Here is a 42,992-nt window from a genome sequence, read left to right on the forward strand (position 1 = left end):
AAAACGCGCCACGGCAAACGACAACTCCGCGCTGCGCCCCGGTGCTTCGCCGAGCCAGAACGGAATGGTCGGCGGCTGGCCGTGGGCATCCTCGACCCGCACCTTGCCGGGCTCCACTCGCAGGATGCGGTAGGAGGTGTTGCCCAGCTGGAAGATATCCCCGGCGATGCTTTCCACCGCGAAGTCTTCGTTGACGCTGCCGATGTTCAGGCTTTGCGGTTCAAGCAGCACGCTGTAGTCGGCGTTGTCGGGGATGGTGCCGCCGCTGGTCACGGCGGTGAGCTTGGCGCCCCGCCGGCCACGCAGGGTGCGGGTGATGGCGTCGCGGTGCAGGTAGGCGCTGCGCAGGCCCTGGCGCCCGTTGTAGCCTTCGGCGAGCATTTGCAGCAGTGCCTGATAGTGACGCTCATCCAGCTCGGCGTAGGGCGCGGCGCGGCGGATCAGCGTCAGCAGGGCCTGTTCCTGCCATTCCTGGCAGCTGACTTCGGCGATGATCTGCTGGGCCAGCACATCCAGCGGCGCAACCGGAATCAGCAAGGTGTCCAGCTCGCCCCGGCGCACGCAGTCGAGCAGGGCGGCGCATTCGATCAGGTCGTCGCGGGTGGTGGCGAACAACCGGCCCTTGGGCGTGCCGCCCACCTGATGCCCGGAGCGTCCGACCCGTTGCAGAAAACCGTTGATCGAGCCGGGCGAGCCGATCTGGCACACCAGGTCGACATCGCCGATATCGATCCCCAGTTCCAGCGACGCAGTGGCGATCAACACCTGCAGCTCACCGGCCTTGAGCCGTTGTTCGGCGTCCAGGCGCATTTCCTTCGCGAGGCTGCCGTGGTGGGCGGCGACGGCGGTTTTGCCCAGGCGCTCGCTCAAGTGCCGGGCCAGGCGTTCGGCCAGGCGCCGGGTGTTGACGAAAATCAGCGTGGTGCGGTGTTGCCTGGCCAGTTCGGCGAGGCGGTCGTAGACCAGCTCCCACACGTCGTTGGCCATGACGGCCGACAGCGGCACCGGCGGCACTTCGATATCCAGGTCCCGTGGGCGTGCGTGGCCGATATCGACGATCTCGCAAGGCCGGCCGGTGCCCACCAGAAAGCGCGACACCGCCTCGATGGGCTTTTGCGTGGCGGACAGGCCGATGCGGGTCAGCGGTTCGCTGCACAAACCCTGCAGGCGCTCCAGTGTCAGGGCCATGTGGCTGCCGCGCTTGCTGGCGGCGATGGCGTGGATCTCATCGACGATCACCGTGCGGGTGCTGGCAAGCATCTGCCGGCCGGAATCCGAGCCGAGCAACACGTAGAGCGATTCCGGGGTGGTGACCAGGATGTGCGGCGGGTGCTTGCGCATCAGGGCGCGGTCTTTCTGCGGGGTGTCGCCGGTACGCACGGCGGTGCGGATCGCCAGCGGTGGCAGGTCGAGGCGCTGCAAGTGCTCGGTGATGCCGGCCAGCGGGTTTTGCAGGTTGATCTGGATGTCGTTGGAAAGAGCCTTCAGGGGCGAGACGTAGACCACCAGCGTTTGGTCTGGCAGTTGGCCGCCATTGGCCAGGCCTTGGTGCACGAGATCGTCCAGCACCGCGAGAAAGGCAGTCAGGGTCTTGCCGGAGCCGGTGGGCGCGGCGATCAGTGTGGAGCGGCGCTGGCGGATCAGCGGCCACGCCTGGGCCTGGGCGGCGGTCACCGACGGGAACGTGCTGCGGAACCAGGTGCTGACGGCGGGGTGGAAACCGTTCAAGACCGTGTCCGTTGATTCAGGAAGGTTCATCCCCAATTTATGCGGCCGGCCCCGGCAACTTGCAACCCCGGGATGCATTCCCTGTGGTGAGGGATCTTGCTGCGGTAAGGGAGCTTGTTGTGGCCAGGGAGCTTGCAGTGGCGAGGGAGCTTGCTCCCGCTGGAGTGCGCAGCGCTCCCGCTTTTTTGGGGCCGCTACGCAGCCCAGCGGGAGCAAGCTCCCTCGCCACAAGAAGCCCCCTGGCCACTGCATGCTCCCTAGCCATAAAAAGGCTCTCTCTACCTAAAGCCCCCCGGCCGCAATCGGCGGCGCACTTTATAAGTGACGGTTGCGCTACAAACCCGCAAAATGCAACGATTCTGGCAAATGCCAACGGCATGGCTCACAAGCCTGTCGATAATAACCATCGTTCCAAACAGACCGGGCCTGCTCAATCTATGCGAATGCGCCTTATGTTACTGGGCGGCGGGAATGCCCTCGGGCAGGCGCTGATTCGCCTCGGTGCGGAGGAAGACATCGGTTTCCTCGCCCCGCGCCCGCCCCAAGACGGCTGGGATGCCGCGAGCCTCACGCAACTGCTCGACGACACCCGTCCCGATGCCTTGATCAATCTCGCCTATTACTTCGACTGGTTTCAGGCGGAGACGGTCAGCGAGACACGCCTGGCCGCCCAGGAATATGCGATCGAGCGCCTGGCTGAACTGTGCCAGCACCACAGCATCACCCTGCTGCAACCGTCCAGCTACCGGGTGTTCGACGGCTCCCGCGCCACCGCCTACAGCGAAAAAGACGAACCCGTGCCCTTGGGCCTGCGAGGCCAGGCGTTGTGGCGCATCGAGCAGAGCGTACGCGCCACCTGCCCGCAGCACGTGCTGTTGCGTTTCGGCTGGCTGCTGGATGACAGCGTCGACGGCACCCTCGGGCGCTTCCTGGCCCGTGCCGAAAAACCTGATGAGCTGCTGATGGCCGACGATCGCCGGGGCAACCCGACGCCGGTGGACGATGCCGCGCGGGTGATCATTTCTGTGCTCAAGCAACTCGATTGCGCAGCGCCGCTGTGGGGCACCTACCACTACGCCGGCCACGAAGCGACCACCCCGCTGGCGCTGGGGCAGGCGATCCTGACCGAAGCGCGCAACTTCCACCCGCTGGCCGTGGAAGCACCGACCGCCCAGGCCCATGCCGCCCGTCCGGATGCAGCCGACGAACCGCAACACGCGGTGCTGGCCTGCAAGAAAATCCTCCACACCTTCGGCATCAAGCCACGGGCATGGCGGGCCGGGCTGCCGGCGTTGCTCGACCGGTTCTATCGACACGGTCAAACATAAAAAAGGCGCCTGAAACAGGCGCCTTTTTTGTGGCAGTGCGCGGACGATTACACGTGATAGGTGTTGGCCAGCCGGATGCGCAGCGGCCTGCGAAAAATTTGAAACCTTTGGTGCGGGCGGTCATCTGTGTTGAGTCGATGGACCTTATCCCGGCGTTCAATGGTTATCCCCTTATGAACGGAAGTTACATTGCCGTCTCTATCACAGACAATGGCCAGGGAGCTGGGTTGGGACTCAGCCAGGTATATGGCTCGCGCTTGAACGGCTGAGTGGATAGCCCGTTTGAACAAATGGAGTTAGCATCGTAAACCTTCGGCTTAAGAGCCTGTTGTTCACATCAGGGTTGCATTGTGGAAAAGCTAAATCGCCTTCAAAGCGGAATAGAAGGGCTGGATGCTCTGCTCAAGGGTGGGCTAGTCGCAGGTGCCTCCTATATCATCCAGGGGCGCCCGGGATCCGGTAAAACGATCCTCGCCAATCAGCTGGGGTTTAACCATGCGCGCAATGGGGGCCGTGTACTGGTTGCCACGTTGCTGGCCGAATCCCACGACCGTTTATTTCAGTTCCTCTCGACCCTGAACTTCTTTGATGCTTCCCGGGTGGGAGCCGAGATTCAGTTCGTCAGTGCGTTTGACACCCTTGAGAACGAAGGTCTCGATGAAGTGGTCAAGCTGCTTCGGCGTGAGATCAGTCGTCAGAAGGCCACCGTGTTAGTGGTCGACGGCTTGCTCAATGCACGCTCCAAGGCTGACTCGCCCATCGACACCAAAAAATTCATTTCCGAGCTGCAGGGGCACGCCGCGTTCGCCGGTTGTACGGTGCTGTTTCTCACCAGTTCCCGGTTGGACGACGGCAGTCCTGAGCACACCATGGTTGATGGTGTGATCGAGATGGGTGAAGAGCTTCACGGCAGCCGTTCGGTGCGCCGTATTCACCTGCGCAAAACTCGAGGCAGTGGTGCACTGACCGGACTGCACGAGTGTGAAATTACCGACGATGGCCTGGTGGTTTATCCGCGTCTGGAAAGCCTCTACAGCCATCCGTCTTTACCTGACAGTGCCGATCTGACGCGTATCACCAGCGGCATCGGTTCGCTGGACGCCATCATCGGCGGTGGCCTGCACAGTTCCTCCGTTACCCTCGTCATGGGGCCTTCCGGCGTTGGGAAAACCACCTTGGGGCTCAGGTTTCTCGCCGAGTCGACAGTGGACGCGCCGGGCCTGCATTTCGGTTTTTATGAAAGCCCGCAGCGGTTACGTCTCAAAGGCCAATCGCTGGGGATTGATATCAAGGGTATGGAAGAAAGTGGTGCGCTGAGTATTGCCTGGCAACCCACGACAGAAGGCCTGATCGATGGTCTCGGCGCACGGCTGCTGAAAATAGTTGAGGAAAAGGGCATCAAGCGCCTGTTCATCGACAGCTTGAGCGGCATGACCCGGGTGTCGACAAACCCGGCTCGTATCACTGATTTCTACAGCGCCTTGATGAGCGAGCTTCGTGCCCGTGGCGTAACGGTGTTTGCCTCATGGGAGATGCGTGACGTTTTTGGTTCGGAGGTCAGCTCTCCAACCCCGGACCTCTCCAGTATTGTCGATAACCTGATGCTGATGCGTTTCTTCGAGATTCAATCTGAACTAAGAAGAATGCTTTCGATTCTTAAGGTACGAGACAGCTTCTACGATCCTTCGCTTCTTGAAGTGGTAATCCATGAAAACGGCGTTGACCTGAAGAAGGCATCAAGAAATGCGTTGGCGGTCCCTAATGATTCTTCGCTGCCGGGCTCAACGTCCAAAGTCTCTGATTCGGGTTGAACTGACATGACCACCATCCTGGTCGTCGACGACGAGTATTTGATCGCTGACATTCTCGGCTATGCGCTGGAGGATGAGGGGTACATGGTCGTAAAAGCGAGCAATGGCCAGAAAGCACTCGAGGTCCTGGAGCGCGAGCGGCCAGCGTTGATCATCACCGACTTCATGATGCCGGTCATGGATGGCCAGGAGTTTGCCGAAGCTGTCCGCGCGCTACCGGCAGTCAATCACTTGCCCATCATCCTGATCAGCGGAGCCCAGGCCCATATTGGTATGGAGCGGTCGGACTTGTTCAATGCAGTGTTGAATAAGCCGTTCAACATTGACGTGGTCATTGCTGAAGTTCGCCAGCTCCTGGCTGAAGCCTGACTCGCAGCACACGGGCGTGTGCCTGGCTTCTGATTGGCGCTTGCCTCCAGGGGAAGCCTCACAAAAAAGGCCCTGTACAACAGGGCCTTTGGGTAGAACCTAGAACTTGTAGCCAATACCGACCATGTACACCATCGGATCAACATCCACATTAACCTTGGCCCGGGTGCCCTGGCCCAGGGCGTTGTTGTCCACGGTGGCCTTGGTGCTGATGTCGATGTAGCGCGCCTGGGCGTTGATCATCCACTTGTCGTTGATCATGTAGTCCGCACCGATCTGCGCCGCCCAGCCCCAGGAGTTTTCCGCCTTGAAGTTGCTGAAGCCGGCCTCCTGGGCGCGACCGCCGACGTGCTCGTCGTAGATCCAGGTGTAGTTGATACCGGCGCCGATGTACGGTTGGAATACCGACTTGCTGTCCAGCGGGTAGTACACGACGCTCAGGGTCGGCGGCAGGTGTTTCAGCGAGCCGAGCTTGCCGTTGGCCGGGGCCAGGGCGGTGTTCTTGATCTTCACATCATGTTCGAACGGTGTGGCCGCCAGCAGTTCGATACCCCAGTGGCTGGTGAACATGTAGGCGAAGTTCAAGCCCAGCTGGGTGTCGCTGCTCATGGTCGCCTTGCCGCCCAGGTTGGTCCCGGCCAGCGGGCCCTGGTCAACCTTGACACTGCTGCTGTCCGCTTTCGGGTTGACGGTGATGGCACCGGCGCGAATCAGGATGTCACCCGCTTCGTGAGCGTGGGCAACAGGGGCGACGAGGGCGAGCGCGACAAGCGACGCGCCGAGCAGGGACTTGTTCATGGGAGCTCCAAAGGACGTTATTAATTGCTTGTGTCCAATGGTAAAGATCGTAACGTTCGAGCTTTTGACTCAGCTCAATGAAAGCGCAATCACGGGTTATTCCTGCAACTCGTACACATAGATCTTGTCGGCATCCATCTGGTAGCCGGCATCGGCCAGTTCACTGCTGGACGGTTTGACCTGCATCTGGCCTTCGATCCAGTACGGCTGATACAACTCGTCGAGCTTCACGCCGACTTCGCTTTTGACATGCACGATCTGGTTCGACGGCGGTGGCGGCACGTGAATGCAGGCGCCGAAATACGGCACCAGCAGGAACTCCGTGGTGCGCCCTTCCTCGCTGACTTCCAGCGGCACGATATAACCCGGCAGGCGGATGTGCTTGCCGTCCAGGCTTTGTACGACCGGCGCGTTGGGCAGGTCCTGCTTGGCGGCCGGCGCTGACTCCACCGACAACGCATCGGCCATGCCCGACAAGTCGTGCAGCGGTTTCATGTTGGGGATTTCCGGCGGCGCGTCCGGCGGGATCATCTCCTGCCACGACAGGTCCTTGGGCTGGTCTTCAGCCCACACGGGCAGGGCCACCAGCAGTAACAGTGCGAGCACGACGCGACGCATCAACAGCTTCCTCATAAACGTATCGACAGGCCGTCGGCCAACGATTGCCGGTAGGCGCGCCAGGCTGGCACGCTGCCCATCAGCAGGGCTGCGACGAGAATACCGCCCAACAAAGTCCATTCATATTCGCTCGGCAACGACAGCGGCAGGTCCAGGCCGTAATTGGCCTGCAAATACCCGCGCGACGCGGCGATGCACACATACAGCAGCCCGACGCCGGCGATCACGCCCGACAATGCCAGGGCGAAGGCTTCGAAGATCAGCAAGGTCGCAATATGCCAGGGCCGCGCGCCCACTGAACGCAGGATTGCCATTTCCCGGCGGCGCTCGTTGAGGCTGGTGAGGATCGCGGTGAGCATGCCGATCAGGCCGGTCAGCACCACGAACAGCGAGATCACGAACAGCGCTTTTTCAGCCGTGCCCATCATGCTCCACAGCTCTTGCAGCGCCACGCCCGGCAGGATCGCCAGCATCGGCTCGCCACGGAATTCGTTGATCTCCCGTTGCAGGGCGAAGGTGGAGATCTTGTTGTTCAAGCCGAGCATGAACGCGGTGATGGCTTGGGGCGTCAGGTCCATGTTGCGAGCCTGGTCGGCGCTGATCCGTCCTTTGCCCTGGGCCGGTACGCCGTTGTGCCAGTCGATGTGAATCGCTTCCATGCCACCGAGGCTGATGTGCAGCGTGCGGTCCACCGGGGTGCCGGTGCGCTTGAGAATACCGACCACGGTGAACGGCTTGTCATCGTGCTTGACCAGGCTGACCACCGCCACGCCGTGGGCCAGCACCAGCTTGTCGCCCAGCTTGTAATGCAGAGCATCGGCCACTTCAGCGCCGAGCACCACTTCGAATGGATCGGTGGCGAAGGCGCGGCCGCTGGCCAGTTCCAGGTTCTGCCGGCGGCCGTATTGGTAGTGTTCGAAATAGGATTCGTTGGTGCCCATCACGCGGTAGCCACGGTGGGAGTCGCCGAGGGAAATCGGGATCGCCCATTTCACCTGCGGGTTGGCCGCGAAGTGCTCGTAGCTGTCCCAGCGAATGTTGTTGGTGGCGTTGCCGATGCGGAACACCGAATACAGCAGCAAATTCACCGAGCCGGAGCGCGCGCCGACGATCAGGTCGGTGCCGCTGATGGTGCTGGCGAAGCTGGCGCGGGCTTCGGTGCGTACCCGTTCCACCGCCAGCAACAGGCACACCGACAGGGCGATGGCGAAGGCGGTGAGGATCGCGGTAAAGCGGCGGTTAGCCAGGCTGGCCATGGCTAGTCGAAACAAATACATCTCAAACCTCTGCGGGCGTGGCGGCGCGATTGAGTTCGGCCAGCGACAGGTTGCGGTCGAACAGCGGCGCCAGGCTCTGGTCATGGCTGACGAACAACAGGCTGGCGCCTGCTTCGCGGCATTCGGCGAACAGCAACTGAATGAAGGCTTCCCGGGCGTCGTAGTCCAGGGCTGAAGTTGGCTCGTCGGCGATCACCAGTTCCGGCTGGCCGATCAGCGCGCGGGCGGCGGCCACTCGTTGTTGCTGGCCGATGGACAGGGAATCGGCGCGGCGCTCCAGCAGGCTCTTGTCCTTCAGGCCCAGGTGGGCGAGCAAGGTCGCGGCAGCCTGGTCGACGCTGCCGTGACGCTGGATTGCCCGCTGTGCCCGTAACGGTGAAAAGTGGCAGGGCAACTCGACGTTCTCGCGCACCGAGAGAAACGGCAACAGGTTGAACTGCTGGAAGATGTAGCCGGTGTGGTCGACGCGAAAGCGGTCGCGGGCGCCGGCCGAGAGTTCCGTCAGTTCCTGGCCCAGTAGGCGGATGCTGCCGCGGCTGGGCTTTTGCACACCGCCCAGCAGGCCGAGCAGGGTGGTCTTGCCACTGCCGCTGGGGCCCTTGAGGAACAGGGTTTCACCCGGCTCCAGGCGAAACGTCGGGATGTCCAGCAACTGTGGGTGACCGGGCCAATTGAAGCCCAGGTCAGACAGTTCGATAAGTGCTTGGGTCATAGGGAGGTCAGTGGTCTGGCTCGATTTGGATGATGACACCGATCAACTGTAGGAGCTGGCTTGCCTGCGATGGCATCACCGCGGTGTTTCTAGAGCACCGCGGCGTCTGCATCGCAGGCAAGCCAGCTCCTACAGTGTGGTGTTTACATCAGAATTTCAGGGTGGCTGCCTGCGCGGTCGCTTCCACACCCTGCTGGCCGCTCGGGCCAATGAGTTGTACCTGAATTTTCTGGGTGGCGGGGAAGGTCTTGAACACCTGGGTCAGGTCGAGGTTGCTCAGCGCGGTCGGCGTGGCGCAGGTGAACTGGTAGTGAGCGTGGATTTCGCTGTGGTCGTGGTGATGTTCGTGGGCGGCGGCGCCTTTGCCATCGGTGGCGTGGTCGTCATCGTCTTCATCGTGGTCGGCTTCAGGCTTGTCGCCGAACAGCGGGCTGTTCAGTTCCTGGGTGCTGATCACGCAACCGGCGGCCTTGGGCAGGCTGAACAGCACCAAAGGTTGTTCAAGTTGTTTGCGGGCAGCGGCGACCTTGGCTTTGTCGGCAGGCGTGGTGGCGAGGTGTTCAAAACCCACCAGGTTCATCGCCGGGCTGTCCAGTTCCAGCTCCAAGGCCTGGCCGTCGAGCACCGCATTGAGGCGACCCACGCCGTGTTCGTGGGCTCCGAGGCTGCCGTGCTCGTGATCATGGTCGTGCTCGTCGGCAGCCTGGGCGATGGCCAGTGGCAACAGGGCAAACGGCAAAGCGAGCAGCAAACGGCGCATGGTGGAGCTCCCGGACAAAGATGAAAGTTTTGTTATGTGATCTTATAACAATTTTGCGAGGAGTTTGACCGCCTGCTTGGCGTAGCGCAAGACGCGTGGGAGCATGCTCGTCAGAAAAGTGCGGGAGTAAGTGCGATGTTGAGAATTCGTGGAACCGTCGGTGACCTGCCGGTGGACTTGACCCTGGAGCTGGATGACGGCGACTGGGCCCGGCTGGGCGCGCAGTTGCAGGCCAGCAAAACCCCGAGCGCCGAACCGGTAGTAACGCCGGCGGCGGGTAACCTGGACGAGAGCCTGTGGCAGGCCGCCCAGGATTTGCTGCGCAAGGCCGGGCAACTCAACGGCCTGGAATTGCTTGATCAGCTGGAAGGCCTGGCCGGCAGCGCCTCGGCGGGCAAGCGCCTGCTGGTGCGCCTGCGCCATAGCGCCAAGGTCAAGGTAGCCAGCGGCGGGGATACGCCGCTGTACAGTTGGATCGAGTAAGGCTTAATACAGCGCGGCGAACAGCTTGCGGCGGTACACCGTGACAAGCGGGTGATCGTTGCCGAGCAGTTCGAACACCTGCAGCAGCGTCTTGTGGGGCAGGCCTTCGCTGTAGCTGCGGTTGCGGATGAACAGCTTGAGCAAGCCATCCAGCGCGGCGTCGTATTGCTGGCGCGCCAGTTGTTGCACGGCCAGTTGGTACACCGCCTCGTCATCCTGCGAGTTTTGCGCCAGGCGGGCTTTCAGGTCTGCGGCGTCCGGCAGGTCGGCGGCCTGGCGCAGGAAAGTGATCTGCGCCTTGGCGCCGGCCAGTGCGGCCTTGTGATCATCGCTCTTGACGGCGTCGAGCACGGTTTGCGCTTCGCCCAGTTCACCGCGCTCGGCCAGGCAGCGTGCGTACAGGATCAGCGCGGCGGCGTTGGTGTTGTCTTCGCCAAGCAGGGTGACCAGCACGGCCTCGGCGTCGGTGATACGGCCTTCGGCAAACAACGCCTGGGCCTGCTCCAGTGGATCGGCAGCCGCCGGTGGTGGCATCTGCACATGGGGTTCCAGCATCGCGCGCACGGCGGATTCAGGCTGCGCACCGGCAAATCCGTCCACTGGCTGGCCATCCTTGAACAGCACCACGGTCGGCAGGCTGCGAATGCCAAAGCGCGAGACCACGTCCGGCTCGGCATCGCAATCGACCTTGGCCAGCAGCAACTCACCCTGATAACTCTCGGCAATCTGCGCGAGCATCGGCATCAACGCCTTGCACGGCGCGCACCACTCGGCCCAGAAATCCACCAGCACGGGCTTTTCGAAGGAGTTCTGGATCACCGCCTGATCGAAGGTGGCGGTGGTGGCATCGAAGATGTACGGCGTGGGCTCACTCATGGGGTATCTCGAAGAAAGCAGGGGATGGGGCAACTATAAGGGTTGGTGGGGTTAGCTGAAAGCGGGGCGGTCTCAGGATCGCAATCGCAGGCAAGCCAGCTCCCACAGGGGAATGCATTTCAAATGTGGGAGCGGGCTTGCCCGCGATGCTCTCAAGCGCGCTGCGAATGGTACAGGCTCACCTTGCGAAACTCCCACGGCTCGGCCAGGTCGGGCAGTGTCAGGGCGTCGAGGATACCCAGGCGCTGATACTCCGGGTGCTGGAAGTCCCGAACCCGGGAATCGGCGACCAGCGCTTCGCGGCCGCGTGTCAGGAATTGATCCAGCAGCGGCAGGTTCGCCCGGTCGTACAGCACATCGGCGACCAGGATCAGGTCAAACCGATCGGCTTCGGTGAAGAAGTCTTCTGAATAGCCCAGTGTTACGCCGTTGAGTTCCGCATTCGCCCGGCAGGCAGCCAGGGCCAGCGGATCCAGGTCGCACGCCACCACTTCCAGCGCTCCGGCCTTTACCGCGGCAATCCCGGCAACACCCGAACCTGCGCCGAAATCCAGCACCCGCTTACCCGCGACCCACTCGGGGTTGGCCGCCAGGTATCGCGCCAGCGCCAGGCCACTGGCCCAGCAAAAGCTCCAGTACGGCGGCTCATGCAGGATGCGCCGGGTTTCTTCGGGGTTGAAGGCGCGGTCCATGTTGTCGGCGTCCAGCAGCCACAGCGACAACTCGGTGCCCGGCAGCGGGCAGGGCACCAGTTGGGCGTCGCCGATCAGTTCGCTCAGTGCGCGTTGCAGGTCCAGCGGTGGCGTCATGGTGCGGGAACGAGTTGCAGCGGCCCGGTGGTCTGGGTGATCGCCTGGGTGATGCGCACCGGCGGCAGGTGCAGGATCAACTGGCCGGACTGGCTGGCGCGACCACGCAATTCAACGCGCCCGCCCGCCGGGAACGCTTGCGGGTTGAAGCGCAGGCGGAAGGCCAGGGGCTTGTTGTTGCCGATCAGCACGCTGCTGGCCAGCAGTTGTTGCGGGCGCGAACGGTCGTCGATCACCAGCAGCGCCAGTTCGACTTCGGCACCCGCCGGTATACCGTTCAATTGGCCGCTGACTTCACGCTGGTAGGCGGGCAACGGGCCGAGATCTTCTTCCACACCCGGCAGTTTTTTCTCTTGTTGCGGTGCCGGAGCCGGCGCCGCAGGTTTTGGGGCATGGCTGCTGCAGGCGACCAGAAAACCGAGCAACGTGAGCAAAACAAGTGGTCGTAACTGCATGTACGGCTCCAGAAAGGACAAAATCCGTGGCTTAAAAAATATGAAACATAATAGTCAGCCTATATACCGTAAAGGCTATGGCTTGTCTTGCCACAGGGATGCGCTACCATGGCCCTCCCATTTTTTGTTGCCTGCCACCATGCACTGTCCCTTCTGCGGTGCCAACGACACCAAGGTCATTGACTCGCGTCTGGTCGCCGAGGGCGAACAGGTGCGTCGCCGGCGTGAATGCCTGGCCTCTGGCTGCGGTGAACGTTTCACCACCTTCGAAACCGCCGAACTGGTATTGCCACGTCTGATCAAGACCGACGGCAGTCGCCAGCCTTTCGACGAAGAAAAACTGCGCGCCGGAATGCAGCGCGCCCTGGAAAAACGCCCGGTGAGTGTCGAGCGGCTGGAAGCGGCGCTGGTGCACATCAAGCACAAGCTGCGCGCCACCGGCGAGCGCGAAGTCAAATCCCTGGTGGTTGGAGAACTGGTGATGGGCGAGCTGCAAAAGCTCGACGAAGTCGCCTATATCCGTTTCGCCTCGGTGTATCGACGCTTCCAGGACCTCAACGAGTTCCGCGAAGAGATCGACCGCCTGGCCCGTGAGCCGGTAAAAGAATGAACCCACCTTCGGCAGAACAAGCGGTACTCGACGCCCATTACATGGCCCGTGCCCTGGAATTGGCGCGCAAGGGCCTGTACACCACCCACCCCAACCCCCGGGTTGGCTGCGTGATCGTGCGTGACGGGCAGGTTGTCGGCGAAGGCTGGCACGTGCGCACCGGCGAACCCCATGCGGAAGTCCACGCCCTGCGGGCTGCGGGCGACAAAGCCCGGGGCGCCACGGCCTACGTGACCCTTGAACCGTGCAGCCACCACGGGCACACACCGCCCTGCGCCGATGCCTTGGTGAATGCCGGCCTGGCCCGTGTGGTGGCAGCGATGCAGGACCCGAATCCGGAAGTCGCCGGGCGTGGCATGCGCCGCCTGGCCCAGGCCGGGATCGAGACCCACAGCGGCTTGCTTGAAAACGAAGCGCGGGCGCTTAACCCGGGCTTTCTCAAGCGCATGGAGCATGGCCTGCCGTTTGTGCGGGTCAAGTTGGCCATGAGCCTGGACGGTCGCACCGCGATGGCCAACGGCGAAAGCCAATGGATCACCGGCCCGGCTGCCCGTGCCGCTGTGCAGCGCCTGCGGGCCCAGGCCAGTGTGGTGCTGACCGGCGCCGACACGGTGCTGGCCGATGGTGCTCGCCTGACCGTGCGCGCCGCCGAACTGGGCCTGGATGAAGAAACCACCGCCCTGGCGATGTCCCGTCCGCCGCTGCGTGTGCTGATCGACGGCCGCCTGCGGGTGCCGCTGAATGCGCCGTTCTTCAAGGCTGGCCCCGCGCTGGTCATCACCTGCGTGACGCCGGACAACCAGTACCCCACAGGCCCCGAGTGCCTGGTGGTGCCGGGTGTCGACGGCCAGGTCGACCTGCGTTCCGCGCTGGTGGCCCTGGCGGCCCGTGGTGTCAACGAAGTGTTGGTGGAGGCCGGCCCAAGCCTGGCGGGTGCCTTCGCCCAGCAAGGGCTGGTGGACGAGTACGTGATATTCGTCGCCGGCAAGTTTCTTGGCTCTGCCGCCCGGCCTTTGCTGGACTGGCCGCTTGAGAAACTGGCCGACGCCCCCCAACTCAAGATCACTGAAATGCGCGCTGTTGGCGATGACTGGAGAGTCACTGCCATCCCTCTGCCATCAGCGAGCGTATAATTCCCGGCCTGCGCCACGTCTTCAGGAGAACGGCATGTTCACCGGCATTATCGAATCCATCGGCAGCATCCGTGCAATGACCCCAAAAGGCGGCGATGTACGCCTGCTGGTTGAAACCGGCAAGCTCGACCTGAGCGACGTCAAACTGGGCGACAGCATCGCTGTCAGCGGTGTATGCCTGACCGTCATCGAATTGCCTGGCAACGGCTTTGCCGCCGATGTCAGCCGGGAAACCCTGGACTGCACCGCGATGAACGACCTCAAGAGCGGCAGCCCGGTGAACCTGGAAAAAGCCCTGACCCCGACCACCCGTCTCGGTGGGCACCTGGTCAGCGGTCACGTCGACGGGGTCGGCGAAGTCGTTGCTCGCAGCGAAAATGCCCGCGCCGTGGAATTCCGCATCCGCGCGCCCAAGGAGCTGGCCAAGTACATCGCCCACAAGGGCTCGATCACCGTCGACGGCACCAGCCTGACCGTGAACGCCGTGAATGGCGCCGAATTTGAACTGACCATCATTCCCCACACCCTGAGCGAAACCATCATGGCGTCGTACCAGCCGGGTCGCCGGGTGAACCTGGAAGTGGACTTGCTTGCCCGTTACCTGGAGCGCCTGTTGTTGGGCGATAAGGCCGCAGAGTCTGACTCTCTTCAAGGGCCCGCCGGGAACATCACTGAAAGTTTTTTAGCCGCTAACGGCTACCTTAAATCCTGACCCAAGGGGGTGCCGCGTGGCGCTCAACAGCATCGAAGAACTGGTTGAAGACATCCGCCAAGGCAAGATGGTCATCCTCATGGATGACGAAGACCGCGAGAACGAAGGCGACCTGATCATGGCCGCCGAGTGCTGCCAGCCGGAACACATCAACTTCATGGCCAAGCACGCCCGTGGCCTGATCTGCATGCCGATGAGCCGCGAGCGCTGCGAGTTGTTGAAGCTGCCGTTGATGGCGCCGCGCAATGGTTCCGGGTTTGGCACCAAGTTCACCGTGTCCATCGAAGCCACCACCGGTGTCACCACCGGCATCTCCGCTGCTGACCGCGCCCGCACCGTACAAGCCGCTGCCGCGAAAGACGCCAAGGCCGAAGACATCGTCAGCCCGGGCCACATCTTCCCGCTGATGGCCCAGCCGGGTGGCACTCTGGCTCGCGCCGGCCACACCGAAGCGGCCTGCGACCTGGCGCGCATGGCCGGTTTCGAGCCGAGCGGTGTGATCTGCGAAGTGATGAACGACGACGGCACCATGTCCCGTCGCGCCGAGCTGGAAGAATTTGCCGCGCTGCACAACATCAAGATCGGCACCATTGCCGACCTGATCCACTACCGGATGATCCACGAACGTACCGTTCAGCGGATTGCCGAGCAGCCGCTGGACAGCGAACTGGGCCAGTTCAACCTGGTGACCTATCGTGATTCCGTGGAAGGCGACGTGCACATGGCCCTGACCCTGGGCACCATCTGCGCTGAAGAGCCAACCCTGGTGCGGGTGCACAACATGGACCCGCTGCGGGACCTGCTGATGGTCAAGCAACCGGGGCGCTGGAGCCTGCGGGCCGCGATGTCCGCGGTGTCCGAGGCCGGCAGCGGTGTTGTATTGCTGCTGGGCCATCCGCTGGATGGCGACGTGCTGCTGGCGCATATCCGCGAAACCGCCGACCACGCGCCGGTGAAAAAACCGACCACCTACAGCATCGTCGGGGCCGGTTCGCAGATCCTGCGGGACCTGGGCGTACGCAAAATGCGCCTGATGAGTGCGCCAATGAAATTTAATGCCATATCCGGTTTCGACCTGGAAGTAGTAGAATACGTGCCCTCCGAATAAAGGCCGGCGTTGTTTGCCCCTTGTTCGCGGTTCAAATATCACTGAGGGGCGCGCACTAAGCGCGTCCCGGCTCTTTAAGAGATTTGTCGAATGACCCTGAAGACCATCGAAGGTACCTTCATCGCCCCCAAAGGCCGCTATGCCCTGGTGGTTGGCCGCTTCAACAGCTTCGTGGTTGAAAGCCTGGTAAGCGGTGCCGTGGATGCCCTGGTTCGCCACGGTGTGAGCGAAAGCGACATCACTATCATCCGCGCTCCTGGCGCCTTCGAAATTCCACTGGTTGCGCAGAAAGTTGCACAGCAGGGTGAATACGCGGCGATCATCGCCCTGGGCGCGGTCATTCGTGGCGGCACTCCGCACTTCGAATACGTGGCTGGCGAATGCACCAAGGGCCTGGCCCAGGTGTCCATGGAGTTCGGCGTGCCGGTCGCCTTTGGCGTCCTGACCGTTGATTCCATCGAACAAGCCATCGAGCGTTCCGGCACCAAGGCCGGCAACAAAGGTGCTGAAGCTGCCCTGTCCGCCCTGGAAATGGTCAGCCTGCTGGCGCAGTTGGAGGCCAAGTGATTAGCGACGACAGCGATCAGTTCAACCCCCAGGACCCGCGCCCGGCAGACGCCGGCAAGCCATCGAAAAGCGAAAAGCGTCGTTCGGCCCGCCAGCTCGCGACCCAGGCTTTGTACCAGCGCCACATGGCGAAAACCTCGCTGAACGAAATCGAGGCGCAGTTTCGCGTCGACAACGATTTCAGCGCGGCCGATGCCAGCTACTTCCACGACATCCTGCACGGTGTTCCGGCCAACCTGGCGGAGATCGACGCTGCACTGACGCCGTGCCTGGACCTGGCGATCGAAGAGCTGGACCCGGTTGAACTGGCCGTACTGCGCCTGTCCACCTGGGAACTGCTCAAGCGCGTCGACGTGCCTTACCGCGTTGTGATCAACGAAGGGATCGAACTGGCGAAAGTCTACGGTTCCACCGACGGTCACAAGTTCGTCAACGGCGTGCTCGACAAGCTGGCCCCGCGCCTGCGTGAAGCCGAAGTGAAGGCGTACAAGCGCTAACTGGCGCTTGCTGACGCAATGGGCGAGTTTGAGCTGATCCGCAACTACTTCGCCGCCGCGCCCTGTGCGCAAGGCGGCGAAGGCATTGCACTGGGGATTGGCGACGACTGCGCCTTGCTGGCTGTTCCTCCCGGGGAACAGCTGGCGATTTCTACCGATACCCTGGTGGCCGGCGTCCATTTTGCCGACCCCTGCGATCCGTTTCTGCTCGGCCAGCGCTCGCTGGCCGTGGCAGTCAGCGACCTGGCGGCCATGGGCGCCAATCCCCTCGCGTTTACCCTCGCCCTGACTACCCCGACGGTTGATGCCGATTGGCTGCAACGCTATGCCCAGGGCTTGAACGCCATGGCCCAGGGTTGTGGCGTGGTTCTGGTGGGTGGCGACACCACCCGTGGGCCGCTGAGCCTGACCATGACCGTGTTTGGCCGGGTGCCGGCGGGCCAGGCCTTGACCCGCAGCGGCGCGCGGCCTGGCGACTTGCTGTGTGTGGGCGGTGAGCTGGGTAACGCAGCGGGCGCCTTGCCGCTGGTGCTGGGGCAGCGCACGGCGGAGGCGGCTATCGCCGAGCCGCTGCTGGCCCATTACTGGTCGCCGCAACCGCAGTTGGCGCTGGGCTTGGCGTTGCGGGGCAAGGCCACGTCTGCCATGGATATTTCCGACGGCCTTTTGGCTGATTGCGGGCATATCGCCAAGGCGTCGGCTGTCAGCTTGTTGATCGAGCAGCAAAAACTGCCATTGTCCGCCGCCTTGCTGGCGTTCGTCGGTGAAGCGGATGCCCGGGTGGCCGCGTTGAGCGGGGGGGACGACTACGTACTGGCGTTCACCTTGCCGCCCGCCGAACTGGCGCCGCTGTTGGCCGCCGGTGTGCCGGTGCATGTAATCGGCCGGGTCGAGGCGGGGCAGGGCGTTACCCTGCTGGATGCGTCTGGCCTGGACGTCACGCCGGCCATTCGTGGCTATCAACATTTCTGAAAGGCATAGAACCAAGCTGAAGGCCAATCGAACCTATTGATCTTTATCAGCGATAATTCAGCTTAAGCGTCTGTAGGAACCTACTGTTACAATCCCTCCCCTGTGAAATCTGAAATCAGGAGCACAAGGTGCCCGTCGTTTTCGTCGCCGCTTCCAAGCTGCCAACCCCTTTTGCCACGTTCACCATGAATGGCTTTCTTGAAGAAGCCACCGGGCGCGAACACGTTGTTCTCAGCCTCGGTGACGTGGCGGACGGTGCCCCGGTCCTCGGTCGCGTGCACTCCGAGTGCCTGACCGGTGATGCGCTGTTCAGCCAGCGCTGTGACTGCGGCTCGCAACTGGAAGCCGCCCTGCAGGCCATCGCCCGCGAAGGCCGTGGCGTGTTGCTGTACCTGCGTCAGGAAGGCCGTGGCATTGGCCTGCTGAACAAGATCCGCGCCTATGAGCTGCAAGATGGCGGCGCCGACACTGTGGAAGCCAACGAGCGCCTCGGTTTTGCCGCTGACCAGCGCGACTATGGGATCTGCCTGCCGATGCTCCAGCACCTGGGCGTCAAATCCCTGCGGCTGATGACCAACAACCCGCGCAAGGTCAAAGCCTTGACCGACATGGGCATCACCGTCGCCGAGCGCGTGCCGCTGCACACCGGCCACAACCCGCACAACAAGCTCTACCTGGCCACCAAGGCCAGCAAGCTCGACCACATGATGGGCAACGAGCACCAGGGCGAGGCCGACCGGGCGTGACGCGCGGCCAGGTCAAGCGGCGGCTGTCGTTTAACTGGTGGCAATACCTGGCGTTGGCGCTGGCGCCGTTGTTTGTGATCAACCTGGTGTTTGGCAAGGCCGAGCCTTTGCTGCCGGTGCTGGCGATGCCGTTTTTTATCGCCGGCGTAGCCTCGATGTTTGTCAGCCTGCGTTACTTTCACGGCTATAAACACGCGCTGATCGCCGCCGGCAAAGCCCTCGATACCCCTGAAGAACCGGCTGCCTGGATCACCCTCGCGGCCCGCCGTCGTGTGGCGTTGCTGGTGGCTGCACTGCCGGCCTGGGTCGGCGCGCTGGCGGTGTTTGTCGGGCTGGAAGCGGTGCCGCTGTTTCTGTTGGCATTGTCGACCCTGGTGCTGTTCTACCTCTACCGCATCCCGCGCCAGTTGGGTTGATGCGCGTATGGCTGGCGGTGTTGTTGCTGGCAGTCGCGGCCCAGGCTGCGGCGGTTGAGCGGGTGGTCAGCCTTGCGCCTTCGTTGTCTGAAATCGTCGTTGAGCTGGGTGCGGCCGAGTTACTGGTGGGCTTGCTGGATGGCGGCGAGCGGCCACAGGCGTTGGCGAACGTGCCGTCTGTGGGCAACTACGGGCAGTTGGACATGGAGCGGCTGCTCAGCCTCAAGCCCGACCTGATCCTGCTTTGGCCCGGCAGCGTCGGCCCGGGCCAGCGTGAACAGCTGCAACGCCTGAACATCCCGGTATTTGTCGCCGAACCCCACAGCCTCGAACAACTCACCTCACAGGTCGAAACCATTGCCCGGCAACTCGGGCGGGATGACGCCGGCCGGCAATTGGCCGCGCAGTTGCGTCAGCGCTTGGCCGAGTTGCGCTCGCGCTATCACCGGGCCGAGCCGTTGCGGGTGTTTTATCAGGTGTGGAACCAGCCGCTGTACACCGTGGGTGGCGGGCAGATCATCAGCGATGCGCTGAGTGTGTGCGGCGCGCGCAATGTGTTCGATGACCTGAAATTACCGGCACCGCAGGTCAGCATTGAGTCGGTGTTGCAGCGTAATCCCGAGGTGATTCTGGCGGGCGATCAAGCGCAGCTGGATGCCTGGAAGGCCTGGCCCCAGGTGGCGGCGGTGGCTGGCGGGCGTTTGCTGCTGGTGCCTGACAAGGGCCTGGAACGGCCCAGCGGGCAGATGCTGCAGGCGGTGGCGCGGTTGTGTCAGGTGATTGCACCGGGGCTGTGAGACCGCTATCGCAGGCAAGCCAGCTCCCACATTTGACCGAGTCGTCTGGATAAGCACGGTCCCCTGTGGGAGCCGGGCTTGCCCGCGATGAGGCCGGTGCAGGCGACTTAGAGTTCCGGCGTCCAGGTCACCCCGAACATCAGTGCCCGGCCTTCTTCCCGATAGCCATATTGCTGGCCTTGATACTGATACAGCGCCCGGCTGTAGTCCTTGTTCAGCAGGTTATCGAGCTTCATTTCCAGCGTGACTTCATGGTTCACCGCCCAACTGCCCCGTAGCCCCAGCAAGCCATACCCGCCCAGGCGTTGCTGGTTCGCCGCATCGTCGTAGCTGCTGCTGACCGCTTGCCAGCTGGCGCCGACGCCGAATTGATCGAATTGGCGATCCAGGTCCAGGCTCAGGGTGCGCCGGGCTCGACGCGCCAGTGTGCGCCCGGTGTCGCGGTCGCGTGGGTCGATCAATGCAACGGCGAGGCTGCTTTGCCAGCCGAACAGTTCTTGCTTGAGCGCCGCCTCGAAGCCGTTGATGCGTGCGGCGCTGACGTTTTGCGGGCCGTTGCTCGCAAACACGATCGCATCCTGAATATCGGTGCGGTACAGCGAGGCTTCCAGTCGGCTGCTGTCGCTGAGCTGGCTGCGCCATTGCACTTCGTAGCTTTTCGATGTCTCGGGCTTCAGGTTCGGGTTACTGTTTTTGAAGCCGAATTCGTCCGGGTAGTAGAGGTCGTTGAACGTAGGCGCGCGGAAGCCTTCGCTGTAGCTCAGCAACAGATCATTGTCCGGGTTCAGCGGCAGGGTGAAGGTGCCGCTCCAGCTGTTGTGGCCGCCGAACTGCTGGTTATCGTCGCGACGCAGGCCCAGTTCGGTGGAAAAGGACTGGGCTTGAAAGCGGTGCTGGATAAACGCCGCTCGATTCCAGCGACTGTCTTCGGCGAACGCGGTGCTGCTGTTGACCTGGTCCTCGTACCAGTCGCCGCCCAGGATCAGGCTGTTCTGCTCATTGAGGGTCAGGTCGTTTTGCCAATTCAGTGAGTTGCGGTAAGTGTTGAACACGCTGCGTTCGGTGCTGAGCTTGTCCCGGGTTTCTTCGCGGTTTTCGCTGTGGCCCGCTTCCAGCCGGGACTTCCACGTGTCATTGATGCGCGCGTCAACATAGGTGCTGACACTGCTCACGGTGAAGTGGGTGTAGGGCTTTTGCTGGAAGCTTTGGAAGGTGGTCGAATCGAAGCGACCGAACGGGTTGTCGAATTCGCTTTTGCCGCGGTTATCCAGCACGTTCACACCTGCTTCGAGGTCATCGTTGAAGGCATGGCTCAGGCTGAAACTGATGGCCTGGTTGCGATAGGCGTCATGGTCACGGTCGCTGGGATAGGAGTCGTACGTGCGATTGATTCCGGCCGTGTCATCCAGGCTGGCGCCGAGGTTGAAGCGGGTTTGCGCATCGCCGCCGGACAAGCCCAGGCTGCGTTCCCACGTCTGGTTGCTGCCAACTCCCACATGCAGGCGGGGTTGCAGGCCGGACTCGTTACCACGCCGGGTGAAAATCTGGATCACCCCGCCAATCGCATCGCTGCCGTAGATCACCGAGCGCGAACCACGCAGGACTTCCACACGTTCGATCTGCTGGATGTTCAGGTGCTGCAGGTTGCTGTCGCCGGAAGTCGAGTTGCCGATGCGCTGGCCGTCGACCAGCACCAGGCTCTGGGCCGACTTGGTGCCACGAATGTAAACGCTTGCCAGGCTGCCACGGCCACCGGCCTGTGAAACCTGCACGCCGGGCACGCGGCTGAGCAAGTCGGTCACGCTGGTGGGTTGCAGGCGGTCGATGTCGTCGCGGGTGAAGACGGTGTTGGCGGCGCTGCTGTCGTTGCGCGCCTGGACCTGGCGGTTGGCGCTGATCACCATGTCGGGCAGCTTGAGCGCTTGGTCGCGTTCGAAACTGTCGGCGAGCAGGTCGGTGGTTGGCAATAACAGAAGGGGCAGAGCAAGGCGAAGGCGGTTCATGGGCTGTCCGTAGCATTTGAAGTTGGCATAAAACAAATGTGGGAGCGGGCTTGCTCGCGAAGGCGCAGTGTCAGTCAATGCATCTGTCGACTGACCCAGCGCTTTCGCGAGCAAGCCCGCTCCCACATTTTTAATCGCGTTTCTACAGGCCCAGCAGGGCCATGCGCTGACGAACCGAAGCTTCGATGCCCGCCTCATCCAGCCCGCACTCAGCCAGCATCTGCGCCGGCTTGGCATGCTCGACATACACATCCGGCAGGCCCAGGTGCAGCACGGACTTGAGGATATTCTCCCGCGCCAGGAACTCACTGACTGCCGCACCGGCGCCGCCCATGATGGCGTTTTCTTCGAGGGTCACCAGCAGCTCATGGCTGCCGGCGATCTCGCGCACCAGAGCCTCGTCCAGTGGCTTGACGAAACGCATGTCTACCACCGTGGCGTCGATCTTCTCGGCCACTTTCAAGGCTTCAGCCAATTGCACGCCGAACACCAGCAAGGCAACCCCGCTGCCCTGGCGGCGGACGATACCCTTGCCGATTTCGATAGGCTCAAGGTCCTTTTCGATCACCGCATTCGGACCATTCCCCCGCGGATAGCGCACAGCCGCCGGGCCGTTGTACAGGTGGCCGGTGCTGAGCATCTTGCGCAGTTCGTTCTCGTCGCTCGGGGTCATCACCAGCATGCCGGGGATGCAGCGCAGGTACGAGAGGTCGAAGCTGCCGGCATGGGTCGGGCCGTCTTCGCCCACCAGGCCCGCACGGTCGATGGCGAACAGCACGTCGAGGTTCTGCACCGCGACGTCATGAATCAACTGGTCATAACCGCGTTGCAGGAACGTGGAGTAGATCGCTACCACCGGCTTGGCGCCTTCACAGGCCATGCCCGCGGCGAAGGTCACCGCGTGTTGCTCGGCGATGGCCACGTCGAAATAGCGCAGCGGGAAACGCTCGCTGAACGCCACCAGGTCGGAACCTTCCTTCATCGCCGGGGTGATGCCCACCAGGCGCGGGTCGGCGGCGGCCATGTCACACAGCCATTCGCCGAACACACCGGAATACTTTGGCCCGCTGGGCTTCTTCGGCGCGGCGGCCGGGGCGTTCAGCGGTTCCAGCTTGGTGATCGCGTGGTAACCAATCGGGTCGACTTCCGCCGGGGCGAAGCCTTTGCCTTTCTTGGTCACGATATGCAGGAACTGCGGGCCTTTAAGGTCACGCATGTTGCGCAGGGTGGCGATCAGGGTTGGCAGGTCATGGCCGTCGATCGGGCCGATGTAGTTCCAGCCCAACTCTTCGAACAGGGTGCCGGGAACCAGCATCCCCTTGGCATATTCTTCGGTACGACGGGCAATTTCCCACGCGCCGGGCAGACGCGAGAGCACCTTCTTGCTGCCTTCGCGCATGCTGGCGTAAGTGCGGCTGGAGAGGATTTTTGCCAGGTAATTCGACAGGCCACCGACATTGCGCGAGATCGACATGTCGTTGTCGTTGAGGATCACCAGCATGTTGGCGTCCACTTCCGGCGCGTGGTTCAGCGCCTCGAAGGCCATGCCGGCGGTCAACGCGCCATCACCGATCACCGCAATCGCCTTGCGATCGCTGTTTTGCAGGCGGGCGGCAATCGCCATGCCCAGCGCTGCACTGATAGAGGTGCTGGAGTGGCCGACGCCAAAGGTGTCGTACTCGCTCTCGGAGCGGCGCGGGAAGGCGGCGATGCCATCCTTCTGGCGCAGGCTGGCCATGCGCTCGCGGCGTCCGGTGAGAATCTTGTGCGGATAGGCCTGATGACCCACGTCCCACACCAGCCGGTCGTCCGGAGTGTCGAATACGTAATGCAGCGCAATGGTCAGCTCGATGACGCCCAGGCCGGCACCGAAATGCCCACCGGTCTGGCCGACCGTGTAGAGCAATTCCAGGCGCAACTCATCGGCCAGGGTTTCCAGCTCGGCTTCACCCAGGCGGCGCAGGCCGGCTGGCGTGTTGGCACGGTCCAGCAGGGGCGTGGCCGGGCGCTTGCGGGGAATCTCTTGAAACGTCGTGGGCATCAGGCGAATCGTTATAGGTATAGAAGAGGCGGCAGTTTACCTCAAGCATCGCAAACTGCCCACGCAGAGCGCCGAACTTGGCTGATATGCGGTGGAAAAGGCCGCTGTTGTCAGTGGCGACGTTCGACGATATACCGCGCCAGGTCACGCAGTGGCTCGGCAGCCGCGTCGAAAGGTCGCAGGGCATCCAGGGCCTGGTCCCGCAGCTCCAGGGCGTACGCCTTGGCGGCTTCCAGCCCGAGAAGCGAAGGATAAGTCGGCTTGTCCCGTGCGATATCAGCACCCTGGCGCTTGCCGAGGGTCGCGGTATCGCTTTCAACGTCGAGAATATCGTCCTGCACCTGGAACGCCAGGCCGATGGCCCGCGCGTAGGTTTGCAGCGCCGCCAGTTGCGCCGCTTCGGCACGGCCACTGGCCAGGGCGCCGAGGTGCACGGCGGCCTCGATCAGCGCGCCGGTCTTGTGGCGGTGCATGTATTCCAGGGCTTGTTGATCGAGCTTCAAACCGACCGAGCCCAGGTCAATCGCCTGGCCGCCGACCATGCCGGCAGGCCCTGCGGCCAGCGCCAGCGCGGTAACCATGCGCAGACGGATCTCGGCGTTGACGCTGCTCAGGCGCGGGTCCAGCAGGGCGCTGAACGCCAGGCTTTGCAGGCCGTCACCGGCGAGAATCGCGCAGGCTTCATCAAAGGCTTTATGGGTGGTGGGCTGGCCGCGACGCAGATCGTCGTCGTCCATTGCCGGCAAATCGTCGTGTACCAGGGAGTAAGCGTGGATCAACTCCACCGCACAGGCGGCGCCGTTGGCTTCCTCCGGCTGGGCGCCGAGGGCTTCACAGGCCGCATAGGCGAGCAACGGGCGAACGCGCTTGCCACCGTTCATCACGCTGTAGCGCATAGCCTCATACAGGCGGTTCAGCTCAGGGCTGGGCGCGACAAACAGCGGTTCCAGCGCAGCATTGACCCGGGCCTGGCTGCCGGCCTGATAAGCGTCGATCATTCAGGCTGTTCCGCATCGAAAGGTTCTTCGGCCAACTCCCCATCGCGTTCCAGCAACACCTGGACCTTCTGCTCCGCCTGCGCCAGGGCGCTCTGGCAGTCGCGGGTCAGGCCGATGCCTTGCTCGAATGCGGTCAACGAGTCTTCCAGCGACAACTCGCCGTTCTCCATCCGCTCGACCAGGGTTTGCAGGTCGGCGAGGGATTGTTCGAAATCGAGTGCAACTTTTTTGCGGGCCATGGCGGCTATTCCGGTAGACGGTAAACCGGCGCGACACTAGCAGACATGGGGGATTGGGGCAAATGAGTGGGGGGATTTGCCTTGTAACTCAATCGCCTTGGGTGTTGATTTGATAGCGGGTGCTGCGGCCGCCGCCGGGTAGCCGAACCAGGCAGTTTTTTTCCAGAAGATCGGCCAGATGTCGGGTCGCCGTGGCCTTGGACACTTTGACCACTGCCTGATACTGGGCGGCGCTGATCCCGTGCTCAAAGCCCTTTTCGCCACCGTCGAGCAGGCGATTCAAGACTTTGGTCTGTTCGGCGCTGAGTGCGTGGTCCCGATGCTGCTGCCAGAAGCGGGTTTTGCCCAGCACCCGGTCAATCCGCATCATCGCTTGTTGCAGGCTACGAAGCAGTGTTTGCAGGAACCACTCAAGCCAATCGGTGACATCCAGCGTCGCTTTTTGACTGGTTTCCAATGCACGGTAATAGCCCGCTCGGTCTTCAAGGATGCTCGCCGACATGGCGTAGAAGCGGATCGCCTGGTTCTCTGCCTGGGCAAGCGCGAGGTCGGTAATAGCCCGCGTCAGACGACCGTTGCCATCATCGAAGGGGTGCAGGGTGACGAACCAGAAATGCGCCAGGCCTGCGCGCAGCAATGGGTCAAGGGCCGAATGATGGCGACTGGCTTCAAACCATTCGATGAACTCGTCCAGCGACTGCTCCAACCCTTGCCGGGGTGGCGCCTCGAAATGCACAGTGGGCCGGTCCAGTCGTCCCGACACAACCTGCATGGGCTCATCCCCCCTCAGCGTGCCTACGTTCAAGCCGTGGGTGGAAAAGCGGGCCTCCTCGGCGGGAAACAACCACCGATGCCAGTTAAATAGTCGGGTGAGGGTAAACGGTTGAGCAAACTGTTGCGTGGCGTCCAGCATCAAGTCAGCCAGACCCTCGCTGCGTCGGCTCACTGAGCCGTCTTGCAATTGCTCCAGGCCCAGGCGTCGGGCCAAAGAGGAACGTACCGAGCCCACATTCAGCTGCTCACCCTCGATTGCCGAGGAGGTCAGAATGTTTTGCAGCAACGCATCCAGTTCATTCTCTGAACTCTGTGCCTGGCTGACCGAGCCGAGCATGCCCAGCAACTTTCCTTGCGCCTGCGTGCACTCTCGCATCAACGCTGCAAGGCACTCAGGTTGCCAGTGAAAGTGCGGCCAGTCGGGTTGTTGCCAGATCCAGTTCGGATGATCCATGGAGGCATGCTCTGTGTGTGAGCCGAATAGAAGGCTTATTCGGCTCATTTGGTGAGCCGATTGTGTGAGCTATTCGGCTCACTGTCCAGTCAGCTGCGCACGATCAACACCCGACGGGTGAGGGCAGTGATGCGCAGTTTCTGGCTGCTGATCAGCGCGTCTAAGGCACTGTCGACCTGATTCAGATTGAGTCTGGCGCTGATGGTGCGTTGCCCGACTTTATCGTCGAGCCAGATCACATGGCCGCCTTTGTCGTTATGCGCGACGGAAAACTCGGTGCCCAACGCCCTAATCCGAGTGCCGTCGGCTTGCACAATAAATGGTCGACTGTTGTGGCTGACGTGCAGATACACACGGCCTCTTCGCAGATTTACCCGGCGTTTATCGGAGGTGAGGTCGATATCGAGCGCGCTGCTGCTGTTCAGATGCAGTAGTCAGTTTGTTCTCTGGGTATGCGTCAACGTCCAGAAGCTTTAAGGCTTCTTGGGTAAAGGACACGGTTATCAGCTTCATTCAATAGGTTTGCTCTTGAAGTGAGTCACTCGTGGTATTCGATTTTTGCTGCTTACAGAGTTTTATTTCTATGCCCAGCTTATGCAGTCATGGTCATCCATATGGACTAAGAATGTTAGGTCTCGATCAGTTATCCAGAAAGGATAGCCAGTGGTTTCAGATAAAATAAGAGCAAGACTTTTGGCGCTGCCTATCTCCCACGCTCTGTGGGCTGAATCGAAAACAATTAAAATTAGTCGGTCACTATGAATCAGGTCTTGTATCTCTTTCCAGAAATTCGGGTTGTGTTGCTCGGTTTTTACATTGAGATAATTTGGGTCAAGCGTCTTTTGTTTAGTTCTGAAAAATCTCTCGATAAGAGATGTGATTAGTGAACTAATCTGGCTGGAGTTCAGCTTTCTGCCCTCTATGCCCAGAGTAATTAATACTTCATCGATTTCTTCTTCTAGATAATTCATTGAGGTGTACCGATTTTTGAACGGCTAACAGGAATCAGCTCAAGCAATATATGCCCTCTTTTGGCTCCACCACCGCTTCTTTTACCTGCGGTCTGGTAACCAACGTGTGGTGAGGCCGGACCTTTAGTCGATGGGACCAACGTTGGATCGTCGATGTTCACTTCTGCTCCTTTGTTTGCTCCTCTTAGTACTCGCCACTCCGTCGGCCATGATTTACCGTGTTGGTCTTTTCCCCATTTGGTCACGGTGTAATCGTCTCTTGATACGCCAGTTTTGTGAAAAGCCTCGTCCAGCGCTTTACGCATTTGCTGATAAGGACTTCCCTTTTCTGTTCTCCAGTCAAGATCTACATCGGAGTTAAATTCCCATGTTCCGCCAGCGGCCTGTGGGCAGTCTGTAGGTTTACATGCTAATCCCAACGGATCCACCCACCCGGTCGGGTTGGGCACGTATTGGTATCCGTTCAGCCCACCCGCCAGCTTCACGGGATCGGGCGTCAGGTAGCGGCCAATATCCGGATTGTAGTAGCGATGACGGTTGTAGTGCAGTCCGCTTTCCGGGTCGAAGTATTGGCCCTGGAAGCGCAGCGGGTTGGTGAGGGTGTTGACGTCGAGCTTCGCGATTTGGCCGTAGGCGCGGTAGTGCGCTGACCAGACAATTTCGCCGTCCGGCGCAGTGAGTTCCTGTGGCGTGCCGAGGTGGTCGAGTTGGTAGTGGAAGGGGTTTACGTCTTCCGGGCCGTAGCCTTTGAGCAGCGCTAACGGGCGAAAGCTGTTGGGTTCGTAGATATAGCTTTGGTGGTGATCAGCACTGTGTTCGGCGATCAGCGTGTCGCCTTGCCAGAAGAACTCGGTGGTCTGACCGTTGAGGGTTTTGGCGATACGCCGACCAAACGGGTCATAGCGATATGCGGCCTCGGTACCGTCCGGCTGGGTGATGCTGATCAGACGATGCTGGCAGTCGTAGCGGTATTCGGTAACCAAGCGCTGCGCCCGACCCCGGCGTTCGCGCAGGAGGTTGCCGAAAGCGTCGTAGTCGTAATGACGGTCGCCTTGCATCAACAGGCGATTGCCTTTGACGACGCTGGGCCCTACGCGGTCTTGCATCAGCAGGTTGCCCGCCGGGTCGTGGACGAAGCGTTCCTGCAGGTCGTGCGAGTGGTCGGCGCGGGTCAGGCGGTCGAGCGGGTCGTAGTGGTAGTCGTGCTGGCCTTTGCGGGTGTCGAGGATGCGGGTCAGGTTGCCGCGTTTGTCGTAGTCGTATTGGCGGCGCTGGTGGCGTTGTTCCTGTTGGGTGATCGCGTGGGCGTGCAGGCGGCCCTGGTCGTCGTAGTGGTAATGGCTGAGGAGTTGGCCTTGCTGGCGTTGGTGTTCGCGGCCGGATTTGAACAGGTGCGAGGTGAGCAGGTTGCCGTTGAGTTCGATGGTGGCGAGGTCGCCGCCTTTTTCATGGTGGAAAGCGAGGCGGTTGTTGTCGGGCAGGCGCAGGTAGTTGAGTTGCCCGCATTCGTCGTAGCGGTAGCGCAACGTGCCCCAGCCCTGGTGTTCGGCGGTGAGGCGGTTTTGCAGGTCGTATTCGTAGTGGAGCGGCCAGTGGCTGTCGTCGACGCTGAGGAGATTGCCGAGGCGGTCGTAGGTGTAATCGACCGTGCTGCGGTCGGGCAGGGTTTTTCTTACGAGGCGACCGGCCGCATCGCGCTGATAACCGGTAACCAACTGATTGCCATCGTCGCCGTATTCGGTCTTTTCCAGCAGGTGCCCGGCGAGATCGTAGACGTAGGCGGTGCGGCGGCCATCAAAGCCGGTTTCCTGCTGGATCAGGCCGTTGGCGTGGTACTCAAGCCGGTAGGTTTCGCCGACTTCGTTTTCGATCTCGGTCAGTAACAACCGAACATTGTCATAACGGTATTTAAGCTGTGTGCCGTCGGGATTAATCCGACGGCTGATCAGGTGCAGACCGTCGGCGTACTCATAGCGCGTAATCCGACCCAGTTCGTCGCGCTCAGCAGTGATTTTTCCGTACGGGTTGTAGCTGAGTTCGCGAGTGCCACCGCCCGGCTGAATCACTTTCAGCAAACGACCTACGGCGTCCCACTGATACTGGGTCAGTGCGCCATGCTCATCCTCGCAGGCAACCTGCCGCCCCAGCTCGTCATAGCGATAACGCCGCACACCGCCATTCGCCAGTTTTTCCTCAATGAGCTGGCCGCGTTCGTTCCAGATAAAGCGTTGGCTGCTGTTATCCGGATACCAAACACCCGTGAGCTTTCCGTGTTTGGTGTAGGTGTATTCGGTGTAGTTACCATCCGGATCAGTCTTGCGGGTGACATCACCCTGGTCGTTACGCTGGTATTTCCACACCGCGTCACCACGGCGCACAACCCGTACGAACCCGTTGTCATGCTCGTAGGACGTGGGTGCATCGTCACCGGGAAACAGCGCAATCAACCGACCGGCTTCGTCGTACTGATACGCCATCACCGCTCCCAGCGGATTCTGCTCGACCGTCAGCCGGCCTTTTTCATCGTAGGATTTGAAGTGCTGCGCGCCGTCCGGATCGATCCGCTGCACCAGCCTTGCGCGCTGGTCGTGGACGTAGACTTCCTGGCTGCCATCGGCGTTGTGCACGGTGACCGTGCCGTTGTCGTCCCACACATACCGCGTGTCCATCTGCGAAAAGCTGGCCCAGTGCCGGACGCACCTTGCAGCCTTGCCGGACCGTTCCCACTCCCAAAAGAAACTCGCCCCACCGGCCAGTTCCCGCTCCAGGATCACCTGCTGATCGTCGTACCGATAACGCTCGCTTTCGCCTACCGCGTTGGTCGCTTCGATCAACTGCCAGGCATCGTCGTACGCGTAGGAAACAACGTTTTGCTCGGTAACCCAGTCCAGTTCCCGCTGCACCTGATAGTCGACGGCAACGATATGTCGGCGGTCATACCGCAGCAGCAATCCTTGACCAACGCCGTTATCAATCCGCTGAATCCGCCCGGAATAGTCACGGGAAATACGCAGCCGGTTGTCATACGCATCGCTGATCGCCGTCAGCATACCGTCACGGAAGTGGTAGAAAAGCGACGCCTGAGCCAGCACCCATTCATCCGGCAAAGCACCCAGATAAATCGCCGCTTCCGCCAGGCTATTGGTGATGGCTGGCCGCGTAGCAGAGGGCAGGGGAAACGTGGTGCTACGGTTTTCGTGATCGGTCCATACCACCGATTCACCGCTCACCACCAACCGCTGCGCCAGCGCATGACTCCAGCCAAACCCCAGCCCGCAATCCACTTCCACCGCACTGCTGCGATACAACCGCGTCCAGGCAAACGGCAGCACACCCTCCAACGAGCCGTCAGTGAGAGTCAAAAGCTCCTCACCAGTAACCATCGAAACCGGGCAGCCATTGGTACAGGTATTCGCCGAACAGACCGAAGCATCCCCATTGGGGTTTTTCGCCGAAGCAGGCGCATCATCCACATGCGCTCCCTGTCGAACCGCCGTGTTCTGACGCGGCCCCCAGCGCATCTGCACGCCACCTTTTTTCAACCCCTCCACAGCGCCCCGAACCGCCACGGCCTTATAGCGATTCACTGCCGTCATAAAACGTTGAAGAGCGCCGAAAATACCCTTCACAAACTCAATGGCTGCCTCAACAATCCGAGCGCCATACCTGAGCGCACGCGAACTCAGATAAGCGATGCCCGCCGCCGGCAAAACAACCGTCAGCAAAGCAGCCACCAACAAATCAATCAGCAACGACACCACAAAACCGGCCACCGCCTCGGCGGTACTCCCGGCCACTTCACTGGGGGGCAACGCCGACAGCCAAATCATCGCCGTGCGCAGCATCAGGTACAGCGCCGCCTCATCACTGGCCAGTAACATGGCCTGTTCCATAACCTTTGGCGCAGTGCGAGCCAGCTCCATCAATTCGCTGGCTTTCGCCCCGAGGCTTTCAAACAGCTTGCCGGGGTCCTTGAAGATCTCCTGCACCTGCTTGATGGCGTCCCACACCCCGGTGATCGCCGCCCAACTTCCCGCCAGCACGCCATTGCCAATCGCGCTTGAAGTGGACCTTTCCCAGTGCGGCCTGAAGCCACCCCATTGCTTGCGCAGCCAGCTTTCCAGGTCTGCGGTCAAACCGTCGTAAGACGAAAACAGCGCCTCGACCTGCTCGTCCGAAACACCGCCTTGCACCCGCACCCGGTAACGCTTGCCGGCCACACAGGGGTGAGAACCTTTCCCCTGTTCATCGAGAATGATGACGGTAGAACTGCCGTCATCCAGCCCGATCACCTCAACCGGGATACCTCCCAGCGGCACGTCATACACCGATTCGAACTTGCTCTCGATCTCCAGTACGCCACTTTCCTCACAGCGCGCCACCGTCGAGAAATTGTCATCGGTCATGCTCAACGACGTGCTCGAATCGCCCACCCGAATGATCCGGTCCATTCCCAGCAAAGACGGCAAATCTGCCGCATGGCTGACCTTGTCCAGCGCTTGCGAATACCAGGTGCCCACCTGCTGGCGATACACCGCCAGGCTCTGATGGAAGCCATCCAGTTCGTGTTCGATATGGGCAATGTGGGACGAAGAAGCAGTCATCCATGACGTCTCTGCAAAGGGGAGGCGTCGGAGTCTGCAACAGCAAAATGGGGCCGGGACGAGTGGTCTGGAAAATCAGATTGGGCTTACGAGGAGGGCGATTTTTTCCGTGCCGAGCGGCTGCCCGGCACTACGTAAAACGGCGATTCAGCTCATTGAAGGCAGTGACGTTTTCAGTGGTGCGCTGCATTGACCCTGAGCATCCTTGAGGCTGGCCTCAAACTCGACCAATCCCCCGTGCATCTTCTGCAGCGCTTCGATTTGCCTCACCAGTTCCTGCTTCTTGTTGGTGATTGCCTTGTCCGCCAGCTCCCAGGGCAACACACCACCGGGATGCCCACCCAGAATCTCCTGCAACTCCTTGAGCTTGAAACCCAACTGCTGAGCACACTTGATGAACGTCAGCAACTCGACACTTTGCGTGGAGTAAATGCGATAACGACCTTCCCGCTGCGGCGGAGGCAACAGGCCGATGGCCTCATAGTGACGAATCGCCTTGATGGTTGTGCCCGACAGTTGCGCGGCTTTGCCGATGTACATGAAAAGTCCTTTTCCCAAAGAGTGCGCCGGCCTGTTTCAGCCACTGTTCCCGCTGTGCTGGCGTCGAGCCCAGCACCGGCCCGAACTGCAACGTCTTGATCGGCTGGATGCCACAAAACTCCAGCGTCGTCTTGCGTATCTGGTGCAGCGCGGGCATGCGGTAGAACCACCTGTAATACCACGGCGGCGTGTCCAGGGTCACCAGTAAGTGCGCGGTTCTGCCCTTCAGGAGTTTGTCGGGGAAAGCCTTTCCCTTGCGGTATTTGAAGGCGAAACCGGATAGGAGAATTCGGTCGATGAACCCCTTCATCAAGGCCGGGATGCCACCCCACCAGATGGGGAAAACAAACGTCAGGTGATTGGCCCACAGGATGTCGGATTGAGCGTTGAGCAGGTCGGGTTCCAGGGGCTGGGTTTGATTGTAGCCGTTGTGCAGGATGGGATCGAAAGTCAGATCGCCCAGGCGCAGAACGCGCACTTCGTGCCCGGCGGTTTTGGCCGAGGTGATGTAGGTGTCGGTGAGGGCAGAGCAGAAGCTTGTGCGGGAAGGGTGGCCGAGGATGACCAGGATGCGTTGGCTCATGGTGTTGGGGTCCTGAAAGTTAGGGTTTCAGGGTGAGGTGTGACCTTAGGGGGAGAGTCAAGAAATGGCAGTGATTGGGAATGGCCAGGAAGACTGATCCCTTTCATTTGCAGGACGTTTCCTAGAGAATTCCAAGCGCTTGCGCCAGCAAAATCCCGCGACTAGTCTGCGTTCCGTCACTGCATATTCGGTGATCGGGTTTAGTCGCCCGGATTCGATTGGCGCACGATCAGTTCATGAGTCAGGCCGTTTTTCGCCTGCACTTTTATGGTGGCTGTGCGCAGGGCGCCCTCGGGCGCGCCGGGTTTCCAATCGACCGGTCGACTAACCTGCGTACAGCTGCCACCTTCGTTTAGTCGCGAGGCGTGGTGGCTCCAAATGTTTGATTGGAGATTTACCATGGTCAAAGTTACCCCCGATCCACCCACGTTCCGTAAAGCCTTACTGAGCGACAATGACGCCACTCGGCGCGCTATTGATCACTACCTCAAAGCACCTGAAGCACCGCCTTCATCCACCCCGTTTACCGTTGATGACGAACTGAGCTTCGAAGATGCCCTGGCCCACGCTGCCGAGTTATTGCATTGCGCCGTAGCAACCGCCCAGGCGTCGACCGAGCCGCTGAACGGCGCGCAGCGGGCGGTGATGCATTTGGTGGAGATGTCGAAGGTGGTGGTGGATAGGGCGTTGGATTGCTTGCAGCCGAGGTGAGGATCCTAAGCCGACACTGAGGTAACGATGCATTTGGTCAGCAACCTACTGACCAAATGCTAATCATCACGGCTCAGGGGCGCAGATCCCGGCAGACGATTGTCATCGAGTAAAGCTCTCCCCTCAGGCGTATGGCTTGAAGTCGTTGTTGTCGCGAGTGAGTAACTGCATCAGCTTGGGATGGATGAAGAGCTTTTCCTTGCCAACCTGAACCTCTTGCAGAACGCCGATGGCGACTAGTTCTTTGAGGTAACGGGAGGCTGCTTGACGCTGGGCAATCTGTTTGTCGACGACGTTGCTGATGCGGCAGTAGGGCTGTTCGAAAATGACGTCTACCAGCTCGCGGGAATAGGTTTTCGGCAACTGCTCACGAACAAACTGGGTGGTGTGCTCGGACAGGCTGCGAATAGCGGCAATTTTTGCACAAGTCCAGCGTGCTGTTTCTTCCACAGCGCTGAGCATGTACAGCAGCCAAGGCTCCCAGGCTTGTTCGCGAGTGACATCAAGCAACAGGCGGTAGTAATCGGCTCTATGGGCAATGATGTAACGGCTAAGGTAGAGAATCGGTAGATTCAGCAGGCCTTCCTGGATCAGGTACAGGGTGTTGAGCACTCGCCCGGTACGGCCATTGCCGTCGGTGAATGGGTGAATGGCTTCGAATTGATAGTGACTAACCGCCATACGTACTAATGGATCCAGGTCGGTCTCGTTGTGCAGGAAGCGCTCCCAGTTGGCGAGCATGTCACGTAAGCGATCTTCGCCTTCCGGTGGGGTATAGATGATCTCGCCGATTCGGTCGTTGGCTAGCTGGACTCCTGGCACCCGGCGTATATCCATGTTCACGCCTTTAAGCGTGCGGCAGATTTCGACTGCAGTACCGGTGGAGAGTGGGCGGTCGGCCAACGATTGATAACCTTTCTGCAGGGCTTTGCGGTAGCGCAGTGCTTCCTTGGTCGCTGGGTCTGCGTGGCTATCTCCATCCTGAGCATGCTGAAAGAGCAAATCCGTGGTGGTGACGATACTTTCGATCTCTGAGCTGTCCTTGGCCTCCAGCAATGGAATGGTGTTGATCAGCATTGTCTGGTTAGGGATCAGCTCAGCCGCTTGCTTCAATTCGGCCAGGGCTGTGCGGGCCTCAATGCAGCGTTTGAGCACTGCATGGGTTTCCAGAACAGTTGCCGGTGGCAAAGTGGGAAGCTGGTTGTAGGGCTTGTCAGCCTGCCAGGGAAGGTGGGATGCGGTCATGGATGGGGCTCGGTCTTTGACTTATCCGTCTAAAGGTAAGAGGGGCTCATCAGGGCGCCCTTTCGTGGCGTCAGTGTAAACATGCGTGCACTACGTGTCGCTATATTTTGATTTCTGCGACACGTCTTGATGTCATGTCGTTGGTAACGACAGGTATGCGAAACGTGTTCTTGGAACGGGCTTTTAGCGACGTATCAGGCGAATGTCCTGAGGATGGAAAAGACGGCTTGCGTGCCTTGGAGCGGTTGGCGCGTTCTCAAATAGCTCGATGCCTGGCAGGTGTAGCGCATTTCTTCCAGGCATTAAAAAGCCGGCTTGTGGCCGGCTTCTCGGGGACTGGTTCAGCTTATTTTTGGTAAACCTCACCAGCCTTCAAATCGTTCACCCAGGCTCGCACCCAGGTGATAAGGGGCATCAGCGGGAACTCCTCCGCATCGCCAGGCAGGGCGGACCGGCTTCACGCCAACCCCCTGCCAAATGTGCGGCGGATAATACCCACATTCGCCTCAATTTCCCAGCGTCTGATCCGATTTAGAGCCTTCGTAGCCCAATAAATGCTCATCCAGCGGCACCGGCGGGCGGCGGTTATTCAGTGTCGCCCACCAGAACACCCAACCCAGAATCTCAAAGTTCTGCTCATGCCGCTGCTCATAGGTCAAAAACTCGTCCGGATGCTCGGCGCTGTTGTGGCTGCGCATCCGCAGGCCACCTCCTGGACGGTTGTAGAGGTATTTGATCCGCAGCATTCCGTCGTGCTCTACCGCGTAGATTTCGCCATCGATGATCTGTTTGCGACCACAGTCGATGGCAAGGGTACTTCCGTCCTGGATGATGTCGATCATGCTGTTGCCGACCATGTAGGCCCCGAGCGCCCGCTCCGGGCTTACACCGATGGCTTCAAGGGTGTGCAGGGAGAGGCGGATGCTTTCGGTCGAGGTGAAGGTGGGGTGGAGGGGGATCTCCACGTCGATTTTTACCGGGCCCGAGACCGGGTGGGTGATGTAGTTGCCGCTGGTCTCGCGGGCGATACGGTGGGAGGTGTCTGCATCGGATCCTTCCAGCAGGTAGTTGGCGGGTGGATGTTTGGGGCCTTCGCCTGTGCGCAGCCAACGGCTGGTGACGCACAACAATTCTGCGAACTCGTTGAGCCGGCCCATGGGGACGCCGCGTTTGAACCAGTTGTTTACGTGTTGAGGCGTAACATCGCGGTTCTTGGCGAAGTCGGAAGCGGAAAGATGAACTTCCCGTAATAGCGCTCTTAAGCGATCACCTGATGTATTCATAAACGCAGAGTTTACTGGCCGTAAAATCAGATCAAATAAACCATGCGTTGAGTTGCTGTATGTAGGTGTTTCCTTATCGCAGGACTATTCTGCTAGTTGATTAAGCTAGTTAAACAATTGCTGTAAATATGTTTATTAAAGTAGCCGGATGTTTATGTTTTTCCCACAAAAAAAGCCCCGATTAATCGGGGCTTTTTCAGAGCGAATAGCGGTATCAGCCTTTGTAGGCAGCGACCGACTTCAGGATCTCGGCGCGGGCGGCGTCTGCATTGCCCCAACCGTCGATCTTCACCCATTTGCCTTTTTCGAGGTCTTTGTAGTTCTCGAAGAAGTGTTTGATCTGTTCCAGCAGCAGTGGCGGCAGATCGGTGTATTCCTTCACGTCGACATACAGCTGGGACAGCTTGTCGTGTGGTACTGCGATAACTTTGGCATCGCCGCCGCCGTCGTCAGTCATGTTCAGGATGCCGACCGGGCGGGCGCGAATAACCGAGCCTGGGGTAACCGGGTAAGGGGTCACGACCAGCACGTCGAGGGGGTCACCGTCGTCTGCCAGGGTGTTGGGGATGAAACCGTAGTTGGCCGGGTAGAACATCGGGGTGGCCATGAAACGGTCAACGAACAGGCAGTCGCTGTCTTTGTCGATTTCGTATTTGATCGGCGCGTGGTTGGCCGGAATCTCGATGGCGACGTAGATGTCGTTCGGCAGGTCTTTGCCAGCCGGAATCTTGCTGTAGCTCATTGGGCGTTGCCCCCGTAGTTGGCCATGGAACATGGCCGGATTGGCCTAAAAGTGGCGGCGATTATAGGCATATTCTGACGCCGATGCCATGCGTCAGACGTCGTAGGGCGCTTGGCGTTCCGTCTGATACCGCACGTCGCCGGCCTGCAGTTGGTGCAGGCGCGCCAGGGGATCCTGACGGTAGAAGTGGCTCAGTTGCTCGTACACCTGTGGATAACTGCTGACCAGTAAATCCGGGGCACTGAAGAAATATTCGCTGGTGACGGCAAAGAACTCGGCCGGGTTTTCCGCGGCGTAGGGGTCGATGGCCGTTTCGGCGTCAGGGTTGCGGTCGAGCTGGCGGTTGAGGTCGTCGAAGGCGCTTTGCATGACGCTGGCCCATTCCTGCACGCGCATGTCGTGGTGCAGGGGTGGCAGGCCGTTGGCGTCGCCGTTGAGCATGTCCAGCTTGTGGGCCAGTTCGTGAATGACCAGGTTGTAGCCTTCCCAGTTGCCGCTGGCCAGTACGCCGGGCCACGCAAGGATCACCGGGCCCTGTTGCCAGGCTTCGCCGCTGTGCTCGCCGTCCCACTCGTGCTCCACGCCGCTGGCGTCGCGATGGCGCTGCGGGCTGAGGAAGTCGTCGGGGTACAGCACGATCTCGTGGAAGCCCTGGTACCAGTCGAGGTCGCCAAGGTTCATCAGCGGCAGCTGTGCCTGGGCGGCGAGCAGCAGGCGCTGTTCCTGGTGCAGTTCGACGCCGGGCAGGGCGGTGAGGTGTTTTTCGGCGAGGAACACCACGCAGGCTTCCCGCAGCCACTGGTCTTGCTCGGCAGTGATGCCGTCGAGGAACGTCAGGTGATGGCGCACCCGCTGCCACGTTTCATCGGCAATCGGGTGCTTGGCCAGCAGGCGCCGGCGACGCCAGGCGCTGAGGGACCACATCGCAGGTTACTGCGGCTTGGCTTCGGTGGAATTGCGGCCAAAGCGGCTGCGGAACACACCGATGATCATCGGTACCAGCGACAGCAGGATGATGAACACCACCAGCAGCGACAGGTTTTTCTTGATGAACGGCACGTTGCCGAAGAAGTAGCCCAGGGTTACCAGGCCGCCGACCCAGAGGACGGTGCCGAACACGCTGAAACCGAAGAAGCGCGGGTAAGGCATTTTCGCGATACCGGCGACGAACGGCGCAAACGTGCGCAGGATCGGCAGGAAGCGCGCCAGGGTCACGGTTTTGCCGCCGTGCTTGTCGTAGAAGTCGTGGGTTTTTTGCAGGTAGTCGCGGCGGAAGATCTTCGAGTTGGGGTTGCTGAACAAGCGTTCCCCGGCCGTTCGTCCGATCACGTAGTTGGTACTGTCACCCAGGATGGCCGCGAGCATCAGCAGGCCGCCCAGCAATATCGGGTCCATGCCGCCGCCCGCTGCAACAGCGCCGGCGATGAACAGTAAGGAATCACCCGGCAGGAAGGGCATGACCACCAGGCCGGTTTCGCAAAAGATAACCAGGAACAGAATGGCGTAGATCCACACTCCGTAGTTTCTCACCAGCATGTCGAGGTACACGTCGAGATGCAGGATAAGGTCGAGCGGGTTGAAATCCATGGAGGGCACCTGTGTGAATGGCCTGGCTCAGCGGGCCTGTGCGGAGGCTTCGGGTAATAAGGGCTACAAGGTAGTGGCGTATTTCTTACGACCCTGAAAGGTCCGCATTATACGGATAGAGTTGTGAAAAGCGTGCTGGTTTTGTAGCGGGGAATGTCGCGAAAGCGATCTGATTGTAGACACAGCGTCAGTGTGGGAGGGGGCTCCCACAACAGATGTATGAGGTTTGGTTAATAGTTGTCAGTCATCGCTGATCGCAAGCACGTAGTTCTTGAACTCGGTGTCTTCCCGAAAACCGATGGACTCATAGGTTTTCTGCGCCACCTGGTTGTCGCTGCTGGTGGACACACGCAGGCGCACGGCTTGAGTTTCCTTGGCCATCTTCTTCGCGGTACGCATCAGGTTGTCGGCCACCAACTGCCGGCGTGCGTCTTCGGCGACGTAGATGTCGTTGAGGATCCACACCCGCTTGAGGGACAACGATGAAAAGCTTGGATACAGCTGGCAAAAGCCAAGCAGTTTCTTGTCGTCATCGTCGGCCAGCGCCAGGTAGATCACGGACTCCTTGCGGCGCAGGCGTTTTTCCAGGAAGGCGCGGCTCGAATCAGGAAACGGCAGCGCACCGTAAAATTCGCGGTATTTGACGAAAAGCGGGGTCAACAGGTCCAGGTGTTCCAGGGTCGCTTGAGTAATCCGCATGCCAGGCCTCAACTTCCAAATGGGGTATGACCACACAAGCGGCCGTGTCTCGATGCTGCCTAAAGCAGAGAAAAAGCGCAATCGTGCAGGGATCAGTCCTTCGGTGGGCTGAGCAGGAAGTTTCCTTTCATCAGATTGGAATCATCCGACTCGAGGGTTTGTACCTGCGCTTCATCCTTGAGGTTGACCCCCGACAACTGCCGGCGACAGGCCTCCCGCATCAAGTAAAGCAGGCGGTGAGCGGCCATGCCGTAGCTCAAGCCTTCCAGGCGCACATTGGAGATGCAGTTGCGGTAAGCGTCAGTGAGGCCGACCTTGGGGTTGTAGGTGAAATACAGCCCCAGGCTGTCCGGCGAGCTGAGCCCCGGCCGCTCGCCGATCAGGATCACCGCCATTTTTGCCCCGAGCAACTGGCCGACTTCATCCGCGACGGCGACACGGCCCTGCTCCACCAGAATCACCGGTGACAGCGACCAGCCTTCAGCGTGGGTTTGTTCCTCCATGCGTGTAAGAAAAGGCAACGTATGTTTATGCACCGCCAGGGCCGACAAGCCATCGGCCACCACCACCGCCAGGTCCACGCCGCCGGGGTTGGCTTCGGCATAGTCCCGCAGGGCCTGTGCCGATTCATCACTGAGGCGGCGCCCAAGGTCCGGGCGTTGCAGGTAGCTGTGACGGTCGACGGCGGCGCTGTGCAGCAGCAGGCTGTCGCGGCCACGCTCCGCCAATTGGCTGCTGAGCCCTGCATGATCAAACGGCAGGTGTACCGCGTCGCGGGCCTGGGCATGGGCGAACTGGAAATCCAGCTGCGCGCCGGTAGGCATGCTGGTGCCGGTGCGGCCCAGGGCAATCCGCGCCGGGGTCAGGCGCCGCAGCTCAAGCCACGGGTTGTCCACGTTGTTTTCCGGGGTGTCGATGTGCACGGGCGGTTCCTTCTTCATCCCAGTTGCGCCAAGGCGTGGCGGAATGCCGGTGGCAGGCTGTTGCCGAAGTGCACCTTGCCGTCGGCTTGCGTGAAGATGCCCATTTTCGCCAGCCAGTGTTCAAACTCCGGTGCCGGCTTTAAACCCAATGTTTGGCGGGCGTACAGCGCGTCGTGAAATGAAGTGGTCTGGTAGTTGAGCATGATGTCGTCGGAGCCCGGGATGCCCATGATGAAGTTGATCCCGGCCACGCCCAGCAGGGTGAGCAGGGTGTCCATGTCGTCCTGGTCGGCTTCGGCATGGTTGGTGTAGCAGATGTCGCACCCCATGGGCACGCCCAGCAGCTTGCCGCAGAAGTGGTCTTCGAGGCCGGCGCGGATGATCTGCTTGCCGTTGTACAGGTACTCGGGGCCGATAAATCCTACGACCGTGTTCACCAAAAACGGCTTGAAATGCCGGGCGACGGCATAGGCGCGGGTTTCGCAGGTTTGCTGGTCGACGCCAAAGTGTGCGTTGGCCGACAAGGCGCTGCCCTGGCCGGTTTCGAAATACATCAGGTTTTGTCCGAGGGTGCCGCGGTTCAGGCTCAGGCCTGCGTCGTAGCCTTCCTGCAGCACGCTCAGGCTGATGCCGAAACTGGCATTGGCCGCCTCGGTGCCGGCGATCGACTGGAATACCAGGTCCAGCGGCACGCCACGGTTGATGGCTTCGATGGAGGTGGTGACGTGGGTCAGCACGCAGGCCTGGGTCGGGATTTCATAACGCTGGATGATCGCGTCGAGCATTTCCAGCATCGCGCAGATCGAGGCGATGCTGTCGGTGGCCGGGTTGATGCCGATCATGGCGTCGCCGTTGCCGTAGAGCAGGCCGTCAAGAATGCTCGCGGCGATACCGGCCGGCTCATCGGTGGGATGGTTGGGCTGCAGGCGGGTGGACAGGCGCCCGCGCAGGCCCATCGTGCCTCGGAACTGTGTGACGACGCGGATTTTCTGCGCCACCAGTACCAGATCCTGCACGCGCATGATCTTCGACACGGCGGCGGCCATTTCCGGTGTCAGCCCGGGCGCCAGGGCGCGCAGGCTCTGTTCGTCGGCCGCGTCGCTGAGCAGCCAATCCCGCAAACCCCCGACGGTCAGGTGGCTGACCACGGAAAACGCCTGTTTATCGTGGGTATCGATAATCAGCCGGGTGACTTCGTCGCTTTCGTACGGGATCAACACTTCTTCAAGAAAGTGCTTCAACGGAATATTGGCCAGGGCCATTTGCGCCGCGACCCGCTCACCGTCGTTCTGCGCGGCAACACCGGCGAGGAAATCCCCGGAGCGGGCCGGGCTGGCCTTGGCCATCACGTCCTTGAGGCTGTCGAAGCGGTAGGTCAATGCACCGACCGCGTGGGAAAAGCTTGCCATACAGAGTCTCCTTGTCGACGCGGGCTGAATGTGAGTAAAGCGCCCGCGTCGAGGTTTATGGCAGTTAGTGCAAGGCGGCCTCTGCGGCCTGGATCGCCGCAAATTCTTCTTCCGGCGTGCCCGCTACCAAGTGATGCCGACTGTAGAAAGCAAAGTAAGCAATTAATACTCCATAGATGATCGCGGCGCCAATCACAACGCGCGGATCCACCAGAAAGCCCGCCACAACAGCGATGCAGGCCAGTACCAGGGCGACGCCCGAGGTGAAGATGCCGCCCGGAGTACGGTAAGGGCGGTCCATTTTGGGGCGGCGGATGCGCAACGTGATGTGCGCGGCCATCATCAGCACGTAGGAAATGGTTGCGCCGAATACGGCGACCAGGATCAGCAAATCGCCTTGGCCGGTCAGCGACAGGCCGAACCCGATGATGCCGGGGATCACCAGGGCCAGTACCGGTGCCTTGCTTTTGTTGGTCTGCGACAGCTTGCGCGGCAGGTAGCCGGCGCGGGAGAGGGCGAAGATCTGCCGGGAGTAGGCGTAGATGATCGAGAAGAAGCTCGCGATCAGCCCGGCCAGGCCCACCAGATTGACGAAGTGGCCCATCCACGTGGAGCCGCCGTAGGCTTTGGACAAGGCTTCCACCAGCGGATTGCCCGATGCCATCAACGCGTAGGCGCCAGCACCGCCGGGGGCGATCACCAAAATCAGCAGGGCGAAGCTGGTCAGTACCACAATGGCGCCGATCAGGCCGCGAGGCAGGTCGCGTTTGGGGTTCTTGGTTTCTTCGGCGGCCAGGGGCACGCCTTCGACCGCCAGGAAAAACCAGATCGCATAGGGAATCGCCGCCCACACGCCGACATAACCGAAGGGCAGGAAAGTGCTGGCGCCCTTGGCCTCGGTCACCGGGATGTCCAGCAGGTTGGCGACGCTGAAGTGCGGCACCATCGACACCAGGAATACACCCAGGGCAATCGCGGCGACGGCGGTAATCACAAACATCAGCTTCAGCGCTTCACCCACGCCGAAGATGTGGATGCCGATAAAGATGATGTAGAACGCCAGGTAGATCATCCAGCCGCCAATGCCGAACAGCGACTCGCAATAGGCGCCGATAAACACCGCGATGGCGGCGGGGGCGATGGCGTATTCGATGAGGATCGCGGTGCCGGTGAGGAACCCGCCCCAGGGGCCGAACGCGCTGCGGGCAAAGCCGTAGCCGCCGCCGGCGGTAGGAATCATGGAAGACAGTTCGGCCAGGGAGAAACACATGCACAGGTACATGGTGGCCATCAGCAGTGTGGCGAGGAACATGCCGCCCCAGCCACCCTGGGCCAGGCCGAAGTTCCAGCCGGCGTAGTCGCCGGAGATGACGTAGGCAACACCGAGACCGACTAATAGTACCCAGCCGGCAGCGCCTTTTTTCAGTTCCCGTTGTTGGAAGTATTCGGTGCCGACTTTTTCAAAGTCGACGGAAGACCCGGACGCCGGAGCGCCATTCGGTTCGCTGGGCATGATGGAATCCCTTTCTTATTGTTTTATCCCGGCTTACTTAAGTAAACCGAATGAGTAGCAAGGTCTTGTGAAGATCAAGTGTGGGAGCGGG

The 42,992-nt window shown here is 60.9% G+C and carries 43 protein-coding genes (1 of these 43 only partly in view); 15 read left to right on the forward strand and 28 right to left on the reverse strand.

Translation table 11 applies throughout. The features are described 5' to 3' along the window. Positions 1–1,758 carry the 5' end (the start) of a DEAD/DEAH box helicase gene (locus HX811_RS09720; protein WP_177045700.1) on the reverse strand. 2,523 nt of this gene lie to the left of the window's left edge, so only the first 1,758 of its 4,281 coding nucleotides appear in the window; its start codon is at positions 1,756–1,758; its stop codon lies off the left edge, out of view. A 407-nt stretch (positions 1,759–2,165) separates the two neighbouring features. On the opposite strand from HX811_RS09720, the gene HX811_RS09725 reads away from it, so the two are divergent. The 3 genes from HX811_RS09725 (at position 2,166) to HX811_RS09735 (ending at position 5,236) form a co-directional block, all read left to right on the forward strand. After that, positions 2,166–3,056: a sugar nucleotide-binding protein gene (locus HX811_RS09725; RefSeq protein WP_008436463.1), complete on the forward strand. Its 891-nt coding sequence runs from the start codon at positions 2,166–2,168 to the stop codon at positions 3,054–3,056. Positions 3,057–3,406: 350 nt separating this feature from the next. Then, positions 3,407–4,867 (forward strand): ATPase domain-containing protein, encoded by a 1,461-nt coding sequence (locus tag HX811_RS09730; protein WP_177045702.1) that lies wholly within the window; start codon positions 3,407–3,409, stop codon positions 4,865–4,867. Between the two features lie 6 nt (positions 4,868–4,873). Further along, positions 4,874–5,236: a response regulator gene (locus HX811_RS09735; protein WP_102369993.1), complete on the forward strand. Its 363-nt coding sequence runs from the start codon at positions 4,874–4,876 to the stop codon at positions 5,234–5,236. 99 nt (positions 5,237–5,335) lie between these two features. On the opposite strand, the gene HX811_RS09740 is transcribed toward HX811_RS09735, so the two are convergent. The 5 genes from HX811_RS09740 to HX811_RS09760 form a co-directional block, all read right to left on the reverse strand. Then, positions 5,336–6,034: an OmpW family protein gene (locus HX811_RS09740; RefSeq protein WP_008436467.1), complete on the reverse strand. Its 699-nt coding sequence runs from the start codon at positions 6,032–6,034 to the stop codon at positions 5,336–5,338. A gap of 96 nt (positions 6,035–6,130) precedes the next feature. Next, the gene (locus tag HX811_RS09745; protein ID WP_008436468.1) at positions 6,131–6,652 is read right to left on the reverse strand and encodes a DUF3299 domain-containing protein; all 522 of its coding nucleotides are present in this window, start codon (positions 6,650–6,652) and stop codon (positions 6,131–6,133) included. A gap of 11 nt (positions 6,653–6,663) precedes the next feature. Then, a complete protein-coding gene (locus HX811_RS09750; RefSeq protein ID WP_003210004.1) occupies positions 6,664–7,929 on the reverse strand; it encodes an ABC transporter permease in 1,266 nt (421 codons plus the stop codon). A gap of 1 nt (position 7,930) precedes the next feature. Beyond that, the gene (locus tag HX811_RS09755) at positions 7,931–8,641 is read right to left on the reverse strand and encodes an ABC transporter ATP-binding protein (protein ID WP_177035949.1); all 711 of its coding nucleotides are present in this window, start codon (positions 8,639–8,641) and stop codon (positions 7,931–7,933) included. Between the two features lie 148 nt (positions 8,642–8,789). Next, the gene (locus tag HX811_RS09760) at positions 8,790–9,401 is read right to left on the reverse strand and encodes a DUF2796 domain-containing protein (RefSeq protein WP_017476295.1); all 612 of its coding nucleotides are present in this window, start codon (positions 9,399–9,401) and stop codon (positions 8,790–8,792) included. A 135-nt stretch (positions 9,402–9,536) separates the two neighbouring features. Here HX811_RS09760 and HX811_RS09765 point away from each other — a divergent pair, with 135 nt between their 5' ends. Beyond that, complete coding sequence (locus HX811_RS09765) at positions 9,537–9,884, forward strand: hypothetical protein (protein WP_003209997.1); 348 nt, start codon at positions 9,537–9,539, stop codon at positions 9,882–9,884. A 3-nt stretch (positions 9,885–9,887) separates the two neighbouring features. Here HX811_RS09765 and trxA read toward each other — a convergent pair whose 3' ends face one another. The 3 genes from trxA to HX811_RS09780 form a co-directional block, all read right to left on the reverse strand. Beyond that, the gene (trxA, locus tag HX811_RS09770; protein WP_177045704.1) at positions 9,888–10,760 is read right to left on the reverse strand and encodes a thioredoxin; all 873 of its coding nucleotides are present in this window, start codon (positions 10,758–10,760) and stop codon (positions 9,888–9,890) included. Positions 10,761–10,912: 152 nt separating this feature from the next. After that, the gene (locus HX811_RS09775) at positions 10,913–11,569 is read right to left on the reverse strand and encodes a methyltransferase (protein ID WP_177045706.1); all 657 of its coding nucleotides are present in this window, start codon (positions 11,567–11,569) and stop codon (positions 10,913–10,915) included. Beyond that, positions 11,566–12,024: a YbaY family lipoprotein gene (locus tag HX811_RS09780; RefSeq protein ID WP_003209991.1), complete on the reverse strand. Its 459-nt coding sequence runs from the start codon at positions 12,022–12,024 to the stop codon at positions 11,566–11,568. Before HX811_RS09780 ends, HX811_RS09775 begins: the two co-directional genes overlap by 4 nt. A 139-nt stretch (positions 12,025–12,163) precedes the next feature. Between HX811_RS09780 and nrdR the strand changes: the two genes are divergently transcribed. From nrdR to HX811_RS09830, 10 genes are all read left to right on the forward strand, one after another. Continuing rightward, positions 12,164–12,634 carry a transcriptional regulator NrdR gene (gene nrdR / locus HX811_RS09785; RefSeq protein WP_003209990.1) on the forward strand — a complete coding sequence of 157 codons (471 nt, stop codon included), beginning with the start codon at positions 12,164–12,166 and terminating at the stop codon, positions 12,632–12,634. Then, positions 12,631–13,767, forward strand: a complete 1,137-nt coding sequence (ribD, locus tag HX811_RS09790) for a bifunctional diaminohydroxyphosphoribosylaminopyrimidine deaminase/5-amino-6-(5-phosphoribosylamino)uracil reductase RibD (protein WP_003209989.1) — start codon at positions 12,631–12,633, stop codon at positions 13,765–13,767. The genes nrdR and ribD overlap by 4 nt, the downstream gene beginning before the upstream one ends. Before the next feature lie 34 nt (positions 13,768–13,801). Further along, positions 13,802–14,479 carry a riboflavin synthase gene (locus HX811_RS09795; RefSeq protein ID WP_003209988.1) on the forward strand — a complete coding sequence of 226 codons (678 nt, stop codon included), beginning with the start codon at positions 13,802–13,804 and terminating at the stop codon, positions 14,477–14,479. Positions 14,480–14,495: 16 nt separating this feature from the next. Next, positions 14,496–15,587, forward strand: a complete 1,092-nt coding sequence (gene ribBA, locus HX811_RS09800; protein WP_003209987.1) for a bifunctional 3,4-dihydroxy-2-butanone-4-phosphate synthase/GTP cyclohydrolase II — start codon at positions 14,496–14,498, stop codon at positions 15,585–15,587. Between the two features lie 90 nt (positions 15,588–15,677). Beyond that, the gene (ribE, locus tag HX811_RS09805; RefSeq protein WP_003209986.1) at positions 15,678–16,154 is read left to right on the forward strand and encodes a 6,7-dimethyl-8-ribityllumazine synthase; all 477 of its coding nucleotides are present in this window, start codon (positions 15,678–15,680) and stop codon (positions 16,152–16,154) included. After that, positions 16,151–16,651: a transcription antitermination factor NusB gene (nusB, locus tag HX811_RS09810; RefSeq protein ID WP_003209985.1), complete on the forward strand. Its 501-nt coding sequence runs from the start codon at positions 16,151–16,153 to the stop codon at positions 16,649–16,651. Before ribE ends, nusB begins: the two co-directional genes overlap by 4 nt. Before the next feature lie 18 nt (positions 16,652–16,669). Continuing rightward, positions 16,670–17,623: a thiamine-phosphate kinase gene (gene thiL, locus HX811_RS09815; RefSeq protein WP_177045708.1), complete on the forward strand. Its 954-nt coding sequence runs from the start codon at positions 16,670–16,672 to the stop codon at positions 17,621–17,623. A gap of 128 nt (positions 17,624–17,751) precedes the next feature. Beyond that, on the forward strand, positions 17,752–18,369 hold the full coding sequence (gene ribA, locus HX811_RS09820) for a GTP cyclohydrolase II (RefSeq protein WP_003209983.1): 618 nt from the start codon (positions 17,752–17,754) through the stop codon (positions 18,367–18,369). Beyond that, positions 18,366–18,785 (forward strand): MFS transporter, encoded by a 420-nt coding sequence (locus tag HX811_RS09825; RefSeq protein WP_177045710.1) that lies wholly within the window; start codon positions 18,366–18,368, stop codon positions 18,783–18,785. Before ribA ends, HX811_RS09825 begins: the two co-directional genes overlap by 4 nt. After that, entirely contained in the window at positions 18,785–19,582 is a 798-nt protein-coding gene (locus tag HX811_RS09830) for a cobalamin-binding protein (RefSeq protein WP_177045712.1), read from the forward strand. Before HX811_RS09825 ends, HX811_RS09830 begins: the two co-directional genes overlap by 1 nt. A 107-nt stretch (positions 19,583–19,689) precedes the next feature. On the opposite strand, the gene HX811_RS09835 is transcribed toward HX811_RS09830, so the two are convergent. The 10 genes from HX811_RS09835 to HX811_RS09880 form a co-directional block, all read right to left on the reverse strand. After that, positions 19,690–21,585 (reverse strand): TonB-dependent receptor domain-containing protein, encoded by a 1,896-nt coding sequence (locus tag HX811_RS09835; RefSeq protein WP_177045714.1) that lies wholly within the window; start codon positions 21,583–21,585, stop codon positions 19,690–19,692. A gap of 142 nt (positions 21,586–21,727) precedes the next feature. Beyond that, positions 21,728–23,626, reverse strand: a complete 1,899-nt coding sequence (dxs, locus tag HX811_RS09840) for a 1-deoxy-D-xylulose-5-phosphate synthase (protein WP_177045716.1) — start codon at positions 23,624–23,626, stop codon at positions 21,728–21,730. Between the two features lie 110 nt (positions 23,627–23,736). Continuing rightward, on the reverse strand, positions 23,737–24,624 hold the full coding sequence (gene ispA, locus HX811_RS09845) for a (2E,6E)-farnesyl diphosphate synthase (RefSeq protein WP_177045718.1): 888 nt from the start codon (positions 24,622–24,624) through the stop codon (positions 23,737–23,739). Further along, complete coding sequence (locus HX811_RS09850) at positions 24,621–24,863, reverse strand: exodeoxyribonuclease VII small subunit (protein WP_003209964.1); 243 nt, start codon at positions 24,861–24,863, stop codon at positions 24,621–24,623. Before HX811_RS09850 ends, ispA begins: the two co-directional genes overlap by 4 nt. Positions 24,864–24,951: 88 nt before the next feature. After that, on the reverse strand, positions 24,952–26,091 hold the full coding sequence (locus HX811_RS09855; RefSeq protein ID WP_177045720.1) for a Fic family protein: 1,140 nt from the start codon (positions 26,089–26,091) through the stop codon (positions 24,952–24,954). A gap of 89 nt (positions 26,092–26,180) precedes the next feature. Then, the gene (locus HX811_RS09860; protein ID WP_371132405.1) at positions 26,181–26,522 is read right to left on the reverse strand and encodes a FecR domain-containing protein; all 342 of its coding nucleotides are present in this window, start codon (positions 26,520–26,522) and stop codon (positions 26,181–26,183) included. Between the two features lie 150 nt (positions 26,523–26,672). Continuing rightward, positions 26,673–27,062, reverse strand: coding sequence for a hypothetical protein (locus HX811_RS09865; RefSeq protein WP_102369983.1), 390 nt, complete (start codon positions 27,060–27,062; stop codon positions 26,673–26,675). Further along, positions 27,059–31,666, reverse strand: coding sequence for an RHS repeat-associated core domain-containing protein (locus HX811_RS09870; RefSeq protein ID WP_177045722.1), 4,608 nt, complete (start codon positions 31,664–31,666; stop codon positions 27,059–27,061). Before HX811_RS09870 ends, HX811_RS09865 begins: the two co-directional genes overlap by 4 nt. A 147-nt stretch (positions 31,667–31,813) precedes the next feature. Continuing rightward, on the reverse strand, positions 31,814–32,206 hold the full coding sequence (locus HX811_RS09875) for a MerR family transcriptional regulator (protein WP_177045724.1): 393 nt from the start codon (positions 32,204–32,206) through the stop codon (positions 31,814–31,816). Then, positions 32,145–32,789, reverse strand: coding sequence for an NAD(P)H-dependent oxidoreductase (locus HX811_RS09880; RefSeq protein ID WP_177045726.1), 645 nt, complete (start codon positions 32,787–32,789; stop codon positions 32,145–32,147). The genes HX811_RS09875 and HX811_RS09880 overlap by 62 nt, the downstream gene beginning before the upstream one ends. A 399-nt stretch (positions 32,790–33,188) precedes the next feature. On the opposite strand from HX811_RS09880, the gene HX811_RS09885 reads away from it, so the two are divergent. Beyond that, complete coding sequence (locus HX811_RS09885; RefSeq protein WP_177045728.1) at positions 33,189–33,500, forward strand: DUF6124 family protein; 312 nt, start codon at positions 33,189–33,191, stop codon at positions 33,498–33,500. A gap of 123 nt (positions 33,501–33,623) precedes the next feature. On the opposite strand, the gene fic is transcribed toward HX811_RS09885, so the two are convergent. From fic to eat, 9 genes are all read right to left on the reverse strand, one after another. Continuing rightward, entirely contained in the window at positions 33,624–34,745 is a 1,122-nt protein-coding gene (gene fic / locus HX811_RS09890; protein ID WP_177045729.1) for a protein adenylyltransferase Fic, read from the reverse strand. Between the two features lie 506 nt (positions 34,746–35,251). Then, positions 35,252–36,028 carry an XRE family transcriptional regulator gene (locus HX811_RS09895; protein ID WP_177045732.1) on the reverse strand — a complete coding sequence of 259 codons (777 nt, stop codon included), beginning with the start codon at positions 36,026–36,028 and terminating at the stop codon, positions 35,252–35,254. A gap of 214 nt (positions 36,029–36,242) precedes the next feature. Next, on the reverse strand, positions 36,243–36,770 hold the full coding sequence (gene ppa / locus HX811_RS09900; RefSeq protein WP_003219382.1) for an inorganic diphosphatase: 528 nt from the start codon (positions 36,768–36,770) through the stop codon (positions 36,243–36,245). A 93-nt stretch (positions 36,771–36,863) separates the two neighbouring features. Continuing rightward, positions 36,864–37,694 carry a zinc-dependent peptidase gene (locus HX811_RS09905; RefSeq protein ID WP_003219385.1) on the reverse strand — a complete coding sequence of 277 codons (831 nt, stop codon included), beginning with the start codon at positions 37,692–37,694 and terminating at the stop codon, positions 36,864–36,866. Positions 37,695–37,700: 6 nt separating this feature from the next. Next, positions 37,701–38,357 carry a DedA family protein gene (locus tag HX811_RS09910; RefSeq protein ID WP_008436520.1) on the reverse strand — a complete coding sequence of 219 codons (657 nt, stop codon included), beginning with the start codon at positions 38,355–38,357 and terminating at the stop codon, positions 37,701–37,703. A gap of 240 nt (positions 38,358–38,597) precedes the next feature. Beyond that, on the reverse strand, positions 38,598–39,056 hold the full coding sequence (locus tag HX811_RS09915; protein WP_003219389.1) for an N-acetyltransferase: 459 nt from the start codon (positions 39,054–39,056) through the stop codon (positions 38,598–38,600). Between the two features lie 92 nt (positions 39,057–39,148). Further along, positions 39,149–39,997, reverse strand: coding sequence for an ethanolamine ammonia-lyase subunit EutC (gene eutC, locus HX811_RS09920; protein WP_177045734.1), 849 nt, complete (start codon positions 39,995–39,997; stop codon positions 39,149–39,151). Then, positions 39,994–41,388, reverse strand: a complete 1,395-nt coding sequence (locus tag HX811_RS09925) for an ethanolamine ammonia-lyase subunit EutB (protein WP_177045736.1) — start codon at positions 41,386–41,388, stop codon at positions 39,994–39,996. Before HX811_RS09925 ends, eutC begins: the two co-directional genes overlap by 4 nt. A gap of 64 nt (positions 41,389–41,452) precedes the next feature. Further along, positions 41,453–42,901: an ethanolamine permease gene (gene eat, locus HX811_RS09930; protein ID WP_008436523.1), complete on the reverse strand. Its 1,449-nt coding sequence runs from the start codon at positions 42,899–42,901 to the stop codon at positions 41,453–41,455. Positions 42,902–42,992: the final 91 nt, after the last annotated feature.

The organism is Pseudomonas sp. F8002 (assembly GCF_013385495.1).
Lineage (GTDB): Bacteria > Pseudomonadota > Gammaproteobacteria > Pseudomonadales > Pseudomonadaceae > Aquipseudomonas.

Excerpts from the sequence above, each read along its gene's own strand:
- HX811_RS09725 (WP_008436463.1), top strand. The coding sequence starts at position 2,166 with ATGCGAATGCGCCTTATGTTACTGGGCGGCGGGAATGCCCTCGGGCAG.
- HX811_RS09735 (WP_102369993.1), top strand. The coding sequence starts at position 4,874 with ATGACCACCATCCTGGTCGTCGACGACGAGTATTTGATCGCTGACATT.
- HX811_RS09740 (WP_008436467.1), bottom strand. The coding sequence starts at position 6,034 with ATGAACAAGTCCCTGCTCGGCGCGTCGCTTGTCGCGCTCGCCCTCGTC.
- HX811_RS09745 (WP_008436468.1), bottom strand. The coding sequence starts at position 6,652 with ATGCGTCGCGTCGTGCTCGCACTGTTACTGCTGGTGGCCCTGCCCGTG.
- HX811_RS09750 (WP_003210004.1), bottom strand. The coding sequence starts at position 7,929 with ATGTATTTGTTTCGACTAGCCATGGCCAGCCTGGCTAACCGCCGCTTT.
- HX811_RS09755 (WP_177035949.1), bottom strand. The coding sequence starts at position 8,641 with ATGACCCAAGCACTTATCGAACTGTCTGACCTGGGCTTCAATTGGCCC.
- HX811_RS09760 (WP_017476295.1), bottom strand. The coding sequence starts at position 9,401 with ATGCGCCGTTTGCTGCTCGCTTTGCCGTTTGCCCTGTTGCCACTGGCC.
- HX811_RS09765 (WP_003209997.1), top strand. The coding sequence starts at position 9,537 with ATGTTGAGAATTCGTGGAACCGTCGGTGACCTGCCGGTGGACTTGACC.
- trxA (WP_177045704.1), bottom strand. The coding sequence starts at position 10,760 with ATGAGTGAGCCCACGCCGTACATCTTCGATGCCACCACCGCCACCTTC.
- HX811_RS09775 (WP_177045706.1), bottom strand. The coding sequence starts at position 11,569 with ATGACGCCACCGCTGGACCTGCAACGCGCACTGAGCGAACTGATCGGC.
- HX811_RS09780 (WP_003209991.1), bottom strand. The coding sequence starts at position 12,024 with ATGCAGTTACGACCACTTGTTTTGCTCACGTTGCTCGGTTTTCTGGTC.
- nrdR (WP_003209990.1), top strand. The coding sequence starts at position 12,164 with ATGCACTGTCCCTTCTGCGGTGCCAACGACACCAAGGTCATTGACTCG.
- ribD (WP_003209989.1), top strand. The coding sequence starts at position 12,631 with ATGAACCCACCTTCGGCAGAACAAGCGGTACTCGACGCCCATTACATG.
- HX811_RS09795 (WP_003209988.1), top strand. The coding sequence starts at position 13,802 with ATGTTCACCGGCATTATCGAATCCATCGGCAGCATCCGTGCAATGACC.
- ribE (WP_003209986.1), top strand. The coding sequence starts at position 15,678 with ATGACCCTGAAGACCATCGAAGGTACCTTCATCGCCCCCAAAGGCCGC.
- thiL (WP_177045708.1), top strand. The coding sequence starts at position 16,670 with ATGGGCGAGTTTGAGCTGATCCGCAACTACTTCGCCGCCGCGCCCTGT.
- HX811_RS09830 (WP_177045712.1), top strand. The coding sequence starts at position 18,785 with ATGCGCGTATGGCTGGCGGTGTTGTTGCTGGCAGTCGCGGCCCAGGCT.
- HX811_RS09835 (WP_177045714.1), bottom strand. The coding sequence starts at position 21,585 with ATGAACCGCCTTCGCCTTGCTCTGCCCCTTCTGTTATTGCCAACCACC.
- dxs (WP_177045716.1), bottom strand. The coding sequence starts at position 23,626 with ATGCCCACGACGTTTCAAGAGATTCCCCGCAAGCGCCCGGCCACGCCC.
- ispA (WP_177045718.1), bottom strand. The coding sequence starts at position 24,624 with ATGATCGACGCTTATCAGGCCGGCAGCCAGGCCCGGGTCAATGCTGCG.
- HX811_RS09850 (WP_003209964.1), bottom strand. The coding sequence starts at position 24,863 with ATGGCCCGCAAAAAAGTTGCACTCGATTTCGAACAATCCCTCGCCGAC.
- HX811_RS09855 (WP_177045720.1), bottom strand. The coding sequence starts at position 26,091 with ATGGATCATCCGAACTGGATCTGGCAACAACCCGACTGGCCGCACTTT.
- HX811_RS09865 (WP_102369983.1), bottom strand. The coding sequence starts at position 27,062 with ATGAATTATCTAGAAGAAGAAATCGATGAAGTATTAATTACTCTGGGC.
- HX811_RS09870 (WP_177045722.1), bottom strand. The coding sequence starts at position 31,666 with ATGACTGCTTCTTCGTCCCACATTGCCCATATCGAACACGAACTGGAT.
- HX811_RS09875 (WP_177045724.1), bottom strand. The coding sequence starts at position 32,206 with ATGTACATCGGCAAAGCCGCGCAACTGTCGGGCACAACCATCAAGGCG.
- HX811_RS09880 (WP_177045726.1), bottom strand. The coding sequence starts at position 32,789 with ATGAGCCAACGCATCCTGGTCATCCTCGGCCACCCTTCCCGCACAAGC.
- HX811_RS09885 (WP_177045728.1), top strand. The coding sequence starts at position 33,189 with ATGGTCAAAGTTACCCCCGATCCACCCACGTTCCGTAAAGCCTTACTG.
- fic (WP_177045729.1), bottom strand. The coding sequence starts at position 34,745 with ATGACCGCATCCCACCTTCCCTGGCAGGCTGACAAGCCCTACAACCAG.
- HX811_RS09895 (WP_177045732.1), bottom strand. The coding sequence starts at position 36,028 with ATGAATACATCAGGTGATCGCTTAAGAGCGCTATTACGGGAAGTTCAT.
- ppa (WP_003219382.1), bottom strand. The coding sequence starts at position 36,770 with ATGAGCTACAGCAAGATTCCGGCTGGCAAAGACCTGCCGAACGACATC.
- HX811_RS09905 (WP_003219385.1), bottom strand. The coding sequence starts at position 37,694 with ATGTGGTCCCTCAGCGCCTGGCGTCGCCGGCGCCTGCTGGCCAAGCAC.
- HX811_RS09910 (WP_008436520.1), bottom strand. The coding sequence starts at position 38,357 with ATGGATTTCAACCCGCTCGACCTTATCCTGCATCTCGACGTGTACCTC.
- HX811_RS09915 (WP_003219389.1), bottom strand. The coding sequence starts at position 39,056 with ATGCGGATTACTCAAGCGACCCTGGAACACCTGGACCTGTTGACCCCG.
- eutC (WP_177045734.1), bottom strand. The coding sequence starts at position 39,997 with ATGAAGAAGGAACCGCCCGTGCACATCGACACCCCGGAAAACAACGTG.
- HX811_RS09925 (WP_177045736.1), bottom strand. The coding sequence starts at position 41,388 with ATGGCAAGCTTTTCCCACGCGGTCGGTGCATTGACCTACCGCTTCGAC.
- eat (WP_008436523.1), bottom strand. The coding sequence starts at position 42,901 with ATGCCCAGCGAACCGAATGGCGCTCCGGCGTCCGGGTCTTCCGTCGAC.